General features: G+C 49.4%; 71 protein-coding genes and 6 tRNA genes (1 of these 77 cut by a window edge). 69 read left to right on the forward strand and 8 right to left on the reverse strand.

What is annotated here, in order from left to right; translation table 11 throughout:
* The first annotated feature begins 242 nt into the window (after nt 1-242).
* The 4 genes from FYJ35_RS11090 to FYJ35_RS11105 all read left to right on the forward strand — a co-directional run bounded on the left by FYJ35_RS11090 (nt 243) and on the right by FYJ35_RS11105 (nt 613).
* Nucleotides 243-314, forward strand: a tRNA-Asn gene (locus tag FYJ35_RS11090).
* A gap of 23 nt (nt 315-337) precedes the next feature.
* A tRNA-Ile gene (locus tag FYJ35_RS11095) sits at nt 338-411 on the forward strand.
* A gap of 6 nt (nt 412-417) precedes the next feature.
* Nucleotides 418-491: transfer RNA gene (locus FYJ35_RS11100), tRNA-Asp, on the forward strand.
* 36 nt (nt 492-527) lie between these two features.
* Nucleotides 528-613 (forward strand) — tRNA-Leu (locus FYJ35_RS11105).
* Between the two features lie 94 nt (nt 614-707).
* On the opposite strand, the gene FYJ35_RS11110 is transcribed toward FYJ35_RS11105, so the two are convergent.
* The 3 genes from FYJ35_RS11110 to FYJ35_RS11120 form a co-directional block, all read right to left on the reverse strand.
* Nucleotides 708-1,826 carry a tyrosine-type recombinase/integrase gene (locus tag FYJ35_RS11110; protein ID WP_205839816.1) on the reverse strand — a complete coding sequence of 373 codons (1,119 nt, stop codon included), beginning with the start codon at nt 1,824-1,826 and terminating at the stop codon, nt 708-710.
* A 138-nt stretch (nt 1,827-1,964) separates the two neighbouring features.
* A complete protein-coding gene (locus tag FYJ35_RS11115; RefSeq protein WP_154526536.1) occupies nt 1,965-2,687 on the reverse strand; it encodes a 3'-5' exonuclease in 723 nt (240 codons plus the stop codon).
* Nucleotides 2,688-2,704: 17 nt separating this feature from the next.
* The gene (locus FYJ35_RS11120) at nt 2,705-3,412 is read right to left on the reverse strand and encodes a LexA family protein (RefSeq protein WP_154526538.1); all 708 of its coding nucleotides are present in this window, start codon (nt 3,410-3,412) and stop codon (nt 2,705-2,707) included.
* A 110-nt stretch (nt 3,413-3,522) separates the two neighbouring features.
* Between FYJ35_RS11120 and FYJ35_RS11125 the strand changes: the two genes are divergently transcribed.
* From FYJ35_RS11125 to FYJ35_RS11140, 4 genes are all read left to right on the forward strand, one after another.
* Nucleotides 3,523-3,723: a helix-turn-helix domain-containing protein gene (locus FYJ35_RS11125; RefSeq protein WP_154526540.1), complete on the forward strand. Its 201-nt coding sequence runs from the start codon at nt 3,523-3,525 to the stop codon at nt 3,721-3,723.
* A gap of 51 nt (nt 3,724-3,774) precedes the next feature.
* Nucleotides 3,775-3,987 (forward strand): hypothetical protein, encoded by a 213-nt coding sequence (locus FYJ35_RS11130; protein ID WP_154526542.1) that lies wholly within the window; start codon nt 3,775-3,777, stop codon nt 3,985-3,987.
* Between the two features lie 451 nt (nt 3,988-4,438).
* The gene (locus tag FYJ35_RS11135; RefSeq protein ID WP_154526544.1) at nt 4,439-4,705 is read left to right on the forward strand and encodes a hypothetical protein; all 267 of its coding nucleotides are present in this window, start codon (nt 4,439-4,441) and stop codon (nt 4,703-4,705) included.
* Nucleotides 4,689-4,958, forward strand: coding sequence for a hypothetical protein (locus FYJ35_RS11140; RefSeq protein WP_154526546.1), 270 nt, complete (start codon nt 4,689-4,691; stop codon nt 4,956-4,958). The genes FYJ35_RS11135 and FYJ35_RS11140 overlap by 17 nt, the downstream gene beginning before the upstream one ends.
* 203 nt (nt 4,959-5,161) lie before the next feature.
* On the opposite strand, the gene FYJ35_RS11145 is transcribed toward FYJ35_RS11140, so the two are convergent.
* Nucleotides 5,162-5,329: a YjzC family protein gene (locus tag FYJ35_RS11145; protein ID WP_154526548.1), complete on the reverse strand. Its 168-nt coding sequence runs from the start codon at nt 5,327-5,329 to the stop codon at nt 5,162-5,164.
* Nucleotides 5,330-5,415: 86 nt separating this feature from the next.
* On the opposite strand from FYJ35_RS11145, the gene FYJ35_RS11150 reads away from it, so the two are divergent.
* Nucleotides 5,416-5,619 (forward strand): helix-turn-helix domain-containing protein, encoded by a 204-nt coding sequence (locus FYJ35_RS11150; RefSeq protein ID WP_154526550.1) that lies wholly within the window; start codon nt 5,416-5,418, stop codon nt 5,617-5,619.
* 15 nt (nt 5,620-5,634) lie between these two features.
* Nucleotides 5,635-5,832 (forward strand): hypothetical protein, encoded by a 198-nt coding sequence (locus tag FYJ35_RS11155; RefSeq protein WP_154526552.1) that lies wholly within the window; start codon nt 5,635-5,637, stop codon nt 5,830-5,832.
* Here FYJ35_RS11155 and FYJ35_RS11160 read toward each other — a convergent pair.
* A complete protein-coding gene (locus FYJ35_RS11160; protein ID WP_154526554.1) occupies nt 5,801-6,193 on the reverse strand; it encodes a DUF2513 domain-containing protein in 393 nt (130 codons plus the stop codon). The two genes, FYJ35_RS11155 and FYJ35_RS11160, sit on opposite strands and share 32 nt — an antisense overlap.
* Nucleotides 6,194-6,352: 159 nt before the next feature.
* On the opposite strand from FYJ35_RS11160, the gene FYJ35_RS11165 reads away from it, so the two are divergent.
* The 48 genes from FYJ35_RS11165 (at nt 6,353) to thiI (ending at nt 40,256) form a co-directional block, all read left to right on the forward strand.
* Nucleotides 6,353-6,607, forward strand: coding sequence for a hypothetical protein (locus FYJ35_RS11165; protein WP_154526556.1), 255 nt, complete (start codon nt 6,353-6,355; stop codon nt 6,605-6,607).
* Complete coding sequence (locus FYJ35_RS11170) at nt 6,604-6,774, forward strand: hypothetical protein (protein ID WP_154526558.1); 171 nt, start codon at nt 6,604-6,606, stop codon at nt 6,772-6,774. Before FYJ35_RS11165 ends, FYJ35_RS11170 begins: the two co-directional genes overlap by 4 nt.
* Nucleotides 6,771-7,064: a hypothetical protein gene (locus FYJ35_RS11175; protein WP_154526560.1), complete on the forward strand. Its 294-nt coding sequence runs from the start codon at nt 6,771-6,773 to the stop codon at nt 7,062-7,064. Before FYJ35_RS11170 ends, FYJ35_RS11175 begins: the two co-directional genes overlap by 4 nt.
* The gene (locus tag FYJ35_RS11180; protein ID WP_154526562.1) at nt 7,061-7,306 is read left to right on the forward strand and encodes a hypothetical protein; all 246 of its coding nucleotides are present in this window, start codon (nt 7,061-7,063) and stop codon (nt 7,304-7,306) included. Before FYJ35_RS11175 ends, FYJ35_RS11180 begins: the two co-directional genes overlap by 4 nt.
* A gap of 161 nt (nt 7,307-7,467) precedes the next feature.
* A complete protein-coding gene (locus FYJ35_RS11185; RefSeq protein WP_154526564.1) occupies nt 7,468-8,181 on the forward strand; it encodes a hypothetical protein in 714 nt (237 codons plus the stop codon).
* Nucleotides 8,182-8,936: 755 nt separating this feature from the next.
* Nucleotides 8,937-9,719, forward strand: coding sequence for a rolling circle replication-associated protein (locus FYJ35_RS11190; protein WP_154526566.1), 783 nt, complete (start codon nt 8,937-8,939; stop codon nt 9,717-9,719).
* Nucleotides 9,691-10,059 carry an RNase H family protein gene (locus FYJ35_RS11195; RefSeq protein WP_154526568.1) on the forward strand — a complete coding sequence of 123 codons (369 nt, stop codon included), beginning with the start codon at nt 9,691-9,693 and terminating at the stop codon, nt 10,057-10,059. The genes FYJ35_RS11190 and FYJ35_RS11195 overlap by 29 nt, the downstream gene beginning before the upstream one ends.
* 242 nt (nt 10,060-10,301) lie before the next feature.
* A complete protein-coding gene (locus tag FYJ35_RS11200) occupies nt 10,302-10,598 on the forward strand; it encodes a hypothetical protein (RefSeq protein ID WP_154526570.1) in 297 nt (98 codons plus the stop codon).
* Nucleotides 10,591-10,833: a hypothetical protein gene (locus tag FYJ35_RS11205; protein ID WP_154526572.1), complete on the forward strand. Its 243-nt coding sequence runs from the start codon at nt 10,591-10,593 to the stop codon at nt 10,831-10,833. The genes FYJ35_RS11200 and FYJ35_RS11205 overlap by 8 nt, the downstream gene beginning before the upstream one ends.
* 7 nt (nt 10,834-10,840) lie before the next feature.
* Complete coding sequence (locus FYJ35_RS11210) at nt 10,841-11,221, forward strand: hypothetical protein (RefSeq protein ID WP_154526574.1); 381 nt, start codon at nt 10,841-10,843, stop codon at nt 11,219-11,221.
* A gap of 25 nt (nt 11,222-11,246) precedes the next feature.
* Nucleotides 11,247-11,465, forward strand: a complete 219-nt coding sequence (locus FYJ35_RS11215; RefSeq protein WP_154526576.1) for a zinc-ribbon domain-containing protein — start codon at nt 11,247-11,249, stop codon at nt 11,463-11,465.
* An 18-nt stretch (nt 11,466-11,483) separates the two neighbouring features.
* Nucleotides 11,484-11,873, forward strand: a complete 390-nt coding sequence (locus tag FYJ35_RS11220) for a hypothetical protein (protein ID WP_154526578.1) — start codon at nt 11,484-11,486, stop codon at nt 11,871-11,873.
* Nucleotides 11,874-12,058: 185 nt separating this feature from the next.
* Nucleotides 12,059-12,229 carry a type II toxin-antitoxin system HicA family toxin gene (locus FYJ35_RS11225; RefSeq protein ID WP_154526580.1) on the forward strand — a complete coding sequence of 57 codons (171 nt, stop codon included), beginning with the start codon at nt 12,059-12,061 and terminating at the stop codon, nt 12,227-12,229.
* A gap of 58 nt (nt 12,230-12,287) precedes the next feature.
* Nucleotides 12,288-12,707, forward strand: coding sequence for a type II toxin-antitoxin system HicB family antitoxin (locus FYJ35_RS11230; protein ID WP_154526582.1), 420 nt, complete (start codon nt 12,288-12,290; stop codon nt 12,705-12,707).
* A 151-nt stretch (nt 12,708-12,858) separates the two neighbouring features.
* Nucleotides 12,859-13,215 (forward strand): HNH endonuclease, encoded by a 357-nt coding sequence (locus FYJ35_RS11235; protein WP_154526584.1) that lies wholly within the window; start codon nt 12,859-12,861, stop codon nt 13,213-13,215.
* 121 nt (nt 13,216-13,336) lie between these two features.
* Nucleotides 13,337-14,593: a phage portal protein gene (locus FYJ35_RS11240; RefSeq protein ID WP_154526586.1), complete on the forward strand. Its 1,257-nt coding sequence runs from the start codon at nt 13,337-13,339 to the stop codon at nt 14,591-14,593.
* Between the two features lie 3 nt (nt 14,594-14,596).
* On the forward strand, nt 14,597-15,832 hold the full coding sequence (locus tag FYJ35_RS11245; RefSeq protein WP_154526588.1) for a VG15 protein: 1,236 nt from the start codon (nt 14,597-14,599) through the stop codon (nt 15,830-15,832).
* Nucleotides 15,819-16,055, forward strand: coding sequence for a hypothetical protein (locus tag FYJ35_RS11250; protein WP_154526590.1), 237 nt, complete (start codon nt 15,819-15,821; stop codon nt 16,053-16,055). The genes FYJ35_RS11245 and FYJ35_RS11250 overlap by 14 nt, the downstream gene beginning before the upstream one ends.
* Nucleotides 16,045-16,458, forward strand: coding sequence for a YjcQ family protein (locus tag FYJ35_RS11255; protein ID WP_154526592.1), 414 nt, complete (start codon nt 16,045-16,047; stop codon nt 16,456-16,458). Before FYJ35_RS11250 ends, FYJ35_RS11255 begins: the two co-directional genes overlap by 11 nt.
* Nucleotides 16,459-16,569: 111 nt before the next feature.
* Nucleotides 16,570-17,994 carry a terminase gene (locus FYJ35_RS11260; protein ID WP_205839817.1) on the forward strand — a complete coding sequence of 475 codons (1,425 nt, stop codon included), beginning with the start codon at nt 16,570-16,572 and terminating at the stop codon, nt 17,992-17,994.
* Between the two features lie 39 nt (nt 17,995-18,033).
* Nucleotides 18,034-18,516, forward strand: coding sequence for a capsid assembly scaffolding protein Gp46 family protein (locus FYJ35_RS11265; protein WP_154526594.1), 483 nt, complete (start codon nt 18,034-18,036; stop codon nt 18,514-18,516).
* A 2-nt stretch (nt 18,517-18,518) separates the two neighbouring features.
* Entirely contained in the window at nt 18,519-19,400 is an 882-nt protein-coding gene (locus FYJ35_RS11270; protein WP_154526596.1) for a phage major capsid protein, read from the forward strand.
* A complete protein-coding gene (locus FYJ35_RS11275) occupies nt 19,397-19,546 on the forward strand; it encodes a hypothetical protein (protein ID WP_154526598.1) in 150 nt (49 codons plus the stop codon). Before FYJ35_RS11270 ends, FYJ35_RS11275 begins: the two co-directional genes overlap by 4 nt.
* Nucleotides 19,547-19,549: 3 nt before the next feature.
* Nucleotides 19,550-19,954, forward strand: a complete 405-nt coding sequence (locus tag FYJ35_RS11280) for a Gp19/Gp15/Gp42 family protein (protein ID WP_154526600.1) — start codon at nt 19,550-19,552, stop codon at nt 19,952-19,954.
* Nucleotides 19,947-20,279 (forward strand): hypothetical protein, encoded by a 333-nt coding sequence (locus FYJ35_RS11285; RefSeq protein ID WP_205839818.1) that lies wholly within the window; start codon nt 19,947-19,949, stop codon nt 20,277-20,279. Before FYJ35_RS11280 ends, FYJ35_RS11285 begins: the two co-directional genes overlap by 8 nt.
* Nucleotides 20,272-20,502: a hypothetical protein gene (locus FYJ35_RS11290; protein ID WP_154526604.1), complete on the forward strand. Its 231-nt coding sequence runs from the start codon at nt 20,272-20,274 to the stop codon at nt 20,500-20,502. The genes FYJ35_RS11285 and FYJ35_RS11290 overlap by 8 nt, the downstream gene beginning before the upstream one ends.
* Complete coding sequence (locus tag FYJ35_RS11295) at nt 20,499-20,846, forward strand: hypothetical protein (RefSeq protein WP_154526606.1); 348 nt, start codon at nt 20,499-20,501, stop codon at nt 20,844-20,846. The genes FYJ35_RS11290 and FYJ35_RS11295 overlap by 4 nt, the downstream gene beginning before the upstream one ends.
* 3 nt (nt 20,847-20,849) lie before the next feature.
* Complete coding sequence (locus tag FYJ35_RS11300) at nt 20,850-21,410, forward strand: phage tail tube protein (protein ID WP_154526608.1); 561 nt, start codon at nt 20,850-20,852, stop codon at nt 21,408-21,410.
* Nucleotides 21,411-21,425: 15 nt separating this feature from the next.
* Complete coding sequence (locus FYJ35_RS11305; protein ID WP_154526610.1) at nt 21,426-21,698, forward strand: hypothetical protein; 273 nt, start codon at nt 21,426-21,428, stop codon at nt 21,696-21,698.
* Between the two features lie 380 nt (nt 21,699-22,078).
* Nucleotides 22,079-24,706: a phage tail protein gene (locus FYJ35_RS11310; protein ID WP_154526612.1), complete on the forward strand. Its 2,628-nt coding sequence runs from the start codon at nt 22,079-22,081 to the stop codon at nt 24,704-24,706.
* A 12-nt stretch (nt 24,707-24,718) separates the two neighbouring features.
* Nucleotides 24,719-25,618 carry a phage distal tail protein gene (locus FYJ35_RS11315; protein ID WP_154526614.1) on the forward strand — a complete coding sequence of 300 codons (900 nt, stop codon included), beginning with the start codon at nt 24,719-24,721 and terminating at the stop codon, nt 25,616-25,618.
* A complete protein-coding gene (locus FYJ35_RS11320; protein ID WP_154526616.1) occupies nt 25,611-26,672 on the forward strand; it encodes a siphovirus ReqiPepy6 Gp37-like family protein in 1,062 nt (353 codons plus the stop codon). The genes FYJ35_RS11315 and FYJ35_RS11320 overlap by 8 nt, the downstream gene beginning before the upstream one ends.
* A 9-nt stretch (nt 26,673-26,681) precedes the next feature.
* A complete protein-coding gene (locus FYJ35_RS11325; protein ID WP_154526618.1) occupies nt 26,682-26,870 on the forward strand; it encodes a hypothetical protein in 189 nt (62 codons plus the stop codon).
* Between the two features lies 1 nt (nt 26,871).
* Complete coding sequence (locus tag FYJ35_RS11330; RefSeq protein WP_154526620.1) at nt 26,872-27,534, forward strand: hypothetical protein; 663 nt, start codon at nt 26,872-26,874, stop codon at nt 27,532-27,534.
* Between the two features lie 14 nt (nt 27,535-27,548).
* Nucleotides 27,549-28,031, forward strand: coding sequence for a hypothetical protein (locus tag FYJ35_RS11335; protein ID WP_154526622.1), 483 nt, complete (start codon nt 27,549-27,551; stop codon nt 28,029-28,031).
* Nucleotides 28,032-28,806: 775 nt separating this feature from the next.
* Nucleotides 28,807-29,142, forward strand: coding sequence for a hypothetical protein (locus FYJ35_RS11345; protein WP_154526626.1), 336 nt, complete (start codon nt 28,807-28,809; stop codon nt 29,140-29,142).
* A 74-nt stretch (nt 29,143-29,216) separates the two neighbouring features.
* Nucleotides 29,217-29,423, forward strand: a complete 207-nt coding sequence (locus FYJ35_RS11350; RefSeq protein WP_154526628.1) for a holin — start codon at nt 29,217-29,219, stop codon at nt 29,421-29,423.
* 16 nt (nt 29,424-29,439) lie between these two features.
* Nucleotides 29,440-30,735 (forward strand): phage tail tip lysozyme, encoded by a 1,296-nt coding sequence (locus FYJ35_RS14455; RefSeq protein WP_205839819.1) that lies wholly within the window; start codon nt 29,440-29,442, stop codon nt 30,733-30,735.
* Nucleotides 30,736-31,505: 770 nt separating this feature from the next.
* Nucleotides 31,506-31,688, forward strand: a complete 183-nt coding sequence (locus FYJ35_RS11360; RefSeq protein ID WP_154526630.1) for a hypothetical protein — start codon at nt 31,506-31,508, stop codon at nt 31,686-31,688.
* Between the two features lie 220 nt (nt 31,689-31,908).
* Nucleotides 31,909-33,081, forward strand: a complete 1,173-nt coding sequence (locus FYJ35_RS11365) for an NAD(P)-dependent malic enzyme (protein ID WP_154526631.1) — start codon at nt 31,909-31,911, stop codon at nt 33,079-33,081.
* Nucleotides 33,082-33,269: 188 nt separating this feature from the next.
* Nucleotides 33,270-33,341, forward strand: a tRNA-Glu gene (locus FYJ35_RS11370).
* Nucleotides 33,342-33,393: 52 nt separating this feature from the next.
* Nucleotides 33,394-33,467, forward strand: a tRNA-Val gene (locus FYJ35_RS11375).
* A 95-nt stretch (nt 33,468-33,562) separates the two neighbouring features.
* Nucleotides 33,563-34,843: a galactokinase gene (locus FYJ35_RS11380; protein ID WP_154526633.1), complete on the forward strand. Its 1,281-nt coding sequence runs from the start codon at nt 33,563-33,565 to the stop codon at nt 34,841-34,843.
* A 91-nt stretch (nt 34,844-34,934) separates the two neighbouring features.
* Entirely contained in the window at nt 34,935-35,951 is a 1,017-nt protein-coding gene (gene galE, locus FYJ35_RS11385) for a UDP-glucose 4-epimerase GalE (RefSeq protein ID WP_154526635.1), read from the forward strand.
* Nucleotides 35,952-35,960: 9 nt separating this feature from the next.
* Nucleotides 35,961-36,914, forward strand: coding sequence for a 50S ribosomal protein L11 methyltransferase (gene prmA, locus FYJ35_RS11390; protein WP_154526637.1), 954 nt, complete (start codon nt 35,961-35,963; stop codon nt 36,912-36,914).
* A 6-nt stretch (nt 36,915-36,920) separates the two neighbouring features.
* Nucleotides 36,921-37,673, forward strand: coding sequence for an RsmE family RNA methyltransferase (locus tag FYJ35_RS11395; protein WP_154526639.1), 753 nt, complete (start codon nt 36,921-36,923; stop codon nt 37,671-37,673).
* A 99-nt stretch (nt 37,674-37,772) separates the two neighbouring features.
* On the forward strand, nt 37,773-38,924 hold the full coding sequence (locus tag FYJ35_RS11400) for a cysteine desulfurase family protein (RefSeq protein ID WP_154526641.1): 1,152 nt from the start codon (nt 37,773-37,775) through the stop codon (nt 38,922-38,924).
* A gap of 81 nt (nt 38,925-39,005) precedes the next feature.
* Nucleotides 39,006-40,256: a tRNA uracil 4-sulfurtransferase ThiI gene (gene thiI / locus FYJ35_RS11405; RefSeq protein ID WP_154526643.1), complete on the forward strand. Its 1,251-nt coding sequence runs from the start codon at nt 39,006-39,008 to the stop codon at nt 40,254-40,256.
* A 119-nt stretch (nt 40,257-40,375) separates the two neighbouring features.
* Here thiI and FYJ35_RS11410 read toward each other — a convergent pair whose 3' ends face one another.
* Entirely contained in the window at nt 40,376-40,609 is a 234-nt protein-coding gene (locus tag FYJ35_RS11410) for an HPr family phosphocarrier protein (RefSeq protein ID WP_154526645.1), read from the reverse strand.
* A gap of 124 nt (nt 40,610-40,733) precedes the next feature.
* Between FYJ35_RS11410 and mtaB the strand changes: the two genes are divergently transcribed.
* The 9 genes from mtaB to FYJ35_RS11455 all read left to right on the forward strand — a co-directional run bounded on the left by mtaB (nt 40,734) and on the right by FYJ35_RS11455 (nt 48,121).
* Complete coding sequence (gene mtaB, locus FYJ35_RS11415; protein ID WP_154526647.1) at nt 40,734-42,236, forward strand: tRNA (N(6)-L-threonylcarbamoyladenosine(37)-C(2))-methylthiotransferase MtaB; 1,503 nt, start codon at nt 40,734-40,736, stop codon at nt 42,234-42,236.
* 56 nt (nt 42,237-42,292) lie between these two features.
* The gene (locus FYJ35_RS11420; RefSeq protein WP_154526649.1) at nt 42,293-42,565 is read left to right on the forward strand and encodes an IreB family regulatory phosphoprotein; all 273 of its coding nucleotides are present in this window, start codon (nt 42,293-42,295) and stop codon (nt 42,563-42,565) included.
* Nucleotides 42,565-43,080 carry a Holliday junction resolvase RuvX gene (gene ruvX / locus FYJ35_RS11425; RefSeq protein WP_154526739.1) on the forward strand — a complete coding sequence of 172 codons (516 nt, stop codon included), beginning with the start codon at nt 42,565-42,567 and terminating at the stop codon, nt 43,078-43,080. The genes FYJ35_RS11420 and ruvX overlap by 1 nt, the downstream gene beginning before the upstream one ends.
* A gap of 27 nt (nt 43,081-43,107) precedes the next feature.
* A complete protein-coding gene (locus FYJ35_RS11430) occupies nt 43,108-43,365 on the forward strand; it encodes a DUF1292 domain-containing protein (protein WP_154526650.1) in 258 nt (85 codons plus the stop codon).
* Nucleotides 43,366-43,439: 74 nt separating this feature from the next.
* Nucleotides 43,440-45,107 (forward strand): ribonuclease J, encoded by a 1,668-nt coding sequence (locus FYJ35_RS11435; protein ID WP_268892551.1) that lies wholly within the window; start codon nt 43,440-43,442, stop codon nt 45,105-45,107.
* A complete protein-coding gene (locus FYJ35_RS11440) occupies nt 45,107-45,463 on the forward strand; it encodes a YlbF family regulator (RefSeq protein WP_154526652.1) in 357 nt (118 codons plus the stop codon). The genes FYJ35_RS11435 and FYJ35_RS11440 overlap by 1 nt, the downstream gene beginning before the upstream one ends.
* Nucleotides 45,464-45,523: 60 nt before the next feature.
* Complete coding sequence (locus tag FYJ35_RS11445) at nt 45,524-46,183, forward strand: O-methyltransferase (RefSeq protein WP_154526654.1); 660 nt, start codon at nt 45,524-45,526, stop codon at nt 46,181-46,183.
* Nucleotides 46,176-47,438: a peptidase U32 family protein gene (locus tag FYJ35_RS11450; RefSeq protein WP_235906558.1), complete on the forward strand. Its 1,263-nt coding sequence runs from the start codon at nt 46,176-46,178 to the stop codon at nt 47,436-47,438. The genes FYJ35_RS11445 and FYJ35_RS11450 overlap by 8 nt, the downstream gene beginning before the upstream one ends.
* A gap of 122 nt (nt 47,439-47,560) precedes the next feature.
* Nucleotides 47,561-48,121 (forward strand): 4'-phosphopantetheinyl transferase family protein, encoded by a 561-nt coding sequence (locus FYJ35_RS11455; protein ID WP_205839820.1) that lies wholly within the window; start codon nt 47,561-47,563, stop codon nt 48,119-48,121.
* A 24-nt stretch (nt 48,122-48,145) separates the two neighbouring features.
* Here the strand turns inward: FYJ35_RS11455 and dprA are convergent, their stop codons facing one another.
* Both dprA and FYJ35_RS11465 read right to left on the reverse strand, forming a co-directional pair.
* A complete protein-coding gene (gene dprA, locus FYJ35_RS11460) occupies nt 48,146-49,177 on the reverse strand; it encodes a DNA-processing protein DprA (protein ID WP_205839821.1) in 1,032 nt (343 codons plus the stop codon).
* A 310-nt stretch (nt 49,178-49,487) separates the two neighbouring features.
* Nucleotides 49,488-51,089, reverse strand: a complete 1,602-nt coding sequence (locus FYJ35_RS11465) for a YifB family Mg chelatase-like AAA ATPase (RefSeq protein ID WP_154526660.1) — start codon at nt 51,087-51,089, stop codon at nt 49,488-49,490.
* A 376-nt stretch (nt 51,090-51,465) separates the two neighbouring features.
* Here FYJ35_RS11465 and topA point away from each other — a divergent pair, with 376 nt between their 5' ends.
* Complete coding sequence (gene topA, locus FYJ35_RS11470; protein ID WP_154526662.1) at nt 51,466-53,715, forward strand: type I DNA topoisomerase; 2,250 nt, start codon at nt 51,466-51,468, stop codon at nt 53,713-53,715.
* Between the two features lie 111 nt (nt 53,716-53,826).
* Nucleotides 53,827-53,848, forward strand: the 5' end (the start) of a protein-coding gene (gene codY, locus FYJ35_RS11475; protein ID WP_154526664.1) for a GTP-sensing pleiotropic transcriptional regulator CodY. Its footprint extends 761 nt past the window's final position; only the first 22 of its 783 coding nucleotides appear in the window; its start codon is at nt 53,827-53,829; its stop codon lies beyond the right edge, outside the window.

Here is a 53,848-nt window from a genome sequence, read left to right on the forward strand (position 1 = left end):
CAGTAATGTATGGAGCTGACTGTTACTAATCGGTCGCAGGCTTATCCAAAAGGCACAATGGTAAGTGAGTTTGGAAACGGATAGAAAAGGGAATGTCAGGATAAAGATTTTGTGTGCGGTTTTGAAGGTGCGGATCACACAGCACGATAGAAGAATGACTTTGAAACTGATAAGTGAGTTCAGGATTGAAAATCCTGTTGAATTCCGTTTCAGGTTGTGACATAATAAGTGTTGTGCAATCTTCCTCAATAGCTCAATGGTAGAGCATTCGGCTGTTAACCGAAGGGTTGTAGGTTCGAGCCCTACTTGGGGAGCTGGAAAAAGATTTTCGATACTTGGATCCTTAGCTCAGTTGGTTAGAGCAGTCGGCTCATAACCGATCGGTCCTGGGTTCGAGTCCCCGAGGATCCATTTTGTGGCCCAGTGGCTCAGTTGGTTAGAGCGCCGCCCTGTCACGGCGGAGGTCACCGGTTCGAACCCGGTCTGGGTCGTATGGGACAGGCAAATTGCCTGTCCTGTTTTTTTAAGCCGCAGTGGCGGAACTGGCAGACGCCTGGGACTTAAAATCCCATGAGTCGTGACACTCGTACCGGTTCGATCCCGGTCTGCGGCATAGGACAAGAACCTCAGGAATTCTGAAAATACGGTATTCCTGAGGGCTTTTTTACGTATTAGGAACCATTCGGTTAGCAAAAAGTTAGCAAAACTCAGCTGGTTTGCAGAATTTGCACGCCATCCAGCAGTTGGCGGTCATGCTCTTCCATGCGTTTGGTGACGTGAAAATAGACATCCCTGGTAGTATGACCGTCGGAGTGGCCAAGCCGGCGGCTGATCGTTTCAAGTGGCACACCGGCTTCGGCAAGCAGGGCCACATGGGTATGCCGGAGTGAGTGAGGGGACAGCTTGCGGCCAATCAGCTTTTCTGTACGACGTTCGATGTAGATACGATAGGCGTCGTAGCTGATGCGCCTGCCATCATCATCACAGAAGAAATGATGTGTACGGAAGCCATACATCAGGGATCGCCGTTTCTTGTCAGCTGAGATTTTTCGGCAGATGGCTTCAAGCTCAGGCTGGATTGAAATGGTACGTGTGGATGTTGCTGTTTTCGTAGTGCTCACCTTGTGAATCGGCAGAGAGAAGGTTTTCGTGATTCTGATTTCTCCTGCAGTCAGGTCGATATCGCTGTCCTCAAGGACAATCGCTTCACCGATGCGCATGCCCGTAAGGATCAGGAACTCAGTCAAGAGTCGCCAGATGTCTATCGACATACCGTCGAGGAGTTTTGTAATCTCATCTCGCTCAAGATATTTTAGATAATCTTTCTCCCTGGCTGTCTTGTCTTCCCGCCGCCGAATTTTGTCAATCCAGCTGATATTCTCGATCAGGTCAGCCTGGTATCCCCAACGTATCAGCGCCTTAAAACGGGTCAGGCGTTCGTTATAGGTTGTCGGATCATCGGAATGTAGACACTTGGCCACATATGGAGCTGTCAGATTTGCGACGATGGCATCATCGCCGATCATACGCCGTAAAGATGCAGTACGCCGTTTAGAAGATTCAGCAGTCTGCTCCTTGTGGGTTTGCCGCTGCCATGCGCAGTAGTTCTCACACAGTACTTTGAACGTGACAGCATCAGGTTTTCCAGATCTTGCCATTGCCTCAGCAATCTTCTGATCGAGGGCAGCACGCGCAGCTCTGGCGTCATTCCGCTTCCGACCGGTTGGTTTCAGCGTAACCGTCACCGTACGTGTCTTGCCGGTGATTGGATCCTTGTAACGTTCGAAATAGCAGATGTTTCCGGATGGCTTTTTCTGTGTCCACATAAAAACGCTCCTTTCAGGGTGCAAAACCCCAGGGAGCGTGATACAATCATCTTTGTTGGGGGATGAAAGCATCACGCTTCATTTACTTTGCCGCCTGCAGCGCCAACTGCGGGCGGCTTTTATGTGCTGATCTTATAACTATTTTACTGTGCTTATGGCTCTACTATAATATCCAGAATCTCGCAATTTATTAAAACAGAATAGTGTGGCCTTTACATCAGAAAGTGAATCATGCTGAGTATCATTTCCCCAATCATAGCCAAAGTGACTTGCGCAAGCAGAGAGTTTAAACCATCTATTATGCCCATGATAGGAGTCATATATTCCTCTGTAATTCGCATAGTCTTTCATGACGTCAATTGTTGGTCCGGAATAAGAAACCCCAGCAGCTTTGATAAACTCAAGATCAAAATCGACATTGTAGCCTATTACACAGGATGCTTTTTCAAAAATACCTATCAGCTGATCCAGATAGACATCAATCTCATTTTCACTTTTTACCATTGCAGGAGTAATACCGTTTATATCGGTAGCCTTAGGCCAGGACTTGCGATGATTCGGCTTAATCAGATGGTAAAATAATGTATTCCCATTCATATCTATGATCGCAATCTGCAATAACTCATCATTCTTATTTGGATTTAATCCGGTAGTTTCTGTATCAATAAATATGGGATTTGATAATGCCCTTTGAAAATTAATGGACCTTTTCTTTTCAATATGATGATCCTTTGTCCGTCTGACAAAGTAAATAAAGGCTGCAATAGCGATAAAAAATGTGCCGACTGGCACGTATCCGCCTATCATTGTTAAAACGCCGATGATGACTAGGATTATAACGACCTTATTGTGCTTTTTCATTTTTTAAGTATTCCTCCTTATATATACCTGTGCCGGCTCTCGACTACAACGCCGATCACCCTCACAGGCAGTTCCTCAACCTCTTTGTTTGTATAGTACTGTACGTCATAAGACGGGTTGATCGGCAGCAGCCGGATCCCGTCCTGATACTTCATGATCCTCTTGCAGGTGGCATCATTGCCGTTGACGGTCGCTGCAACAATGGATCCGGATTCCGCGTCATCTGCCTGTATGCAAATGATGTAGTCGCCGTCCTTTATGTCAGGCTCCATGGAATGGCCGGAGATCTTCAACCCGAAATACTTTTGCCCGGGCTTGACCGGAACGGTAGTGAGGTCGACCTCATCAATGACATCCTCAATCATCTCGATGGGGACGCCACCAGCGATGCGGCCATAGACCTTGACAGTACGTGGAGAAGATACCTGAAGCCGGCTGTTATCATTGGCAAGCTTATTGTGCCTTCTGGCATCAAGGAGTTTGGCTTCATCCTCTGTCAGCAGTCGGGATATTTTATCCCAATTCCCATTAAGGTACTCCATGTTTACGTTAAATAAATCACAAAGAGCTTCCCGCATTTCCATTTTAGGCTGCTTTACGCCACGCTCCCATTGAGAAACGGCAACATTAGTCACCCCAAGCTTATCGGCGAGCTCTTGTTGGGACCAGCCGTTAGACAATCGCAATTCTTTAATTCGGTCTTTAATATCTGCGTATTCACCCATATTTAAACCTTCAGATTAGAAAGAATCATTTTTTCTATTGACAAGTATAAACCATAAGTATACAATGTTCAACGTAAACCAAAGGTTTATATGAATAGGAGGGAAAAGCAATGGGATGTACGGCAGCGAGAATAAAGCAGCTGCGAATATCTAAAGATGAAACCCAGAAGGAATTAGCAGAAGCAATAGGGGTTTCTGTGATGGCCGTTTCTAAATATGAAAATGGGTTATCGGTGCCAAGCGACGACACGAAAGTAAAAATTGCTAGACATTACGGGGTGTCAGTAGAGTGGCTTTTTTTTAAACCATAACAGTAAACCAAAAGTTAATATTTGGAAGCAGGAGAAGGGAGAGAGGACGCGATGATAAACCACGAAAAGATGACCGTCACGCTTGACAGGGTTGAAGTGCTTGACTGTCGTCTTGCAATCCTGGGGATTATCCAGGAACAGAGAAAAGCCGGAAAGACTTATCAGAGATGGCAGCCGATATATGACAAGTTGACCGAGCAGCTCAAGGCATTTGATGAAGAATACGAAAAGACACATCGTGAGATAGAAGGGATGAAAGGATGAGAAAACCAAAAGACCGGTGGGTACGACACCCCACCAGCCTTTCGCCGAATTTGTTTACCCTATACGCCTTGCAGGTTTTCACCGCGGCAGATGTCGTAAACCGCGTCTATGGGGCGTCACGTCACTTTTGCAGTTTCGATTCTGCGAATGCCTGAACGCTGACGTGTGAATGGAATACACGATACGGTGCGCACATATTTTCGCTAGCAAATGGAATGTGCAAACCCCTCATTTTTATGTGTGAGTGCACACTGCGCCGTACCAGTTGTTACTTAACCCAGTTTAACGTGTGATGGTGCCACATAGCGACCAACCCATAAGGGAGCAGGCAAAGTCAAAAGTTTTGTCAATAGACATCACTCCTTTCCTTGCCGATAGGCATAGAAACATTTTAGCACCATGTTAAACAGCGCCAATAGGGTAAACAGGCGGAAGCGCCAGAAAGGAAACAATGATGGATCAGCATACAGAAGAGCTGGCAAATTACATCAGGAAAAACGATTACAACCTGGCGAGTATCGCCAGGGAGACAGGAATCCCGTACATGGCGCTGTATGACAGCCTTTTCAATTCATCCCGGAGCAGGCAACTCCGGGTGAGTGAATATTTCGCTGTCTGCAGCTGTCTGGGAGTTTCGCCGGGACAGTTAGAGGAGAGATACAGAGGGATGCCGGAAGAGGTTACTACTGAGAGGAACGGCCATGGATCCACAAATTGAGATTGAAGCCAGGAGAAGAGCGGATCAGAAGCTCATGGAGGGCGAGAACAAGAAACAGCTGGTCAAGGAATTGAAAAAGCTGATCAAGCAGACAAGAGCCGGAATCGCTGTAAAGGCAATTGAGTACACGAAGAGCGACGAAGACGACGAGTATGTCATCATCGAAAACTATTACGGAAAGACGAAGAAGATCGACGTGACAGCGGATTCAGGGATAGCGCTGATGAGAGACATCCTGGCGGGAATCAGGTAACCGGGTGCCAGAAGAAAAGGAGAATCGCGGATGATCCACCATTACATAACACAGTATCTCAAAGATGGAAAACATTTTGCTGAGTCTTGGATACAGATAAACCTTTTCGGTAAGTGTTTCTGCTTTAGCCGAAGGAGGATAACTATTCATGAAATTTAAATGGGATCACAGAGCAGCAACTCAGTGATCCCAAGACGAAGGCTTTATTTATCCTTCTTCCATCCGTTTCCGGGCTTGGATGTCGGAGGCAATCGGTCGCCGCTTTCGATAGTAGCGCGATGGCCATTAGGAACTTGACCACCGCGCGGGCCTACTTCTGTATATTTCCCTGGCGCTTGGTTATCCGTTCCGGGTTTGATGATTTTCGGCATGTTATCACTTCCTTTCAAGGATAAATGTTGATGGAGAACATTTGTTTAATACTAAATATAGTCCGCACATAGAAGGAGGTCAAGAGATGGAAGCCAAGGAGATTACAGATCTGATCAATCAGGAAAGGATAAAGCAAGGGATGAGTGTCAGCGAATTTGCTCGGCGCGTTGGTGTGTCCACCTCAAACGCTAATTACTGGTTCAGAGGCGGGAGAATAAAGCTGGAAAATGCGGACAAAGCACTCAGAGTACTTGGACTTACAGCAGTTATCGGTAAAGGGAAATTATGAAACAAGGAGGGACGAATGCCAACAGTGCTGCTGATAATCTGGGCAGCTATAGCAACGATTGGATGGATGAAGTGGAAGGTGGCTTTGAAAATGTTGCTATATGTTCTGCTGAGAAAAGGAATAGAGCCGCCATCAAATGAGGAGATAGCGGCTTATAGAGAAGACTTCGAGAAGGATTGGATCAGGGAACGTTTTGAAAGAGAAGAGAACTGATTATTTTCACAGAGGTCTCAATCAGCGCGGGAATAGAAGCTGATCCGACAACGGAAGAAGCCCGTTGGATTTTCTTGAATACAGGTTCAGGCCGTATGGTTTCGAGAAACTGATATCCATCATAAGTGATGCGGTTGACCAGAAGTTCATTAAAGCTGTCATCGCCGGAATCAGCACTGATCGTTATGAAATGTGCTTCGTCAAGGACAAAAAGCGTATTGATGACTTCGGGAGCAGAGATGCCGGTATCACTGGATATTTGCCGATAATCGATTGATTCGAAGCCCTCATCTTCAGACACTGTCAGATTTGATTCAAGGTAGAGAAGAAGGGATCGAATAGTTTCTAGGTTGAGCTTCATGGGAAGAGACTCCTTTCTACAGACTCAGGCGCTGCAACGCCATGTAAGAGGAGGATAGCACCAGGGGAGCAAAGAAGAAATGGGGAAGAAAAAGCAATTCAGGTTTTTCTGCGGAATTGGCATCAAAACCAGCAACAAGACGAGGGGAGGACAGAAGGTATGTATCTAAGCAAGGCAAAGCTTATGGAAGAGTACGGAATCAGCAAAAGTAGTGTGGACCGGATACTGAAGCTGATTAGAGACCATTCCGCCAGGTACCCGAAATCGGCGGTGATAAGGAGCGGGAATATCGTTCGGATCCGAGATGATGTATTCCTGGACGCATTCCAGTACACGGATCAGATCATGTGCGGAATTGCACCGAAGTTTGTGCCAAATGAACGGCACGCATGGGAGCGGATCAGTGCGTTATGACGATGGAAGTCATCACCGTTAGGAACGGCGAGGTCATAAAGGGAAAGCAGTTCACCAGCCAGGCAGCAGCCTACAGATTCTGCGTGCAGCGGAACTGGAGAGCGCAGGACAATGCCGGGCGGAAATGTCAGCTGATGATACGGACGATGAGGGAGAAAGAAACATGAGAACGGTAAGAACACAGCCGGAACGCCGGCAGCATGAGAAGTGGATGATCGAGTGTACAGCACACAGATATATCTGCCTGTACCGGAACAATGAGGTTGTAATGGGATACAGCAACCTGATGCACAGCATGGAATCGATCATGGGATACGTAGAGCATAAGACAGGCTGCAGATTCACAGATATTCCGATCCGCGGGAAACGCGAAGACTTCACAGGCCTGATGTTCGACAAGATATCAGCAAAAGAGGACTTTGAGAGGCAGATGAGGCTGCAGGAGGTGCAGGGATGAAGAGGAAGGCAATAGCAAATCTGGCGGCAGCAGGGCTGACAGTGGGATTCTTCGCAGCAGTCCGCCCGGAAAAGACGCCGTCCATGTGGATGGTGGCATTGTTCGCGATTGCGTTCTTCCAGCTGGGGAAAGCGCAGATCCACGCGCTGTTCCCGGAAAAGCATTATCTGACAGCCCGCAGGGTATCGATGACGCAGCAGGATGCAGTGCGGTACGCACAGACGCATGTGGGGAGGGGGTGAAAGGAAAGGAGAAACTAGGAAAGCACCAAAGCACCACTGAAAGATCAAAAGAACAACAGAAAAGCACATCCTGGTGATACATCACACAAACAGTCAGACAGCAGGAGCTGTCTGACAAACCAGGGAAACAAGGGAAACCATAGGGAGAAAGAGAGAAAGAAATGAAGACATACTACGCAAGAATCAGATTCAAAGAGGACATCCTGGGAACGTCCCCGGCGGACCCGAAGATTCAGGAGAAGTTTGTCAGCAGCAAGATTCCGGACACGGTAATTGATCCGGACACGCAGAAGAAGGCAGAGATCGCTGGCGTGACTGCAGCAGAGGCGGTCGAGAAGAGCATGACAGTATTTTACAGAAATCAGGACGGACAGCCGATCCTGATGCCGTATCAGGTAGCCGGATTCCTGAAATCTGCAGCCAAGGCGATCAACGGCGAAGTCGGGAAGGGAACGCCGGCAGCAGATGGCGGAGCGGATGATCAGGGGAAGAAGAGAAAAGCAGGAAAGAAGGAAGGCTACATCACAGCCTATAAGTCCAAGATCGACCAGTATGTTTTCGTTTCATCCATAGATTACGACTATGACGGAGACGAGTCGGATCCGGGAATTGTCCTGCATCTTCCGGAAGGAGGAACAATCGGTGACTGCCAGCGTCCACTGAGAGCTGAGACGCTGCAGGGTCCGCGGACAGCGCTGGCAAATTCGGAGAGCCTGCCGAAAGGAACATGGTGCGAGTTCAAAATCACGGTGCTGCTGGCGGAGATGGAAAAGATGATTCCAAGGTATTTGGACTACGGGAAGTACAACGGAATGTGCCAATGGAGAAATTCCGGGAAAGGCCGCTTCAAAGTTGAGGAGATCAAGGAGCTGTAACAGCTGAGGAGCAGCAATGAAAAACTGTGACCCGCAAGGGAAAAGAACAGCAAAGTATTGATATGCCTAGAACGGCAGTGAACTAGATCTGCAGAGAGTAACAGAGAATTGAGCTGTATAGCCTACCCATCGTTGCAGCAGAGCTGCATTGATCCGCATGGCCAGGCAAGGGCGTGGACATGCTTTCAATTGCAGGGCTCGGAAAAAGATTAGAGCAGATGAGAGCAGAGGCATTGAAATGATGATGAGAGCAGCGGCACTGGACTGACCAGAAAAGTAAAGGAATCGTTTGGATACGCAAAGATTAGGCAGAGAAAGGGATAGCCTGGATGGGCAGCAGCGTCGCAAAGGTGTGCGAAGCAGGGGATTGGGTTCGCAGCGATCAGTAAAGAATGAATAGCGGATCGGAGTAATGGTTTAGATTTGCGTAGTGTCGCAATGGAAACGAATTGATACGAAAAGCGGAGGAAAGGATATTCACAGAAAAAAAACAGAGTAGGCATAGAAGTGCTCTCAATTGCATTGGAATAGAGAAGTTTTGAACGATGAGGCCGAGAACAGATCAAAGGCAGTTGATAGTGCAGCGGAATGGAGCAGAAAGGCTGGGAACAGCAGCGGATTTGAACAGATAGGACACGATCTGAAGTTTAAAAGAAAAAGGCCGGTGCCGTATGGCGCCGGCCGCATCAACAAGGGGGGTGATCCCCTTTTTCATCTCGATAAAATGTCTAAATTTATGACAAGGAGCCGGGGAGATGGCGGTCAGGAGAAAGACGTACGCCTTCCGGAAAAACGCCATTGTGGAGGTGGAGGAGTTCCATGATGGCAACTATGGCAAACCGGGAGTCAGGAGGAAGCAGCGGAATAGCCCGACAAGAGAAGATAAGCTGAGAGCGAATGCCAGGGAGAAGGCGAAGCGGTGCAGGCACAGACTCCTGGAGTATTTCACACCGGGAGATGTGATTGCCACATGGACATATCGGCAGGATGAAAGGCCGGAGGATATGGCAGCAGCACTGAAGGATTTCCAGAAGGCAATCCGGAAGGTAAAGGCCGAGTACAAGCGGCAGGGACGGGAACTTTTCTGGATCCGGAACATCGAACAGGGAACCAGAGGAGCATGGCATATACACATAATCGTGAATGAAATTGGAAATACCATGAGCATCCTGCAGAATGCCTGGCCGCATGGCGGGACGTGGGCAGACAGGATCGGGAAGTGTTCGCGGTACTGCCCGGACTTCTCACAGCTGGCGGATTACCTGACGAAGGATGAGCACAGCCTGGAAAAACGGAAGGATGGGAGCATGGCGAAGCCAAGGCTGCAGCAGGCGAGTTACTCCACATCACGGAACATGCCGCTCCGGCAGCCGAAGGTCGACAGGCTGATACGGTGGAAACCAGAAGTGAAGCCGAAGAAGGGATACAGGATCCTGCAGATATTTACTGGGGTAAACCCGATGACAGGATTCATGTACCGGAGATATTCGATGATACGGGAGGGCGAAGATGACGGTAGATATCCTGATCTTGACTGACAGCAGGGAGCAGCGGAGAAGCCAGAAGAAGTACTGGTACTCGATGAAGTGCGACCTGAATGGGGAACTGAAGAAGACGGAAGGCACAGGCCAGATCGACGGAACCTATCACCAGGCGACACTGGCCGCGCTGATCAGTGCAATGAGTCGCCTGAAGCGGCCGGCAGATGTCTGCATCCATACACAGGACAGGTACGTACGGTCAGCGATTACAGGCAGCCTGCCGAAGTGGGCCCAAAGCGGATTTGTGGCAGCAGGCGGAAGGGAGCTGGCGAACCGGAAGGAGTGGGAGGAGGTATGGAGATATTCAAAGGGACACAGAGTCACAGCGGCAGGGTGAGGGGAGAAAAGCGCCAATGCATACCAACACGCACCAACACACACCAATACGCGCCAACACGTATCGCTTGGCTTGAATTCAAGCGATTGATTTGGGGTGCAAACACGCGCCAACACGCTGTGATAAAGCCCGGAATCGATTGCGCATTTGCAATGGGTTGAGCCTGGACGATGATGAATTGCACACAATCTAAAAGGCAAGGTGTACAGCGTTTACAAGTGCTGGAGGATTTTGAAGGGCGAATGAAAAGAAAAAAATCAGCGATCGCTGGCGACCGGGAGAACGTCTGTTTCATCTGCGGAAAGCAGGGACGGATGGAGAAGCACCATATGCTGCACGGTCCATACCGTAAAGCAGCAGACAGGTTTCACCTGGTTTGCCACCTGTGCAGGGATTGTCACCAGGCGTTGCACGATAAGGGGCTGCACGACAGAGAGCTGCAGGTCATCGCGCAACGGACATTCGAACGCATGTACGGACACACGGAATTCATGCAGGTATTCGGGAAGTCGTGGATAGAAGGAGGAGAGGATGAATAAAGAACCGGGAAAGAGTGCAAAGGCGGAAGCGGAGATCACGATCAAGGTTGACGGCCAGGACGTAAAGATGGATTACACCGGAAACATGGCAGGGCTTCTGTGCGCAGCAATGGGAATCATTCAGTCGGTGGCAGACAAAACAGGGAAGAATCCAGAATATATACTGGCAGCAATGTTGGAAACAGAGGTGATGGGTGGTGTGAAAGATACGACAACGGCACAGGGAAAGGAATGAAGAGTGAATGATGGAGGACGAGGTAAAGCGGATCCAGAGGACAGGAACCTGCAGATACTGCCATCAGCAAAGGTTCGTAGAAGTGCCAGAGGATGCCGATGAGGAAGAGATAAATGATACTGCCACAGAAGAGTGTGACTGTGAGGAGGCACTTCAGGAAAAGGAACGGCAGCAGAAAATAGAAGCCGCGCAGACATGGGCAGGAAATGTATTCACGCCTGGTCCACAACTGGACACAGTGATGAGTGCCATCAGAGCAGTTGCTGAAAGGAAAGTGGAAAGTGTAACGATCAAGATATTAAAAAGGACATGGACGATCGACAAGGATGCAAACGGGATGATCCGAATCAGGATGACATACAAGGATACAAACGAAGAGACATTCTGAAGGACCGGGGAAGGACAAAAGGGCAATGGATGAAGTCAGAAGGCTGGAAGAAATGGCGAAGGCAGCAGCAGCCCTGGGGGACAAGCAGGCATTGCACGATGGAGCGGAAGCGCTGAGACGGATGGTGGTGCCGCCAGGGGAATACACTGGGTACTGCCCGAACTGCAGGGAGAGGGTGACGATGACGGCCAGATACTGTCGCAGATGCGGGCAGCGGCTGCCGGAGCATAATTGGGACGAATGAGGAAATGAGGAGGAGCGGATGGCAAGGGACTACCAGAGACATGACAGAGATTACAGGCTTCCACAGGCAGCGTATATGGCAACACTCTGGGTGATTCGGGATTATCAGAGAATGAAGGAGGAATATGCATCCATTGGAACGATCTCATCGCCAAACTGCGACGGAATGCCGCACGCAGCAGGCGGACGGGACGCGAACGCGGATGACGCGATCAGAGCGGCGGCGATTGCCGAAAAGATCAGCGCGATCGAGAAATCATTGCAGGCAGTCCCTGCTGATCTGCGCAGAGGGGTATGGGAATCGATACAGTACAGGTCGCCATACCCACAGGATGCGGACCGGACGACATACGGGCGGGCAAAGGCACGGTTCGTCAGAGATGTCGCAAAAAGACTGAAGATCGTATAAGTTGCATCACGGGGGTAAAGTTTCGGTGGTATTATGATAGTGTCGGAAAATGAAAAGAACCGATGTACTTCTTTCTCCCTTAAGCGGTGGGCGTTAAAGCCTGCCGCTTTGGTAGTTATTCACCAGAAAAATATCTATTGACAAATGTGTATCGGGTGTGTATTATATACATATAGGAGGTGCACATGAAGAGAAGAGATTTGATAAATCGGCTGGAGAATGCAGGTCTAAAATTCGAAAGGCATGGTACGGATCACGATATCTACAGCAAGGATGGGCAGATAGAAATGATACCGAGGCACCGTGAGATCAACGAAAGACTTGCGAACGCCATCTTAAAACGGTGGAGAGCTTAACGGCTCTCCACTTGGGAATCTCTTTTCACACAAATAACATAGGGCGGAGGAAATTAACATGAAAGCAGCATATCCGACAATACTTACACGAGACAAAAACGTTGTTCTTGTCGAAGTCCCTGATCTTGGAATACTCACAGAAGGGAAGAATGTAGCAGATGCCATTTACATGGCGAGGGATGCTATAGGATTGGCGGGCGTCACATTGCAGGACAAGAAGCAGGAAGTACCGAAGCCTTCGGCGCTAGAGGATATTGATGTATCTTCCGGGACGTTTGCAGATGCCGGCGCAGGAATCCTGACACTTGTTGATATTGACTTTGACGCATATCGCAGGAAGCTTGACAGGAAAATGGTAAGGAGGAATGTAACGCTTCCAGAATGGCTTAATGAAGCGGCGGACGAGGCAAAGCTAAATGTGTCAGGCGTACTGCAAGAAGCACTGAAAGAAAAGCTTGGGTTTGCAAAAGAAGCATAAATAAACAGCAAGCAGGGGGATGCTATAGAGCATTCCCTTTTTGTGTGGCAGCAGTGCTGCCGGGCGGACAGTTGCAGCCCGCATTAAAAATTCACCCGGCGGGGCAATCACCCCGCCCTATTTATACCCTGCCTTATACACCGGAGAGAGCATGCAGAAGAAACCGAAACGAGCAGATCATCAGGGACCACAACGTCATCTGTATGAGCACAACCGAAAGATCATATTTGCAACCCAGAGGGTATGTGCAATATGCGGGAAACCAGTGGACTTCTCTCTGAAGTTTCCGGATCCTATGTCGGCGACATGTGATCATATCATCCCGATCGACAAGGGTGGTGATCCGTCATCCATCGATAACCTACAGCTTGCGCATCTTTGCTGCAATCGGGCGAAGTCAGATGATATCGTTCGCAAGGTGAAGCACAAAGAAGAAGTAATAACGAACAGGAATCTGCCACAGCACGCTGACTGGATTGCGTACAGATCTAAAGGTAAGACGAAGTAAAAAAACGTCTGCAGGAATATGGCGGGGGAGTGGTATACCCAGGGCGGCCAAGCGGCAATCAGGCCTGTAACTGCACACACTCTCTCGAATAGTCAGACCATTTCAAAGCGAGAAAATCAAAATGAAGGGTATAGCATACTTACAGACAAAACTGGATAAAAAGCGCACAAGGGTGCTGCTGAGATATCGGTACTATGAGCAGCTGGAAGGGTATCAGGATCTTGGAAGCCTGATCTCTGCAAGTAAAGCGCAGGAGTATAATTCTGTGCTTGGCTGGTGCGCTCATGGCGTCGATTTCCTCGCGGACCGGCTGAATTTTACTGGGTTCGATAATGACGTGCTAAATATCATGGATCTGTATAAGCAGAACAATCCGGATATTATCTTTGATTCCGCGATACTAGGCGCGTTGATCGGGTCCTGTGATTTTATCTATATCTCCGCAGGGGAAGATGGACAGCCGCGCATGCAGGTGATTGATGGGGCAAATGCTACAGGAATTATTGATCCGATCACCAACATGCTGCAGGAAGGATATGCGGTTCTGGAACGTGATCCGGACACGGACCGAGTTTTAGTGGACGCCTATTTTGTTCCAGGAAGCACAACAGTTTATTGGCGGAGCACTCCGCAGCAGCCAGCGCATAGCCAGGTATTCGGAAATGTATCGCCCTATCCGCTTCTGGTCCCGATCATTTACAGGCCGGATGCTAAACGGGTATTCGGGCATTCCCGGATATCGCGGTCCTGCATGAATCTGATGAACAAAGCGCGTGCCGCAATAGCACGGTCGGACATCACGGCAGAGTATTACAGCTTCCCGCAGCGGTATGTTCTTGGACTGGCACAAGACACGGAATTTGATAAGACGAAAGCGTCGGTGTCCTCATTCCTGGATCTGCGCAAGGACGAAGACGGGCAGTATCCTCAGGTTGGGCAGTTCCCGCAGAATAGCATGCAGCCGTACATGGATCAGATTAAGACCTATGCGCAGGCGTTTGCCGGTGAGATGGGCATGACGGTTGATGACCTTGGTTTTGCTTCCAGTGCTCCGACATCTCCGGATGTAGTGCGATCCGCGCATGAATCGCTTAGCAAAACAGCCCGGAAAGCTCAGCGGACGTTCGGATCCGGTTTTCTGAATGCCGGATACCTGGCCAGAATCGTTGCGGATAACTATCCATACCAGCGCCAGGCAATCGCGGAAACAATCCCGACATGGGAACCGGCGTTTGATATGTCTGCATCCCAGATTTCCGGCATTGGCGATGCCGCGGTGAAACTGAATCAGGCTGTTCCAGGCTACATCACCCCGGACAATCTGAAAAAGCTGACAGGTATGGACGGATCCGCGCAGAATGCCCAGACTGAGGTTTGATAGATGGCAAAAGCAATATTGGGAACTGTACAACAGGCTGCGTCAAAATATGCGGACACCCTGCAGGAGATAAAGGACGAATTATCGAAGAGATGCCAAACTGACAAAGAGATCAGTACTCTGCTTGCCAGAATTCAATCCGGATCCGGATCATACGAGGACGCTTCGGAAGCTTCAAGGCGAATTGGATCAGAGCTGTCAAGGATCTATACACAGAAGATGAGAGACGCCTATGACATCAATATGTCGGCGGATACTGGTGAAATTGACGAGATCCTCAGGCAGACATTAAAGCATGATTATGATACGATCGCAGATCTTTCCAGAACGACACAGGAAAGTCTTAACAAGACCGCTGGAATCAATATGAAGGCAGTTGTGCCGGAGTACAATGTGAATCGTACTGAAGGCATTATCTCCCGTGTAGACGAGTTCTCACAACGCAATCTGGATGCCGCCATGAATGAGCTTGAAACAAACATGGAGAATTACTCGATGTCTGTTGTCGATGATTCGGTAAAGGCAAACGCAGAATATCAGTTTAAAGCCGGGATGGTCCCGAAGATCAAGCGTATCATGCATGGATTCAAACCGTGTAAATGGTGCCAGGCACTTGCCGGAACGTACGAATATCCTGATGTCCCGGACGACGTATACCGAAGGCATCAAAATTGCTATTGCACTGTCACTTATACGCCTGCAGGTTCTAAGAAGTCGCAGGACGTATGGAGTAAGAAGTGGGGAAAAGAACAAGACTTTGAAATAGAACAAAGGATAAAAGCCTATTCAAATCAACGATCTACAGTATTATCTGGCGGAAAACAATATCACCCTATGGATCCGAGTAATCCGCGGGATGTTAGTGCGGCAAGGGAATATAGAAAAATCAGTCGGAATAACGATATCGCACGAATAGCAGATAGCAGCGGGTTTTCAAGAGAAGATATCATACAGATAAAACGTCATATTTTTTATGATAAACACAAAAAATATGATGGTGAGTACGGACTATTAGTACCTGATTATGATATGGCCGTTGCGTGGAAACGATTGGCAAATGGAAAACCCGAAGAACGTGATATCGTACTACTGCATCATGAGTTGCTTGAAAGTAAGCTTGAAAAAGAATACAATTTAACTATAGCAGAAGCGCATGCGACGGCTACAAAAAAATACGATTGGGCATCAAGACTGATTAGCGATCTTGGTGAGAAGGGTGAGCCAGATGGTTTATTGTGATTATATTGATCATTCGGATATCTCAGTAAAATATGCGTTTGGACAAACAATAGATGACATTACTGGTACGCTTGAATATGATTTTGCTAATGGAACAATAAATATTATAAATCAGCCTAAAAAGTATAAGGTTTTAACAAGGCAAATCGAAAGTCTGTTTAGCAAATATCGGAATGATTTTGCTAATGGAACATATAGAAGAAAAATAGCATATGAAGCTTGAAGCGCCGTTTTGCAGATGGCGCTTTTTTCATGGGAGATGCAGCATGGCAAAAGATGATTACAATGTTGTAGTATTCAAAATTCTGACGTATTTGTATGCCTGCCTGAAAAGAACAACTTTGTTTGACGAAAAAGTATTTAAGCAGATAATTGATAAACAGAGCATTCCGGATGAATATCTGACAGATATCTTACGCATGATGACGGAAGAAGACCTGATAACAGGTCTGGTATTTGCCAAACCGTGGGGCAATACATATTTTTTAGCAAATGAATATGGAGATATGAAAATCACTTCTTATGGAATTTACTATCTGAGTGAAGACAGTACGATGTCAAAAGTGAGGGATGTTTTAAAAGATAATACTGGGTTGATTGGCGAGCTGATCAAGATGGTGCTGTAAGTAAAAATAATAAATGGCAATGGTAACAACGGCGATCAGAAATGACCGCCTTTTTTGATGGAGAAAATCAGCATGAGAGAGATCAGAGCACCGGTAAGGAGGTGGGATTGAGTGGGAGAACGGCAAGGCCGACAGACGCCCACGAAATCCTATGTACTACCCTATAGCAGAACCAAGGGGAAAGAGGCAATAGAACTATATAACAGCGCAAAATCAGACGTAAAAGCAATGCCCTGGCAGGAGCTTCTCGCGTATGACATCCTGGCTGTAAACAATGACGACAGCTGGGTGCATATGAAATATGGCTATGCTGTCAGTCGGCGGAACGGTAAGTCTGAGATCGGTGTGATCCGCTGCCTGTATGGGGTAAAGCATGATGAACACATCCTGTACACGGCTCATCGATCTGATACGGCCCGGGCAATCTGGGAGCGTGTCTGTGATTTTGCGCTGTCACTTGGATTCAAGTTCAAGACCTACTCTTCTTTCGGACGTGAGGGGATCGAATGGGGCGATCCGGACGCATCGGAAGACGAGAAAAAGCTGAAGCATTTTAAAATCGACTTCCGGACAAGAAATTCAGCTGGTGCCGGTCTCGGATCCGGATATGACTGTCTGATCATCGACGAGGCTCAGGAGTACACAACAGAGCAGGAATCATCTCTGAAGTACGTTGTTTCCGCAGCAAAGAATCCGCAGACGTTGTACTTCGGCACACCGCCGACAATGGTATCCAGGGGAAATACATTTCCTCAAATGCGGAAGAGAATCCTATCCGGGGAAATGCCGGACTCCGGATGGTCTGAATGGTCCGTCGATGCTATGCATGATCCGCAGGACGTTGATGCCTGGTATGAGACGAACCCATCCCTCGGAACCCAGCTGCAGGAGCGCGTGATCAGGTCGGAAATCACAGCGGATGAAGTCGATTTTAACGTCCAGCGTTTAGGACTGTGGCTGTCCTATAACCAGAACGCATGCATTAAGCCTGCTGAATGGAATATAGGCGCTGTAAGCGCGGTACCGGCTCTGCATGGAAAACTGTTTGCTGCCGTAAAATACGGGCATGACAATTTGAATGCGGCATTGTGTATAGCAGTAAAGACCAGGTCAGATACTGTGTTTACCGAAATGATTGACTGCAGACCGGTGAAGGCAGGCAATGAATGGATCCTTCATTTCCTGAAGAATGCAGATATTCAGAAGGCTGTTGTTGACGGGAACGGATCCAAGACATTGATAGAGCAATGCGGGACTGTGGGATTCCGGAAAATCACGGTTCCAAAGGTCGCGGAAATTATGCAGGCAAACAGTGATTTTGAGCAGGCTGTTTTTTCTGGAAAGCTGCAGCATATGGAGCAGCCTTCGCTGGATGAGCTGGTGACAAACTGCGAGCATCGGGCCATCGGATCGAATGGAGGATTCGGCTACCGGACACTGGCCAGCGGAAGAGACGTGGCACTGATTGAATCAAATGCCCTTGCCTTTTGGCTGTGCGAAACGAACAAACCTGCAAAGCAGGTAGTTAATTACTAAATTTACCGGTACACACGGGAAAATGTGGGAGGAAAAACAATGGCAGAGTTTACACCAATTACAACACAGGAACAGCTTGACAGCATCATCGGAGACAGACTGAAACGTGGGAAGGCAACCACGATCAAGGAACTGCAGGAAGCTGGATGGATGTCCAAGGATGACATAGCCAAGGTAAAAGCCGGTTATGAAAAACAGCTTGCGGACATGTCAGCAGCTGCAGATGAGCAGACAAAAAAGTTTGCCAAATATGAAAAAGATCTGGCTGACCGTGATGCAAAAATAAAAAGTTACGAGACCGCTTCGGTAAAAGCGAGAATAGCGCACGAGGAAGGATTGTCCTACGACGCAATACAGTTTCTTCAGGGCGACGATGAGGAGAGCATTAAGACGTCCGCAGAATCGCTCAAAACACTCATGGGGTCTGCAAAACCGAATCCAGCACCGCTGGCAAATCCTGACAGGACTTCCGGGGCGAATGCGGATTATAAGACCCTGCTTCACAATTTGAGAGGAGAATAAGAATGGCAACAACTATCACAAAAGCAACGCTTGATCCCAAGATGGTATCTGAGATGTTCACAAAGGTGAACGGACATTCCGCGCTGGCAAAGCTCTCTGCACAGAAGCCGATCGCCTTTAACGGAAACGAAGTGATGACCTTCTCCCTTGACGGGGAGGCGGCGATTGTCGGTGAGGGCGAGAACAAGCCGGCAGGATCCGCTGTTGTGGCGCCGGTTACGATCACGCCGATCAAATTCGTATACCAGCACAGGGTGTCCGATGAATTTGTACGTGCATCTGACGAGAATGCGATTCCTTACCTTCAGGCGTTCACTGAGGGGTTTGCCGCAAAGATCGCCAGAGGTCTTGATATCGCTGCTCTGCACGGACTGAACCCGGCAACTGCTACAACGGCAACATCTGTGTCTGGAAAGTCGTTCGACACGCTGGTTACACAGACCGTTACCTATTCGGCAGCAGCTGCAGATGACAACATTGATGATGCTGTCGCGGCGATCCAGGCCGAGGATGGGGTAATCAATGGCATTGCTATGAGTACAGACTTTGCGGCAGCGCTGTCCAAGATCAAGGCAAACAATGTTTCCCAGTACCCGGAGTTCCGTTTCGGAGCAAATCCGGCAACCTTCTCCGGAATCCCGTCTGACGTAAACACGACAATTGCGTTCGGTTCTTCCAAGGACAAAGCGATTGTCGGCGACTTCGTAAACGCATTCAGATGGGGCTATGCAGCAAGCATCCCGCTTGAGGTTATCCAGTATGGTGATCCGGATGGACTGGGCGACCTGAAACGGATGAACCAGGTTGTTCTCAGGTCAGAAGCCTACATTGGATGGGGCATCCTGGATGCGTCCAGCTTCTGCCGCATTGTGGCGGGATCATGATCTACCGGAACACAAAAACAGGCACTGTGATCCATATCTCAGGTGAGCTGAAGGGCGGTAACTGGGAGGAGGTGAGGCCGGTGGAAAAGCCACCGGCCAAAAAGCCTGTAAAAAGGTCCGTGAAAAAGCCTGTGAAGAGGGATTAAGCAATGGAAAGTTTTGCGACAGTTGAAAATCTGGCAGCCTACACTGGAAAAGTATATACGGAAGACGAGAAAGGCAGGATCACCGGGCTGCTCGAGGATGCGTCCAGCTATATCCGGGCAAAGGCGATCGTATCGGGGAAAGACATCGACGCAATGATCAGTGAAAACCCGGGGCTTTCTTCTATCGCGAAGATGGTCAGCATTAACATGGTTGTCCGTGTCTTGGAATCATCTACGGAAAGCATGCTGCTCTCCCAGGAATCGCAGACAGCCGGGAGCTATACATGGTCAGGCACCTATGCGAATCCAGGCGCAAAACTTTATCTGTCCAATGCGGAATTAAGGGATCTAGGACTGCTGAAGCAGAAGGCCGGGTTCACAGAAATGTATGGTGATAGCAATGATTAAGGGACAGACCGTTATTCTGTATGATAAGCAGCAGACCGGGACGGATCCGATTGGGAACCCGGTTTACAGCGAAACAGCAGAAGAGATTGCAGATGTGCTTGTGGTTCCGGTTTCGTCTGAAGAATCCATACAAGACACGAATCTTTATGGAGTAAGTACGGTTTATTGGCTTTTCATTCCGAAGGGTGACGCGCATGAATGGCGTCACAAAAGGGTTTCGTTCTTCAACGCCAACTGGCAGACCGTAGGGGAACCCATTCAGTACATAGAGGAAAATGTCCCGCTTCGCTGGAATAAGAAAGTCAGGGTGGCGCACTATGAGTAAGCTGGACGTCGTAATTAACAAATCCGCGGTCGGGGAACTGCTGCAGTCAGCAGAAATGGCAAACGCTATAAGACCGTATGCGGAGGCTATAGCAAACAGCGCGCCGCATTGTACGGTAGACGAAACGGTACTCCGCACCCGTGTGCGTGTGGGCGTTGTCCAGAAGATGACGCATGATGACATGGAGAACCACACATTACTAAAGGCGGTGCATTTCCAATGATGATCGAGGAAAAGCTTTACAGATTTCTCAAAACAAAGCTGGACGGAGTTACTGTCTGCTTGGAGCGCCCGGAAGCAAAACCGGAGTATTACGTCCTGATCGAACGGACGGGCGGAACGGAGATCAATTATATATCGAGCGCAACAGTAGATATCATTTCAAAGGCACCGACGCTTTACAAAGCGATGGAACTTGATGAGAAAGTAAGGCACGTCATGAGAGATTTTGTAAGCGTTGATAATGTATCGTCATGCACACCTAATGCCACAGGAAATTGGACAGACACAGTAACGCATGAATACAGATACCATTCGACATTTATTATTAGATTTATGGAGGACTAAAAAATGGCTAATACAGCTAGTAATGTAACAACAGGGAAGCCAAAGGTTGGCGGTGCAATATACTGGGCACCCGCTGGAACCACGCTTCCCACAGATGCGGTAACGGCACTCGACAAGGCGTTTGTTTCGCTTGGCTACTGCTCCGACGATGGCGTATCGAACAGCTCCGCGCCTGACACGGACACCGTTAAAGCCTGGGGCGGCGATCCAGTTATGACCACGAACAACGGCCGGCCGGACACGTTCCAGTTTACGCTGATTGAGTCCAAGAATGTGGACGTGCTGAAACGCGTATACAATTCCGGGAATGTATCCGGGGATCTGGAGACGGGCGTGACCGTGAAGGTAAACGGGGAGGATCCGGAAGAGGGCATCTGGGTGATTGACACGATTCTTCGTGGAAATGTGTTGAAACGGATGGTGATTCCAAACGGATCCGTTACTGATCTGGGGGACATCACCTATGCGGACGGTGATCCGGTAGGCTATGAGGTAACCGTTACAGGAGCACCGGACGCGAGTGGAAACACCCATTATGAGTACATGAAGAAAGCAACCGAATAAAGGAGATAGCAGACAATGGCAGAAAAGCGGTTTACAGGAGTAACAAAATCCGGGTTCGAATTCAGTATTTCGGAATCCGCACTGGATGATATGGAGCTTGTGGATCTCCTGGCTGAATCAGATGATAACTTTCTGGTTTTCCCGAAAGTTCTTGAACGGCTGCTTGGAAAGGAGCAGAAGAAGAGATTTTACGATCATGTCAGGAGCGCTTCCGGAAGCGTACCGATCGAGGCTGTTACGCAGGAAATGCAGGAGATCTTCGCCTTGTGTAACGCAAAAAACTCCTGACGCTTGCTGCCTATAAAAAATATGATGAAAACGCTTTAATCTGCGATTTTGCGGAATATTACCATATCTACGATTACAGACGGCTCCCGGCACGATATGCCGGCATATTGGCGCAGGGGCTGCGTGCCGATAGCCGCTGTGTAATGCGTTTTTATGGACAGAAGATTAATCCGGATAGGTTCCTGCTGATGACGATCTGCGACGAGCTGCAGATCGTGATGCATCAGCAGCGTGTGATCGCAGGCAGCAAGCACAATCCAAAGCCCAGATTGATGACAGAAAGGATCAGGGAAGTGCAGAATCAGAGCAAATATGAGTCATTTGACACCCCTGATGAATTTAATAGGCGGAGGGAGCAAATATTGAAAGGCGGATGATTTATGGCAGCACAAGCAGGCACGATAGCAACCGCGTATGTGCAGGTATTGCCGTCAACAAAGGGAATTGGCAGTAATCTTACCAAGCAGATGCAGGGCCCCAGCACAGAGGCTGGAAAGTCAGCGGGGAAAAGCCTGGGATCTGCAATCAAGGGAGCAATTGCCAAGATCGGAATCACCGCGGCAGTTGTAAAGACGTTTAAAGACACCATCTCAGAAGGCGCAAAACTGCAGCAGTCGTATATCGGAGGTCTCGATACGATTTATAAGAAATCTGCGAATTCGATGCGGGGATACGCGGATGCAGCAGCGGCCTATGGGATGTCCGCAAACGACTATGCGGAGCAGGCAGTAGGCTTTGGCGCCGCGCTAAAGCAGGCATTCGGCGGTGATGCGCAAAAGGCGGCAGAATCCGCAAATACGGCCATCAAGGATATAGCCGATAACGCCGCGAAGATGGGCACAGATGTAGGGTCCTTACAGTATGCCTATCAGGGATTCGCAAAGCAAAACTATACAATGCTCGATAACTTGAAACTGGGCTATGGCGGCACCAAAGACGAAATGGAACGCCTGCTGGCCGATGCCCAGAAAATCACCGGGGTCAAGTATGATATCAGCAATCTTGGTGACGTGTACGAAGCGATCCACGTGATACAGGGCGAGCTTGGAATTACCGATGTGGCAGCAGATGAGGCAAAAACAACGGTGTCCGGGTCATTCGACGCGATGAAAGCATCCGCAAAAGACTTGATCGGGCATCTGGCTCTGGGAGATGATATAAAGCCCCAGCTTGTGGCATTTGGAAAATCGGTAATAACCTATCTACAGAACCTTATCCCGATGATTGGAAATATCCTGAAGACAGTAGGGGAGACGGCAGCGTCTGCGGTAAAAACAGGGATTAAAAATCTTCCGGGGATCATGTCCAAGGCTGCAAACAAGCTAAACGGCTTGGCGGATCTGATCAGCGGGGTGACCGGACCACAGATCGATCAGGTGTTTTCTGATGTACAGGGAAAGGTAGGATCCTGGATAAGTGGGACGTTTGTCCCGTTCATGCAGCAGTCATTCCTCCCAGCGCTGCAGATGCTGGGAAGTGCGATCTATAAGGCGATAGGCGCGTTCTTTGTGAATATCCTTCCACAGCTGTTGAGCATGGCTACGAATGGGATCAAAAGCCTGATAAGTCAGCTATCCGGTGTGACCTCAGGGGATGTGAACACAGCCGTTACAAGCGGATTAAACTCCATCAACTCAACGGTTGGTCCGTGGATAACCGGGACGTTTTTCCCGTATGTGAAAAACACGCTACTTCCCCTTCTGGGGCAGCTTGGGCTTGCGATCCTACAGCTTCTGGGGCAGCTTGGGCTAATGCTCCTGGAGGCTCTTGGGTCACTGCTGTCTAATATCTGGAACGCCCTGACAGCTCAATTCCCGGTGCTGCAGACGATTGCGGACACGATAAAAAATATCGTTCTTACGGCTGTGAGCGTTATCAAATTGATCATCATGGGCATCGTTGCAACGATTACCACGATTGTTAATTTCGTAATAACTGCCTGGGGGACCATAAAGTCAGCGGTCACCACGGCAGCGGCTGTGGTAATGAATGTAGTCGTTACAGCCTGGAATGGGATCAGGTCCGTAACCACAATAGTCTGGACTGCAATCAGTACTGTTACATCTATCGTGTGGAACGGCATAAAAAGCGTAGTCACAACGGTGTGGAACGCTATTAAGAATGTTGCAGTTCCCGTGGCAAATGCCGTCAAATCTGGTGTAAGCGATGCCTGGACTGCAATCAAGACTGTAACAAGCACTGTCTGGAACGGGATCAAGACTGTAACAAGCACTGTCTGGAATGGGGTTAAGACTACCATAACAACGGTAGTGGGTGTCCTAAAGAGTACAGTAACAGCGGCCTGGAATGGGATCAGGTCCGTAACCACAACGGTGTGGAATGGCATTAGGAGCGCTGTGATTCCAGTGGCAAATGCTGTTAGGACCGGTGTGAGCAGTGCCTGGAACGGAATCAGGTCTGTAACAGGGACCGTCTGGAACGGCATAAAGAGCACCGTCAGCGGAGTGATTAACGGAATCAAATCCACCATATCAGGCGGGCTCAATGGAGCGCTTGGGACTGTTTCCAGTGTTCTCGGCAGCATTAAAAGTAAGTTCACATCCATCTTTGACGGATGCAGGAGCATCGTTACCGGCGCGATCAGCAAGATTAAAGGGGCTTTCAACTTCAGCTGGCACTTGCCGAAGCTGGCGCTTCCGCATATCCATGTTTCCGGAGGTGTTGCGCCGTTTGGTATCGCAGGGAAGGGATCCCTGCCACACTTCTCCGTTGAGTGGTATGCAAAGGGTGGAATCCTGAAAAGCCCGACGATTTTCGGGATGAACGGGGAGAGCCTGATGGGCGGTGGAGAAGCCGGCCCGGAAGCGGTCCTTCCTATCGAGAATCTGAGAGGCTATATCATGGACGCGATGGAAGAGCAGACATCTGTTGGGAATTATACGCAGAATATCTATATAACATCGCCTACAGCGCTTACCCCGTCCGAAGTTGCACGGCAGACAAGGAACGCGACCAGGCAGATGGCGCTCAACATGATTGGAGCATGATTGGAGCATGATATGCGCAGCAGGAACAGAGTTATCACATGCAAGCGTGGGAATATGGAGATATCCTTCGGGGAAAAACCATATTCCCCTTATTTTTTAACAAATGCAGATGGGCTATACAGCACAGAAGTGGATGTTAATGTTTCAGAGAATGCGTTTGATGACGGGGGAATTTACCAGAGTTCCCGGATCAAAAAGCGTAATATCGTACTGACAATTCAGGATCGGGGGACAGATGACCATATAGCGGTAAGAGATGCATTGCTGAATCTTTTCCTTCCGAAGCTGAAAGGACAGCTGACGATAAAAGAAAATGATGAGGACACAGGCAGTGAAAAGGTCATTGATTACTACACGGAAAAAGTAGTATCCGACGGCAAAAATTCGTCGCGGACCTTCACAATTTCTCTGATCTGTCCGGATCCGTATTTCTACGACCTATATGATAAATACGTTCAGATGGCAAACTATGCTGCGATGTTTACATTCCAGCATAACTTCATTTCTGCAGGAGAGGAATTCGGATCACGAAGTAAAACGAAAAGCAGGAATATCCAGAACAACACGGGGGCGGATGCGGTAGGGCTGACAATTGATTTTGCTATCAACGGGGCGGTAACCAATCCATCTGTCACGCGGGTAGAGAGCGGGGAAACCATCCGGATCGGAACGGATGCCATGCCGCTGTCCCTGGTATACGGTGATGTGCTGACTGTAACGACTGGAAGCGGGAATAAACATATCTATCTCTTACGCTCCGGTGTCCGGTCAGAGATCAACCAGTATTTATCTTCCGACAGTTCTTTTTTCGAGCTGCACCAGGGAGATAATACGATCGGATATGACGCGGAGAGCGGTGTAAGCAATATTGAGGTTTCTGTATCATACCGGATGAGGTATACGCATGCTTGATGATGATGTGAGAGTTTATTCACGAGACATGGACCTGATTGGTTTCGCGGCTGGAATCACATCCCTTCAGTGGCATCGCATGTACTATGAGGCAGGCAATTTTGAGATGCATGCGACACCGACGGAGGACAACGTACGGTATTTTAAGCTGGAGAACCTGATCTGGATTCCGGGTAAGCCTGAAGCAGGAGTCGTTGAAAGCGTTGATATCAAGTACAGCGCGACAGAAAGGGATCTGGTTGTAAAGGGCAGATTCCTGGAGTCGTCCTACATGGACCGGCGGCTGATCCGGCCCAGTTACATGGCGGATAACGCAAACACCGAGACTGTTATGCGAACACTGCTGACTAATGCTGTTGCAATCCCGCATGTCGTGCTGGGGCCTGTGATCGGTATCACGGATACCATATCCTTTAATGCCCAGTACAAAAACCTGCTGAACTATGAACAAAAATTGGCAAAGTCCGCAGCGGTCGGGTTCCGATTCCGTCCTGATTTCGAAAAGAAAACGATCACCTTTGAGATTTACCAGGGCGTGGACCGATCAACGGATCAGAACGACCGGCCACAGGTGATTTTTTCGGAGGATTATGGGAACCTTGAGCAGATCGAGTACAGCAGAGACACATATTCTTATAAAACTGTTTGCTATGTAGGACAGTTATCCGACGGAGTAGCTACGGATGTATGCACGGCCGGAGACGATACCCTATCAGGACTGGATCGCAGGGAAACCTGGATCGAGGTTTCAGATGTGGATAAAAGTAATCTGACGTCTGCACAGTATCAGGCTGCCATGATTCAGCACGGAAAAGATGAACTGTGGAGCAATAAATGTATCTCTTCCACTTTTGAGTCCAGTGTAAACCCGGATGGGAATTTCAAATACCTGACCGATTATGACTTGGGCGATATTGTAACGATCAGGCGGCCTGAATGGGGGATCGAGAAGGATGAACGCATTACAGAAATCAATGAGGTCTATGAAAATGGAACCTTCAAGATAGTGCCTACATTCGGGACAAAAGCCCGGATTGCATTTAAGGCGGACTAGGAGGATGAAATGACAATTACAGAAGTGAAGCCGGAATTTGTTTTTTCTACGCTGCAGAAGCTGCAGAGTGGCGATAAGCTGCTTTGTGCGGATTATAAAAAATGCGAGATGACAGACACATATGGCCTTGTGGTCGGCGAAGTTTCCCGGAGGCTGCAGCTGCCAGAGTGTAAGTTCTTCAAGGTGACGGAGGAGTGATATGAGCAATAGATACGGATTGTTCTGGAACTCTAGCAGCGGTGATCGTACATATGATGCGGACGCCTTTGCGGAGTGGCTTAAGCCATTTTTTAAGAACGGCGTTTTTGTGTCGTCCCTCCCTATCACTGCCGGCAGCGGAATGACTGTGAGCGTCGGCTCTGGCACAGCCTACATAAATGGAAAGCTCCGGACGTTCGACACCGATACCCTGCTGAACATTCCGACAGCAAATGGAAGCTATCCCAGAATCGATAACATCGTTGTTGAAAGGAACGACACGGACAGAGAGATCACACTGAAAGTTGTGCAGGGAGCATATTCCGGAACAACTGCATCAGCATCTGATCCGACACGGGCAAATGGCGTTTATCAGCTGGTTATCGCGCGGGTCGCAGTCGAAGCGGGCGCGACAGGGATTACGGCGTCAAATATCACCGATTGCAGGGCGGATACTAATTTATGCGGATACGTTGCATCGGCAATCGATAACCCAGATTTTGAGGAATGGTACAACCTGAATCAGTCGAAGTTTGAGGAATGGTTTGATAATGTTAAGGACCAGCTGTCGACAGATGCGGCGGGAAATCTTCAGAACGAGATCAACAATTTAAGCATTTGGAAGATGGACGGAGAAATGCTTATAGCTCCGACTGCTACGTGAGGAGGGATAAAAAGATGGCAACAGAAGCTAAAGGAATGCAGGTAAATCTGAACGGAACGACAACAGATGTGTTGTTTAAAGACGAAACCGCGCGGAATACACTTAGTCAGCAACAAGAGGCAATTAATAAAAATGCTACAGATATCACTGCGCTAAACAACGATTTATCAAATATATCTGGTACGGCTACGCCAGTCGGAATATTTACGAATCAATCAATATCGTACATGCGCTTCGGGAAAATTGTTGTAGTAACTGGATGGGTGAATACCGGAAGCGTGCAGGACCCGACCACTGGATACCCGGAGGGTAATCACTATACGATTGCATCCATCCCATATACTCCGCTCGGCGGAGCAGCACCATTAGCAGCATATTGTATGAATGGCGCCGCAGATGCACAAGTATGGGTTGAAGGCGGAAACATCGTGTTTAAATCGACTAAAGATCCGTTTTCTAATGCAATTTATCTATCCGGAGCGTTTATTATGGCGTGATCACAATGCCGTCCATGAACTCCATCCGGATCCGTCTGCTTTGTTAACGGAGTAGCGATGTTGAACGAAGTTATTGTTGCTGAACCAAAGCTGGTGAATCCAGTTTTTGCCGTTAAATCCAGCGGATGGATAGGGCATAGCAAAAACGACAAGGACTCCGTAATCTGGTGCTCCAACAGTGTTAGGGTCTGTCTTGTAGATGCCTGTATAGCACGCCCAGTTTGCATTGTTATCATACGTTGTAGAATCGAATGTTCGGAAAATCTCATCAGAAGTGTTCAGTTTATTTGCTAAATCGTTGTTGTTTTTATGAAATCGTTTGCCACGCCGTCCAATTTTCGTTGCCAATCTTTTTACGCATTTTTATATTGAACTCGTAGTTATAGAAAAACAGCTGCGTGATCCAGTTGCTAGCGGTAAATCCAGTACCTGGGGCTGATTCGAACACCAACAAAACGCCGTACCCGTTTACATTTGCGCTTGCATCGCTAGTCCAGTATATCCCTGTTCGGCTACACTGATTAGCGTCAGACACGTAACCGTTGTTTGCAAATGTTTCCGTAGATCCATCGATCTTTGTAGCTAAATCGTTGTTTGTTCTATTAATGCCGCTATTTAGCGGCTTTTTTCATGAAAGGATGCCACCATGGCCATATTAAAATTTGATGACAATTCTACAATCGAAAAACATGAACCGACTATTGATAACAATGCCTGGTCGCCTGCCGATTATCCACAGGGGTGGATTACAACAGCTTGATAGGAGGTAAAACCGATGGGACATTTGTTTGACAAGATTATGGATGTGCTGCAGCTAATTGTGCTGATCGGGTCGGTGCTGACGCTGGCAAAGACCGCAGTAAAGGTGGCGAAGACACCGGAGAAGTCACAGAATGACAGGATCCGTGCGCTGGAGATCCGCGTAGACAAAATCGCGGAGCGCCTGGAAGACGGAGATCGGCATTTTACTATGATTGACGATGGCACGGTCATCACACAGCAGTGTATCCTGGCCATGATGGATGCATTGATTAACGGCGATAACACGACAGAACTCAAGGCTAAACGGGATCTGATGCAGACATATCTGCTGAAGAGGGGGATTAAATGATATTACGAATGGCAGCAGCGGTGGTTACCATCGCTGTATTTTTGTACCTAATTCACAATATGGAGGATTGAAAAATGAGCGAAAAAGTGAAGTCCTATGTTATCAGGGCGGTGTGGACCGCGATCCAGGCAGCAGCTGCAGCTGCCATCGCCACGATCGGAAGTACCGCAACAATCGGCGGGGTAGACTGGAAGGTGGTGGCAAGCACGGCGGGTTTGGCTGGGGTCTTGTCCCTGCTTAAATCCGTTGCGGTCGGCACACCCGAAACAAAGGCAAGCTGAGTAGAGGGAGGGGAAGATGACCAGTACGACAGAGCAAGTTTGGGACTATCTTTTAAAGAGCGGGCTTACAGCAGCAGGGGCTGCAGGTTTGATGGGAAATCTCAAGGCTGAGTCCGGCATTATCCCGAACCGCGTCGAAATCCTATGCCTGAAGCGACTGAGGGAGCACGGCAGGACGTACTCAGATCAATCCTATACGGCAGCGGTTGATTCCGGTGCAATCACAAAATCTGAATTTCTCCATCCAATCCCGGGGAAACAGTACGGATACGGGATAGCTCAATGGACGTCGCCTAACCGGAAAGCTGGGCTGTACGATCTCGCTCAATCAAAGGGCGTCTCAATCGGAGATCTTGACACCCAACTTGAATACCTGATAAGGGAGCTGAAGACCAGCTATAAGCCAGTTTATTCTGTATTGATATCCACAAATAGCGTTCAGACAGCTTCTGATGCTGTGCTGACTCACTTCGAACAACCGGCAAATGCACAATCCATGAAGCAGGAGCGGGCGAATTACGGGTATCAGTATTTTAACCAGTTTGCATCGAAGGGAGATGATCCAGTGTCTACTGTAACTGCCGGCAAGATCCTTGATATTTACAGATCATGGATCGGATACTCCGAAGCAAATGGGAGGCATAAAAAGATTGTTGACCTATATAATTCGCACAAGCCGCTGGCGCGAGGATATGCAGTAAAATACTCGGACTCCTGGTGCGATACCTGCCTGTCCGCGGCGTTTATCAAAGCTGGCGCCGTCGGACTGATCGGCGGGACGGAGTGTGGAGTCGAAGAACACATCAAGATATTCAAGAAAGCTGGGATCTGGATCGAGGACGGGACAATTACGCCGAAACCAGGCGACATCATCGTTTATAACTGGGATCAGAAGACTCAGCCAAATGACGGATATTCCGACCATATCGGGATTGTTGAGTCTGTCTCAGGAAACATGATCACGACAATTGAAGGCAACTACAAGGATGCTGTCGGACGGCGGGTGATCCCTGTCGGGTGGGGCTACATCCGTGGATACGCGAGACCAAGGTATGCTGCGGAGACGCAGCAGGGGAATGCAAACGCTGCGGAACCGCAGAAGAAGGTGTACCATGTCCAGGCGGCGACGTTCACAGACAGGAAGTATGCGGATCGACTGGTATTGAAGCTGAAGTCCAATGGGATCGATAGCTATTTGTATCAGAAAAGCGGGTATTGGCTGGTTCAGGCAGGGGCATTCGCAAGCAAAGCAAACGCCGACGCGATGCTGAAACGGCTGAAGGATCTGGGAATCTCAGGCATGATCTGGTGAATTTCAGTTAGCAAAAAGTTAGCAATGGTTAGCACTTAGAGAGATGGGCAGACATGCAGAAACCGCATAAACACGCGGTTTTACATAGTCTGAAGTACCCAAACGATCCCGGTCTGCGGCATAGGACAGGAGTCTCTGGAGTACCGTGTTTACGGAATTCCGGAGATTTTTTTCATTTTAGAAATACGTTATAGCGGCCGTTTAGCTCCGCTAAGCCGGCCGTTGGGCAGCGTTGTATGCAACTGACTCGAAAGCGTGACAGATTCTACTCGAAAGAAATCAAGCAGCATGCTGTAAATAATTATCTTTACGGAAAAGGATCATTAATGGAGTTGACAGAACAATACGGGCTGTTCTCTAAATCTCAACGTCAGGTCTGTCTGAAGGGGTATCGTATTCATGGTGAGGTTCATTCTCGCAGAAGCAGAGGAGGCAGCTGCATGAAGAAAGTCAAAAAAACAACACAAGAGTTCAGGATTGTATTGACAGTGATAAGGATTATGATGCGACGACATTAAAATACCATTGTCCCTATCAACAAGCGCTAGACTTGGTTCAACAATATGAAAAGATGGGCTCTTTCGACTTGGAGGATCGCCATGGCGGGCGTATCGGATCAGAATCTGCCCGCATTTCGCAAGAAGAACTACGAAATAAAAAGTACCTTGTCATGAACGGTATGAAAAAAGAAGGGCAGGGAATAGATGACATCCCCTGAACATTTGCAATAAGCATAGGAGATGCTATATTGTAATCAAGGGGGTGAGCTTATGGGCATTCTGTCGAACCTGGTATTGATCCTGATCATTGCGCTGGTGTTATTCGGCGTGACATTACCGGTGTGGTACGTTTTATGGCTGGCGAATAAGACCAGGGACTGGTACAAGAAAGCGACGCCGGAAGAACGGCGAAAGATGGAAAAAGCGGTACAGATATCTGCTACCATGAAATGAATATGGTAAGATACTGATGCGACTGCTGAAAAGCAGACGCATTTTTATTGCGAAGGTGTCCTGGGATAGTAACAGAGATCGGTGTAGTGCTTGTCTCATCTTTCATTGTGATTGATAAGAAATTATCATTCTGGACAATTAATTGCGCTCGATTTATAATGTCGTTGCTTGAATAAAACTCAACATATAGACATCATAGGTATATTAATGGAGGTAACATATGGATTATGCTGCTGAATCACTTAGACTTCACAGAGAGTGGAGAGGGAAGATAGAGGTTACTCCGAGGGCAAAGGTCGACTCGAGTGAGGCTCTTTCACTTGCATATACACCAGGCGTTGCCGCTCCGTGTCTGGAGATTCAAAAACATCCTGAAGAAAGCTTCAACCTGACCAGAAGATGGAATACAGTTGCGGTCGTAACTGATGGAACAGCGGTTCTGGGCCTCGGAGATATCGGTCCGGAAGCGGGAATGCCTGTTATGGAAGGAAAGTGCGTTCTGTTCAAGGCTTTTGGGGACGTTGATGCCATACCGCTGTGCGTCAGAAGTAAGGACCCAGATGATATTGTTAAAACGGTCAGCCTCCTGGCTGGCTCCTTTGGTGGAATTAATCTTGAGGATATCAGTGCCCCAAGATGTTTTGAGATTGAGCAGCGCCTGCAGGAAGTCTGCGATATTCCTGTCTTTCATGATGATCAGCATGGGACAGCTGTTATCACACTCGCAGGTATGATGAATGCGCTGAAGCTTGTCGGAAAGAAAATCGAGGATGTTCGAATTGTCACGAGCGGAGCCGGTGCTGCGGGGATTGCAATTATCCGTCTGCTGATTGAAATGGGACTGAAAAATGTGATCATGACAGACCGGAAGGGAGCGATCTATGAGGGTCGGGAAGGTCTGAACCCAATCAAGAAGGAGATGGCAAAAATTACCAACAGGGAGCGCGTGGCGGGTTCCCTTGCGGATGTAATCAAGGGGGCAGATGTATTTATCGGTGTCTCTGCACCGGGTACACTTACAAAGGAAATGGTTGAAAGCATGGCAAAGGATCCAATCATCTTTGCATGCGCAAATCCTGTTCCGGAGATCATGCCTGATGAGGCGAAAGCTGGAGGAGCTGCTGTTGTTTCAACTGGAAGATCAGATTTTCCGAACCAGGTAAACAATGTTCTCGCGTTCCCGGGGATATTCCGCGGTGCACTTGATGTGAGAGCGACTCGCATTAATGAAGAGATGAAGATTGCAGCGGCGAAGGCCATCGCCGGCTGTGTTTCTGATGACGAATTGAATGCTGATTATATTCTTCCTCATGCATTTGATCCGCGTGTAAAGGATGCAGTTGCGAGTGCGGTCGCACAGGCTGCAAGAGAATCTGGTGTGGCAAGAGTATAACTGATCATAAACATTATTGCTTATTGGAAAAAGGGGAGCAGCAGCTGTTTTTCGGAAGGACAGATGCTGTTCCCGAATTAAAAGCTGCCTTTTCTGGAAATTGTATTGGTTGTACCTCCCAAAAAAAATAAAAAAAGGGGTTGCATTCCACGCGTCATCATGCTATAGTAAGCAAGTCGACACGATATGGTTCCTTGGTCAAGCGGCTAAGACGTCGCCCTCTCACGGCGAAAACAGGAGTTCGATTCTCCTAGGAACTATTACCCGTCATCAGGTATGATGGCGGGTTTTTCAAATCTATCCTATTCTTATGGAACCGTAGCTCAGCTGGGATGAGCGTTCGCCTCACACGCGAAAGGTCAGGAGTCCGAGCCTCCTCGGTTCCACTGTTGAAAGCCCGTATTCACGGGCTTTTTATTTTACTGTTATCCCCTCTTGTTTTGTGGTAAGATAATTGAAAATTTGGTATGTGGAGGGCTGTATGAATCTGATTGACTGGAAGAAAAGGCTTCTGACAGAGGACTTTCAGAAGAAATTGAATATGCTCTATCCGGGTAAAGCAAAAGAAAATCTGCCAAGATATGAACATCTTCTTGATCTGTTCTCCGAGACATATCCGGAGGACACAGCAGAAGACATCCACCTGTTTTCTGCACCAGGCCGAACGGAGATTGGCGGAAATCACACGGATCATGAGCATGGCAGGGTTCTGGCGGCATCGGTCGATCTTGACATGATTGGTGCGGCTGTCCCGACAAATGATGGAAAGGTTTCTATTTTATCTGAGGGCTATCCCGCCTGTACAATCGATTTGACGGATATGTCTGTCCGAAAAGAAGAGGTGAACACAACGGCTGCATTGATCAGGGGAGTTGTGAAGCGCTTTATGGATCTTTCCTGCAGCATTTCAGGCTTTCGGGCGGTCGTAACGAGCGCAGTGTTGCCTGGATCTGGGATCAGTTCATCCGCTGCGTTTGAAGTCCTGATCGGCAATATAGTCAACGGTCTGTTCTATGGTGGAAAAGCAGACCCAGTAGAGATCGCGCAGATCAGCCAGTATGCAGAGAACGTTTACTTTGGCAAGCCGTCCGGGTTGATGGATCAGACAGCTTCCTCAGTCGGGAATATTCTGACTATTGATTTTGCCGACCCGTCTAATCCGATCGTCGAGAAACTCGATGTTGATTTTGACTCCATGGGATACAGCCTTGTGATCATTAACTGCTGGGCAAGTCACGCGGATTTGACCGATGAGTACACGGCGATTCCAGTCGAGGAGCAGGAAGTAGCAGGTTTTTTCAACAAAAAGGTTTTGAATGAGGTCCCAAAGGGAGCCTTCATGGAACGGATACCGGAGCTGAGAAAAGCGTTCGGAGACAGGGCAGTCCTTCGCTCCTTTCATTTTTACGCAGACACAGAGCGGGTGCCCAGACAGGTTGAAGCTCTGAAAAAAGGTGACATGAATACATTCCTGAGGCTGGTCAATGAATCGGGCAGATCCAGCTGGATGTATCTTCAGAATATTGTTCCATGCGGAGCCAATGAGCATCAGGAGATGGCCATTGCGCTGGCACTTTGTGATGAGCTTCTTGCCGGCAGAGGGGCATTCAGAGTCCATGGCGGCGGCTTTGCAGGAACATGCCAGGCATTCGTGCCAGATGATATGATCGATTCCTTTACAGAGCGTATGAACCGTCTTCTTGGAGAGGGCAGCTGCCATGTCCTCAGTATCCGTCCGACGGGCGGCTGTGAGCTGCTTTGATTCGTAAGCATTCAGACAGCAGTAACAAGTTCCGGACAGTTGGCTGCAACCGGAAGTAAATGTCAATTTCAAATGATCAGGAGGAGAGACCATGAGAATTCTTGTTACAGGAGGAGCTGGTTTTATCGGAAGTCATACCTGCGTTGAGCTGCTGAATGCCGGGTATGAGGTGACGGTTGTAGACAACCTTTACAATGCCAGTGAAAAGGCAATCGATCGTGTCAGGGAGATTACTGGCAAGGATCTGTCATTTGTGAAGGGGGATATCCTGGACAAGCCTTGCCTGGATCAGATTTTTGAGAATCAGAAGATCGATGCGGTGATTCATTTTGCCGGACTGAAGGCGGTCGGGGAATCTGTGCATAAACCGGTGGAATATTATTCCAACAACATCACCGGAACACTGAATCTTGTCGATAGCATGAGAAGTCATGGCTGCAAAAATATCATCTTTTCTTCCAGTGCGACCGTATACGGAGACCCTGCTTTTGTTCCGATCACGGAGGAATGCCCGAAAGGAACCTGTACGAATCCATATGGGTGGACAAAGTGGATGCTTGAGCAGATCCTGATCGACGTGCAGAAGGCAGATCCGGAGTGGAATGTCATTCTGCTGCGCTACTTTAACCCGATTGGAGCACATCCATCAGGACTGATTGGCGAGGACCCGAAGGGGATTCCGAACAACCTGGTGCCTTATATTGCACAGGTGGCCATCGGCAAGCTTAAGGAGCTGTCAGTTTTCGGCGATGATTACGATACACCGGACGGGACAGGCGTAAGAGATTACATCCACGTGTGTGATCTGGCGAGAGGACATGTGAATGCAATCAGAAAATTCGCGGACAATGAAGGAGTCTCCATCTATAACCTGGGAACCGGTCATGGCTATTCCGTGCTTCAGGTGGTCAAGGCATTCAGCAAGGCGTGCGGGAAAGAGATCCCATATGTCATCAAACCGAGACGTGATGGCGATATTGCAACCTGCTATTGCGATCCTTCAAAGGCAGCAAGAGAGCTTGGATGGAAGGCAGAGTATGGAATCGAGGAGATGTGCCGCGATTCCTGGAACTGGCAGCAGAAGAACCCGAACGGTTTTGCAGACTGAGGCAGATTTATGAAATGGAAGAAATTCAGGCTGAAGACGCTGGCAACGGCTGAGGATATCGTCGCGGAGGCACTTTCAGAAGCAGGCATTGAGGGGGTGGAGATTGAAGACCATGTCCCGCTCTCCGAGAATGAGTTGAAACAGATGTTTGTCGATATCCCACTTCCTGCCGGGCAGGACGACGGGACAGCCTATCTTGATTTCTATCTGGACGAGGACGAGGATGCCGGAGGCATCCTCGCTTCTGTCAGAGAACGGTTGGAAAACCTTCGTCAATATACCCAGATCGGGGCGTGCACGATAGAAGAGGGGGAGACGGAGGATGCTGACTGGATCAACAACTGGAAGAAGTATTTTCACAAATTCAAGGTGGACGATATCCTGATTATTCCGTCCTGGGAGAAGATGGAAGATTGCGACAGTGCGGGGATGGTGCTCCATATCGATCCCGGAACTGCGTTTGGAACAGGCATGCATGAGACGACACAGCTGTGTATGCGGCAGCTGAAAAAGGTCGTGACGCCACAGACACAGCTGCTGGATGTTGGGACAGGGAGCGGCATCCTGTCAATTGTCGCATTGAAGCTGGGTGCCTGTCATGCAGTTGGAACGGACCTTGATCCCTGTGCCGTGGATGCCGTGAAGGATAATCTTTCTGCCAATGGCGTTCCGGAAAGCAGCATGGACATGGTGCTGGGCAATCTGATTGATGATCCGAAAACCCAGGCTTTGGTTGGATATGAGAAATATGATGTTGTGACCGCCAACATCCTTGCCGATGTGCTGGTTGCGCTTGCACCCCATATCGTTCCGGCGATGAGGCATGGGGGCATCCTTATTATGTCCGGCATCCTTGACGAGAGAGAGAAGGATGTGGAGAAGGCGGCCAGGAAGGCGGGGCTTCAGATTGCGGAAGTGACACATCAGAACGAGTGGGTTTGTGTGACCGCGAAGAAAGACTGAGGATATATGTACCGCTTTTTTGTCAGCCGAGAATCAATTGATGAGACGGCCGGGACCATTCGAATACTAGGTGATGATGTCGGGCATATTCATTCTGTCCTGCGAATGAAGCCCGGAGAAGAGATCCTTCTGTGTACAGGGATGGAAGGGGACCAGACAGATTATCTGTGTCGAATTGAAGGGTATTCTGACGGGGCTGTCCTCACAAAGATTGTCTCGAAGAATCAATCCCAGCAGGAACTTCCGTCAAGACTCTATTTATTTCAGGGGCTTCCCAAGGCGGATAAGCTGGAGAGTATCATTCAAAAGAGTGTGGAACTGGGCACATATAGAATTGTGCCGACTCTGATGACACGCTGTATTGTGAAGCCTGACTCGAAAAAAACTGCAAAAAAAGCAGCCAGATGGAACGCGATTGCACTTGCCGCAGCAAAACAGTCAAAAAGAGGCATCGTTCCGAAGGTGACGGAACCCGTTTCCTTTCTGGAAGCGCTGGAACTTGCCCGACCGCTGGATCATATAGTTGTTCCGTATGAGGACTCAGAGGGTATAGAGCATACCAGAGCAGTTCTAGCATCGGTGCAGCCTGGTGAGAGTTGCGGAATCTTCATCGGGCCGGAGGGTGGCTTTGACGAAAAGGAAGTCAGCATGCTGCGAGATATAGGCGGCGAAATCGTGACGCTCGGACACAGAATCCTTCGCACAGAGACGGCAGGACCTGCTGTCCTGTCCGCCCTTATGCTGCACCTTGAAGAATGAAAGAAGCGCCGGCAGAGGAGTGCCTGTTTGAACCCCTTTTGCGGTTTCAGGCTTTCTGAACGATATGGCGATGTGAAATTATGTACTGAGAAGGAGCTTATGGAAGCATATCTGGATAATTCAGCAACAACGAGGGTTTCGGAGGCGGTAAAGGACATTATCGTACAGACGATGATGGTCGACTACGGGAACCCTTCCTCCAGACATCAGAAGGGTGTCGATGCAGAAAGGTATGTCCGGCAGGCGCGGGAGCGGATTGCCGCGACACTGAAGGTGAAGGATCGGGAGATCTATTTTACTTCCGGCGGGACAGAATCCAACAACTGGGCACTGATCGGCGGGGCTTTAGCGAACAGGCGGGCCGGGAAGCATATCATTACAACAGCCGTGGAGCATGCAGCAGTCCTGCAGCCGCTTTCATTTCTTAAGGATATGGGCTTCCGGATTACCTATCTTCCGGTCGATGAGCATGGACACATCAGTCTGGATGATCTGAAGGCGCAGCTGGATCAGGATACGATCCTGGTTTCCACAATGTATGTAAACAATGAAATCGGAGCAGTGGAGCCGGTTTCTGAAATCGGAGAGCTTGTCAAGGCTTATAATGAGCAGATCCTGTTTCATGTAGATGCCATCCAGGCCTATGGGAAGTACAGGATTTTTCCGGAAAAACTTCACATCGATATGCTGTCTGTCAGCGGGCATAAGATTCACGGTCCGAAGGGCAGCGGGTTTTTGTATATTCACGAGAAGGCGAAGGTCAGACCGCTCATATATGGCGGCGGACAGCAGCGGGGGATGCGGTCCGGGACGGAAAACGTTCCTGGCTGCGCCGGTCTTGGCGTTGCGGCGATGGAGGCATACACGGATTTTGACCGGAAAGTTGATTCAATGAGAGCTTGTAAAAAACGTCTCATGGAGGGGCTTTCCAAGGTCGAGGGCGCACATATTATTTCACTGGAAGAGGAGGCGCCTCAGATTGTCAGCTGTTCCATTGAAGGGGTCCGCTCAGAGGTCTTTCTTCACGCGCTGGAGGAGAAGGGAGTCTATGTTTCGTCAGGCTCAGCCTGCTCATCGAACAAAAAGACACCTGTCAGCACTGTTCTTCAGGAGATCCATCTGAGCCCGCAGATGCAGGACTCGACGTTACGGTTCAGCTTCTGTGACACCACATCGTTTGAGGAGATCGATTATGCCCTTTCCTGCATCAGGGAGCTGTATCCTGTGCTGAAACAGTATATGCGGAGATAAGCAGGTGATGGCGGAGGGATTTGCTCCGCCGGACTTTCACCGGCTGTCATCGAAACAACAGAAGAAAGGGTTTGTGTTTTTATGTTTTATAAAACGTATCTCATCAAGTATGGTGAAATCGGCGTAAAGGGGAAGAACCGCGCTTCGTTTGAGGAGGCACTGGTCAGTCAGGTCAGGGCGGCATTAAGCAGGATCGGCGAGCACTTCCACGTTTGGAAAGAGCAGGGCCGGATCATCGTGGATGTTCTCGGGGATGAAAAGGAGACAGACGCTGACGAAATAATCCGGGAGCTTCAGACTGTCTTTGGAATTGTCGGGATCTGTCCGGTTGTAAAAGCACCTCTGGGGACGCCGGAGGAGATTGCACCACATGTTGTCTCCTTTCTTTCGGAGCTGTATCACCTGAAGATGGATGAACGCTGGCGCGAAAAGCACGGCGAACAGCTGGACGGATCGGCGGAGGGACTTTCGTTCAAGGTTCACTGCAGAAGGGCCAACAAGCAGTATCCGGTTGCCTCAATGGATGTCAACGCCTATCTTGGGGAAAAGATTCTTGATGCATTTCCGGGACAGATTCGTGTTGATGTACATGACCCGAAGGTGATGGTGTATGTTGAGCTTCGCGATGAGGTCTATATCTATTCGCAGGTACTTCCGGGCCCGGGCGGCATGCCGCTTGGAACCAATGGCTCTGCGATGCTTTGTCTTTCCGGCGGAATCGATTCTCCTGTCGCGGGCTGGATGATCTCGAAGAGAGGCGTCACACTCGACGCAACTTATTTCCATGCGCCGCCGTATACCAGTGAACGCGCTAAGCAGAAGGTGGTGGATCTCGCGAGGATTATATCCAGATACACAGGACCGATCAGGCTTCATGTCGTCAATTTTACGGATATTCAGCTGGCGATCTATGAAAAGTGTCCGCATGATGAGCTGACCATCATCATGAGAAGATACATGATGAGAATCGCAGAACATTTTGCCAAGGAGGATGGCTGTCAGGCACTGATTACAGGGGAAAGCCTCGGGCAGGTCGCAAGTCAGACAATGCAGAGTCTTGTCTGCACTGATGACGTCTGCAGCATGCCGGTCTTCCGTCCATTGATCGGGTTTGACAAGCAGGATATCATCGATCTTTCACTGAAGATCGGCACGTATGAGACCTCAATTGAGCCATATGAGGATTGCTGCACAATTTTTGTGGCAAAGCATCCTGTTACGAAACCGAGGCTGGATGTCATAAAGCGCTCGGAAATGAAGCTGGCGGATGGAATCGGCGAGCTGATGAAAAAGGCTTTGGAGACGGCAGAAGTGATCGAAGTGAAAGCATGATGCCCAGAACTGAGGCCGGAGAAAAGTCTGAAAGGCAAGGATGAAGTGAAAAAGCCTCTGCATCTGCAGAGGCTGCGAAAACGGAATGAGATGATCGGAAGTGAGAGAAGCCGGTATCCTCACTGAACCATGTACGGTTTCAATACTTCGAGGATGTTGTCGAGATTGTCCTCGGCATGAATGCTGAGATCGATTGGCTTTGAGAGATCAAGGCTGAAGATACCCATGATCGATTTGGCATCGATGACATATCTGCCGGAGACCAGATCAAAGTCGTTATCGAACTTTGTAATATCATTCACAAAAGACTTGACTTTATCAATCGAATTCAGAGAGATCTTTACTGTTTTCATAATTCTGTATCCTCCCAATAAGCAATAAGCCTTCTATTCTGAAGGCATTGAATCTGACCATGTGGAATACAGAAGTAGTCTATCGTTTCCAAAATCAAAAGTCAATACAATAGGGACCGGGTATATGAAACAATTTACAGGAAAAAGAGCAGCCCTCCATAATCTGGGGTGCAAGGTCAATGCATATGAGACAGATTCAATGGCAGCGTTGCTGAAGCAAGCGGGGTTTGAAATTGTGCCGTTCTCCGAGCCGGCAGATGTCTATGTGATCAATACATGCTCTGTCACCAACATTGCAGACCGAAAGAGCCGGCAGATGATTCACCGGGCAAGAAAAATGAATCCCGGGGCAGTTGTGATTGCAGCAGGCTGTTATGTACAGACTGCAATTGATAAAACAGGTCTTCAGATTGATGCGGATATCATTCTCGGAACGGGACGGAAGCAGGAGATTGTTCATGAAATCGAACGATTTGAAGAGCGAAGGGAAACTGAGTCCCATGAGGAGGTACAGGAGAGGCTGCCCGAAACGGGGAAGCAGTGCAGGGCGGATCTGTCCGTTCAATCGGTGGTGGATGTTGCAGACCTGAGGAAGCTGGAAAAACCGGAGAAGATGGTGCTGCCAAAGGTGGAGGGACATACACGCGCATATATAAAGGTTCAGGATGGCTGTGATATGTATTGCAGCTATTGCATTATTCCATATGCCCGCGGACATGTCCGGTCCAGAAAAATGGAAGATATTGTCCAGGAGCTGACGCACCTGGCAGAGGAGGGGACCAGCGAGGTTGTTCTGACCGGCATCCATCTTTCTTCCTACGGAGTAGACTTTCCGGAATCCGACGGGAGTACCTGGCAGGAACGGTCCAGGCTGATCGAGCTGGTTGAGCGGGTTGCCGGAATTGCCGGGATTGAGAGGATACGGCTGGGGTCGCTCGAACCCACAATCATTACGGAGGAGACGGCAGCGCGGCTGTCGCAAATCGGAAAACTTTGTCCGCATTTTCATCTCTCACTGCAGAGTGGATCGGACACTGTTCTGAATCGTATGAACCGGCACTATACAACAAAGGAATACAGCCGCTGTGTGTCCATCCTGAGAAAGTGCTTCGACAAGCCTGCATTGACGACAGATATCATCGTTGGCTTCCCACAGGAAACAGAGCAGGAATTCCTGGAGACGGTCGAATATCTCCGGGAGATTCAGCTCTATGAGACGCATGTTTTCCGCTATTCACGAAGAGCAGGGACACGGGCAGACCGCATGGAAGGGCAGATACCGGAGGTGGTTAAAGCCCGGAGGGCACAGGTGCTTGAGAACCTGAACAGGAAGAATCAGATTTCATTTATCGCTGGAAAGAATGGTGCAAGGGCGGAGGTTCTCGTAGAAGAACGCTATGATGCAAGCGTACCGAATGCGGCGCAGCAGGACATGAAGCTGTCACAGGGAATGGAGACAGCCGTGAAGCTGATTCCGGCCCAGGAGAGCTCAGCTGACGGGAACATTGTCTGGTATGCGGGGTATACAAAGGATTACATCCGGGTTGCGGTTCCGTCCGCAACCGATATCCGGGGCAGGATTATCCGGGGAAGTCTTGCTGTTGAAAGTTCAGCATCGTTAGTATAGAATAAGGTCAGCTTAGTATGATATCGGCACGCAGGGGCGTGCAAGGGCAGAAAGATATGGCAGATATTTACAGCACTCAGTACTTTAATGTTGACAATGATCCCGAGTTGAAGGTCAAGAAGATCCTTGAGCTTGTGTACAATGCGATGACAGAGAAGGGGTATAATCCGGTCAATCAGATTGTCGGATATATCATTTCCGGAGATCCAACGTACATTACCAGCCATAAGAATGCCCGCAGCATGATCATGAAGGTGGAGCGTGATGAGATTGTGGAGGAACTGCTGAAGGAATATATCCGCAATCAGTCATGGAAGAGTGGTTCATGATGGCAGCGGCAGGGAGTGTCCGGGCACTGGGACTGGATTTTGGGGCAAAGACAGTGGGCGTTTCAGCCGCAGATGCGCTTGGCGTCACAGCCCAGGGGCTTGAGATTATTCGGAGGAAGAGTGAAAACAAGCTGCGCCAGACGCTTGCCAGGATCGATGAGCTGGCCAGGGAAAGAAGTGTGGAGGTCATTGTACTTGGCCTCCCGCGCACAATGGGCGGAAAGCTCTCCGAACGGACGTACCGGACACTGAAGTTCGGAGAGATGGTTCAAAAAAGGACAAATCTTCCTGTTGTATATTGGGACGAGCGGCTGACAACCGTCGCAGCGGATCGGACGATGCAGGCGACTGCGGTGGCAGAACAGGACCGGAAGACGTATGTGGATGAAATTGCAGCGATGCTGATCCTGCAGGGTTATCTTGATTGTGTACATCATTCCGGAAACGTTCCCGAAACAGATGCCGAGGCTCTGATTGCAGCATATGAGTCAGAACATTCCGGGACTGTGGCATAAGCGGGAGAGAAGGACAGGGTACGGAGCATGGAAAAGATTTGTTTTACACCGCCTGACGGGAGTGAGGCGGTCTGGTTTTATGTACTGGAGCAGACCAGAATCGGCGGGCACAACTATATTCTTGTGTCAGATTCCGAGGAAGGAGATGGGGAAGCCTACATCATGAAAGACATCTCAAAGGATGGGGACGAAGAGGCATCCTATGAGTTTGTTGACAGCGACCAGGAGCTTTCTGCTGTCTCAGGGGTTTTTTCGGAGATGCTGGAGGACACAGACCTGGTCTGAGTGGCAAAAGGTACTTTTGACGCTCATATCACAGTATTAAACAGTATTAACAAGAAAGGATTAAGGAGGATTCATTGGGACACACAACCAGTAAGTTAAAGGTAATTCCGCTCGGCGGCCTCGAGGCCATCGGCATGAATATTACCGCATTTGAGTATGAAGACAGCATCATTGTCGTGGATTGCGGTCTCGCATTTCCGGAAGATGACATGTACGGCATTGATCTGTGTATACCGGATATCACCTATCTGCTCGACAATGCAGCAAAGGTGAAGGGCTTCGTGTTCACACATGGGCATGAAGATCACATCGGAGCACTCCCGTATATTCTGAAGCAGCTGAATGTTCCCATCTATGCGACAAAGCTCACGATGGGGCTGATAGAGTTGAAGCTGACGGAGCACGATCTGATCAGGACGACAAAGCGGAAAGTTGTCCATCCAGGGCAGTCGATTAATCTTGGAAAGTTCCGGGTGGAGTTCATCAAGACCAACCATTCGATTCAGGACGCAGTGGCTCTTGCGATTACATGCCCGGCCGGGACAGTCATCCATACAGGAGATTTCAAGGTGGATTTCACACCGGTCTTTGGGGATGCGATAGATCTTCAGCGCTTAGGGGAGATCGGTAAAAAGGGCGTCCTCGCTCTTATGTGCGATTCGACCAACGCGGAACGGCCGGGCTATACGCCGTCTGAGAGCACGATTGGAAAAGCGTTCGATCAGATTTTTGGCGAGCATAAGAGACAGCGGCTGATCGTCGCTACTTTTGCATCCAATGTGGACAGGGTACAGCAGATCATCAATACCGCCAACAAGTACGGCAGGAAGGTTGTCATCGAGGGGCGGTCGATGGTGAATGTGATCTCTGTCGCGGAGGAGCTCGGGCGTATCACCATTCCTGAGAACACGCTGATCACGCTGGATGAGATGAAAAATTATCCGGATGACAGGATTGTTCTGATTACAACTGGGAGCCAGGGAGAGTCCATGGCGGCGCTTTCCAGGATGGCGGCAGGTCTGCATAAGAAAGTGCAGATTAAGGCCGGAGACCTGATTGTCTTCTCTTCTAATCCGATCCCGGGCAATGAGAAGTCTGTCTCGAAGGTGATGAACGAGCTGTATGAGAAAGGCGCTGATGTGATCTTCCAGGATACGCATGTATCGGGGCATCCATGTCAGGAGGAGATCAAGCTGATCTATTCGCTCGTCAGGCCGCAGTTTGCGATTCCGGTTCACGGGGAAGTCCGCCACAGGGTTGCGCAGGCGAAGGTTGCCCGGCTTCTCGGATATGATTCGAAGCACATCATCATGATGCACAGTGGCGATGTCCTGGAGCTTTCTGATAATCATGCAGCTATCGCAGGGCATGTCCAGAATGGCCCGATTCTCGTAGACGGGCTGGGCGTCGGTGATGTAGGCAATATTGTACTGAGAGACAGACAGCGGCTTGCGGAGGATGGCATCATCATGGTGGTGATGACACTTGGCTCCAGGAGCCGGGAGATTCTGGCAGGCCCGGATATTGTTTCACGGGGATTTGTCTATGTGCGGGAGTCTGAGGAACTGATGGACGAGGCGCAGGAGGTTGTAGAGGACGCTGTGGAGAAGTGCCTGAGGGGGAAGTCTTCCGACTGGGGCAGGATCAAGACAGCGGTCCGGGATGACCTTGGAGATTTTATCTGGAAGCGGACAAAGCGCAATCCGATGATTCTTCCGATTATCGAGGAAGTCAGTGAGTGATGCAGTCAGACAAGGAAGTTCAGAAGTATACGGATGCGCTTCTTGGCGCCATTAAAGACAGTCAGGCGTATACGGACTATGCCGAGGCCCGGGAGGAGATTCTGAAGTATCCGGACAGAAAACAGAAGGCTGACCAGTTCCGCCGGGAAAACTATATTGCCAGGAATTATTCGGGGGATGAGGCTGCCGGAATGCGTGAGAAACTCTACCGGCAGCGGCAGCAGCTGCGTCTGGATCCGGTTGCGGATCGTTACCTGAATGCCGAGCTGGTCTTATGCAGGCTTCTGAAGAACAGCGCGCTTCAGATTCTGAATGTGGCGGAGCTCGACCTGTCAGGGATGGACGATATTCTTTGAATCGTACGGAATGTGTGTTTTCAGGTTGAGCGATGAACGAATTATGATGGAGGTGGAAGCTTGCAGGAGCGGATCTCTGCATATCTTCATTCTCTGAGCTGCGGCCAGGGAGCCTATCTTGACAGCATACGACAAAAGGCGGAGGCCGGAGGCGTTCCAATCATCAGAATTGAGATGGAGAGCTTTCTGGCCTCATTTCTTGAACTCGTGAAGCCTGTGTCGATCCTTGAAGCCGGTACAGCGGTGGGTTACTCTTCCATGTTGATGGCAAAGCTGACCGAGATGAGCGGAGCCCGGATTGATACGGTGGAAAAAGATGACAGTCGTTATCGCGAGGCATGTGCAAATATCAATGCTTCTCCATGGGAAAACAGGATTCATCCGATTCACGGGGATGTTCAGGACGTGTTCCATTCCCTTGTAAAGGAGGGGAAGAAGTACGATTTTATCTTCATGGATGCGGCGAAAGGGCAGTACATACGCTATCTGCCTGATGCAGCAGCGCTTCTTCGAACAGGAGGTGTTCTGGTATCCGACAATGTCCTGCAGGATATGACAATTCTGGACTCTCATTTTGCGCTTGAGCGCAGGGAACGGACAATTCACAAAAGGATGCGGGATTATCTCTATGAGCTGACGCACCATCCCGGGCTGCTTACAACAGTTGTGCCCATCGGGGATGGCGCGGCAGTGACGATCAGGAAAGAGGATTATGCATAATGAGAAGAATATGCCGGAACTGCTCGTTCCGGCATCGAGTCTTGAAGTTCTGAAAATTGCGGTTATCTATGGAGCTGATGCTGTCTATATCGGTGGGGAAGCGTTCTCACTCCGTGCAAAGGCACATAACTTCTCAGACGCGGAGATGAGAGAAGGTATCCGCTTCGCCCACGAGCGAGGTGTGAAGGTCTATGTGACGGTGAATATCATTGCGCACAACGAAGACCTTCAGACACTGGATCCTTACCTCCTGGAGCTGCAGGATATAAAGCCTGATGCGCTGTTGGTTGCGGACCCCGGTGTATTTATGAGATGCAGGAAGCTATGTCCTCAGATTCCGATCCATATTTCCACTCAGGCGAATAATGTGAACTGGGAGACGTTCCTATTCTGGCACAGCCTTGGCGCAGAACGTGTGGTCTGTGGAAGAGAATTGTCTTTGCAGGAAATTCAGGAGATTCGTGCACACATTCCGGACGACCTGGAAATTGAGGCATTTGTGCACGGCGCCATGTGTATCTCTTATTCCGGAAGGTGCCTGTTATCTAATTTTCTGGCGGGAAGGGACGCAAACAGAGGAGAGTGCTCCCACCCTTGCAGATGGAAGTACTCGATTGTGGAGGAGACACGACCGGGTCAGTACATGCCGGTATATGAGAATGAACGGGGAACCTTTATTTTCAATTCGAAGGATCTCTGCATGGTTGAGCATATTCCGGATATGATTCATGCCGGTATTGACAGTCTGAAGATCGAAGGACGGATGAAGACAGCCCTTTATGTTGCGACGGTAGCACGTACTTACAGAAAGGCGCTGGATGACCTGAAGGCGGGCAGGGCTGTCTATGAGTCAAATATGGACTGGTATCGGGAAGAGATACGGGACTGTACATACCGGGACTTTACAACCGGGTTCTTTTACGGAAAACCGGGGACAGATGCTCAGGTGTATGGGAGCAATACCTATATTCGCAACTTCATATATCTGGGGTGGGTCAGAGAAATCCTGGAAATCGATCATAAACAATATGTTGTGATCGAGCAGAAAAACAAATTTTCTGTCGGCGACAGAATTGAAATCATGAAACCGGATGGCAGGGATATCAGCGTGACGGTTGAGGAGATCCGGGATGAGGATATGATGGAAATGGAGAGTGCGCCTCACCCATTGCAGAAGCTGTATATCAGGCTGTCCGGGGACGCAGAGACATATGATATTCTGAGGACCCAGGAGAGTGATGGACTGCGGACATGAAAATATCAGTGCTGCGGTTAGAGGAAAGTGTTTGGCAGGAAGGTGAGCGTTGTTCGGGAAGGTGTGATTCCGTTGGAAAAGAGTCATCCGAACGGGCAAAATGGATGAAGGTGAGGCAGACAATGTCCCGGAAAGCGGCTTATCGGTTTCTGCTTGGTGAGATCATGACAGCCTTCCCCGGACTTGAGAAGGAGTATGGGGGATGCCGACTGCTGACAGATTGTGGGTTTGCCGGAAGCAGCGGTGAATCAATGATCAGCCCGTTCGTGAAGGATGCGCTTGGAAAGCCCTATCTGCCCGGGCATCCGGAGATTCTGTTTAATCTCAGCCACAGTAAGAATGGCTATGCGGCTGTCGTTGTATCAGATTCAGCTGAGACATCTGCCGTCGGTATCGACATCGAGGCACGGTTTCCTTATCGGGAGCTGCTTGCACGTAAAATCTGCAGTGAATCTGAGAACCGCATGATCCGGGAGGCATCCTCGGAAGATGAAAAGAAACGGCTGCTGAACCTGTTCTGGAGCCGCAAGGAAGCAATTCTCAAGTGCGAGGGAACAGGTATCCGTCAGGACCTTCGTCTTGTTGATTGCCTCTGTCTCTCCAGAAGCTGTGAACTTCGCGAAGAAATGAATGAGGCTTATACGCTTGTGGCATGTATAAAACGCAACAGGAAGACAAGATAAGGGACAGGCAAGCGTGCGGATTTGTCATGACAGTGTAATAGAACTTCGGGCATACCGGTTCCGGGAGACTTCCTGAACCGCATTCCGTACCTGCAGGTTCAGAATTCCCTCTGTGAGCTGTGTCATTGTCAGGCCTGTTTCTTCAAGCAGCTGGTCAATCCCTTTCGCATCCAGTTCAAGCTTCTCGAAAATCAGTTGTTCTACTTGTGTGAGGCTGGAAGGTGCTCGGGAATGCCTGGAGCAGGCATGATCATCGTTTGAATCCATGTACCTGTTCTCGTTCTCCGCGGGAGTGTATGTTAATCCGTTTCTCTGGCAGACCTCCTCCACAAACTGTTCCACGGATGTCAGAATGCCTGCTCCCTGTTCAATCAGATGATTGCAGCCATAGCTCAATTCATCACCAAATCTTCCTGGGACCGCATAGACATCCTTTCCCTGATCAAGCGCCAGATCGACCGTGATCAGAGAACCGCTTTTCTTCCTCGCCTCTACAACGATGACGGCATCCGCCAGTCCGCAAATCAGCCGGTTCCGTATTGGAAAATGGCCGGGAAGCGGTGGGGTAGCCGGACCGAATTCCGAAATGACCCCGCCGCGATCAGGCAGGCTTCTGTACAGACGGCTGTTCTCCGGTGGGTAACAGATATCGGCTCCGCTTCCAAGAACCGCAAAGCTTCTGCCGCCCTCCTCAATGCAGGCTCTCTGAGCCATGCCATCAATCCCGGCAGCCATTCCGCTGATTACCTGGACTTTGTATCGGGCAAGCTGAGCGCCCAGGTATGCCGCCATCTTTGCGCCATAATGGCTGCATCTTCTTGCTCCAATGACAGCTACCGATAATACGTCCGGATCCGGTAAATTCCCTTTATAGAACAGACCATGCGGGCAGTCCACGAGTTCTCTCAGCTTTTGCGGAAAGTGACGGTCATCCTGATAGCAGAATTTCAAACCCTTCTGATGGAGAAGATCTGCACTTTTCTCCAGGCTGCAGGACTCTTTATAGGATATAAGTGAGCGGACCCATTTTTGCCGCAGCTTTTGAAAAGGTGCCATGGCTAACAGGGGGGCTTCATATACTCCTCTTGGAGAGCCGAAATATTGGATTAAGGCAAGTATTTCATTCCTTGTCAGAATCGGGCATGAGCAGAGCCACTGCCAGTACAGATCATCGCCAGGCTGGGAAAAGGCGTGCCGGTAGTCGCTTTTTTGAGTACTGTCGTTGTTCAGGCCTGATTTCTCATGCATATGCGTTTTGTCTGTTGATTCACAAAATGGAGACTCTTTGGACTGTTTCATTATGGATTCCTTTCCATCACACAGGGGACGTTCCTTATAATTCATTAATGAGGAAACATTCATATATTCAGTTTCTCAGTGCATCATCCCAGTATCTTCTGTCGACTGCTCGCAGTGAAACGGCTTCTGAGAGGTGGCGGGGCAGAATCTGCTCTTCTTCGTCCAGATCCGCGATTGTCCTGGCAACCTTCAGAATCCGATTGTAGGACCTGGCGGTCAATGACAGAGAATCGTAAACTTTCGCCATCCACCTTTCCTCTTCCTTTGTAAGGGGACAGAATCGCTTTACATCTACAGCGGACAGCTCTGAGTTGAACTGAAAGCCTGAACTCTGATACCGGGCTCTCTGTCGCTTGTGGGCTCTGTTTACCCGTTCCCTGATCTCTGCTGAGCTTTCTTCTTTTCTGCCGTCTGTCAGTTCCTCAAATGAGACTCTTCGTGCCTCTACGCACAGGTCAATCCGGTCCAGAAGCGGCATGCTGATCCTTGATAAATACTGTCTCACTTCTGCATTGCTGCACCGGCAGATGGAACGATCCGGGAAATACCCGCACCGGCAGGGATTCATCGATGCAACCAGCATGAATCCGGCAGGGAAGGAGTAACTGCCCGTGACCCGTGAAATCCGGATTACGCGGTCCTCCAGCGGCTGCCTGAGGGCTTCGATGGTCGCTTTGTCGAACTCCGGAAATTCGTCCAGATACAGAATCCCTCTGTGCGCCAGACTGACTTCTCCCGGTCCGGGAGGCGCCCCGCCTCCGCAAAGGGCAGGCTTTGTCACTGTATGGTGCGGCCCTCTGAACGGACGGACTGTCACAAGCCCATCGGAAGGCAGCGTCCCGGCGATTGAATGAATCTTCGAGACTTCCAGTACCTCTTCATCTGTCATCTCAGGCATAATTGTTGTAAGACAATGGGCTGTCATGGTTTTTCCTGCTCCGGGTGGTCCGATCATCAGCAGGTTATGAAACCCTGCAGCTGCTACCTCGGAGGCGCGTCTGAGAAGTCTTTGCCCTCTAATCTGTGAGAAATCCCGGCTTTGCCCCTTTCTCTGCAGATGCCGAACCTCTTCGATATCCGCCCGCCGTTCATAAAGACTGCCTGGCTTCAGCGCACCCTGCATGGAAAGATTCATACCTGGCACTTCAGGGGGGCCTGCTTTTGCTGCAAGAAAGCTGACAACCTGAACCAGTGTTTCTGCTCCGAGCACCCGGACACCTCGGATCATAGATCCCTCCGCAAGGTTGGCAGCAGGAACGATTACGGTTCCACAGCCACAGGACAAGGCTCCTGACACAATCTCCAGGACGCCGCGAACTGGATTGAGCCTTCCGTTCAGCCCCAGTTCCCCGATGAACAATACCCCGCACACAGATTCCGGTTGCAATGTTTCCGCAGCTGTGAGCAGCGCAATTGCGATTGCCAGGTCAAAGCTGCTTCCCTGCTTATGGAGGGCAGCGGGCGCCAGATTGACTGTGATGTGGCGAACACCGATCGACAGCCCGCTGTTTCGAAGCGCAGACCGGACGCGCTCTGCAGCTTCTTTTGTCTCCGAAGCCAGATATCCAACCATTGTAAAGGTAGGAAGTCCATCTGCAACATCTGCCTCTACTGTTACTTTTTTGCTTTCCATGCCATTGATGGCTGCTGATAAGACCGTGCTGAACATGCAGGATTCTCCTGTTGAAGAAACGATTTTTCTGTACAGCCTGCTCCATACAACGAAGAAGTCAGTGTGCGTCGGGACAGAAAGACAGGTGATCGGACGAGCATGAAGTGCCTGAAGAATATTAGAGATAGATAATCAGAGATAGAGAAAAGACGATTGATAAAGCGTTTCTCATGAAGATGGGGACAGGGTAGCATCCTTTATGAGGGCTGTCAAACAGAATTTTCTGTACGTTTTTTGTGTAGATTGCCGCACGTTTCTCGCAGTGCAAGTACAGCAGTTTGATTGATGCGGTACGGTATTGCTTGCATAAGGGGTGGCTATGGTGTATATTCTGAAAATGTTGTACAGCAATCTGCTCTGAATGGGATACATTATGGCGAAATATCTGGTAATTGTTGAGTCTCCAACAAAGGTTAAGACAATTAAGAAATTTCTGGGCAAGAATTATGAGATCATGGCTTCTACAGGCCATGTCCGTGATCTTCCGAAAAGTCAGCTCGGCTTTGATCCGGAGCATGATTATGAGCCGAAATATATCACGATCCGTGGAAAAGGAGAAGTTCTGGCTGCGCTTCGCAAGGAAGCGAAAAAGGCGGATAAAGTTTTCCTTGCAACGGACCCTGACCGCGAGGGAGAGGCCATTTCCTGGCACCTGCAGGCAGCCCTGAATCTTGACCCGGAAAAGACGAATCGGATTACGTTCAATGAGATTACGAAATCCGCTGTGAAGGAAGCGCTGAAGCATCCGAGGCAGATTGATATGAATATGGTGGATGCGCAGCAGACTCGCCGGATTCTGGACAGGATGGTAGGATACAGGATTTCACCGCTTCTGTGGGCGAAAATCAGAAGGGGACTGTCAGCCGGGAGGGTACAGTCTGTCGCACTGCGGATTATTGCCAAGCGGGAAAACGAAATCAGTGAGTTTATCCCGCAGGAATTCTGGACACTGGGGGCTGAGTTTGCGCTGCCTGGACTGAAAAGCGGGCTTGAAGCCCAGCTGGCCGGCAAGGAGGCAGGAGGAAAGTATACCAGAATCAGTCTCACAAGCGGTGAGCAGACCGCCGCAATCAGAGAGACACTGTCCGGCGCTTCATTCTGTGTCAGCACCATTAAAAAGGGAGAGCGGACCAGAAAAGCGCCGCTCCCATTTACAACCAGTACTCTTCAGCAGGAGGCTGCCAAGTCTCTGAACTTTCCGACTCAAAAGACGATGCGCCTGGCACAGCAGCTCTATGAGGGGGTTGATCTTGCCGGCTCTGGAACGGTCGGTCTGATTACATATCTGAGAACGGATTCGACGCGTATCTCTGATGAAGCTAACGACGCGGCAGCTGCCTATATTTCCAGTCATTTTGGAGAAGCCTTTTTATCTGAAGAATTAAGAAACCGAATCAACCATTCGCAGGGAGGTGCGGCAGGACAGAAGAGTGTGGCAGGGAAGGTGCAGGAACCTTCCAACAATGGTGTACACATTCAGGATGCCCATGAAGCCATCCGGCCCTCCGATATCAGCAGGACGCCGGCTGAGGTGAAAGAAGCACTGACAAGAGATCAGTTCCGACTGTATCAGCTGATCTGGAAACGGTTTGTAGGAAGCCGTATGGCGCCAGCAAAGTATGAGACTCTTCAGATCCGGATTGCTTCAGATGAAGTGATGGAAAGTGACTTGATGAGGAGCGGTGCACAGAAGCACGCAGGGGAGAATGCAGAAGAGCCGCAGGGCGGTGGGGCCTGCCGTTATATCTTCTCGACGAGCTCCAGCCGAATCCTGTCGGAGGGATACCTGACCGTTTATACAGAGACAGACGAAGAGAAGAAGGGGCAGCCTGTTCTGACTGAGAAGCTCACCGAGGGAGAGCAGCTGGAGCTGTCGAAGATGAAGGGGGAGCAGCATTTCACACAGCCGCCTGCGCACTATACGGAAGCTTCGCTTGTTCATGCCCTGGAGGAGCTTGGGATTGGGCGTCCGTCCACATATGCACCCACTATCACAACACTTCTTGCAAGACATTATGTAACGAAGGAGAAGCGAAACCTCTACATTACGGAGCTTGGAACAGCAGTCGATGACATTCTCAGGAAGTCTTTTCCGGAGATTGATAATGTCCAGTTTACAGCCTACATGGAATCCATGCTCGATTCGGTTGCGGAGGGGAGAACAGACTGGAAGACCATTCTGCGTAATTTCTATCCGGATCTCGACAAGGAAGTTCAGCACGCCGAGGAAACGCTTTCGAAGGTGAAAGTTGCGGACGAGGTGTCAGATGTCGTTTGCGACAAGTGCGGGCGGCGCATGGTCGTGAAGTACGGGCCGCATGGCAAGTTCCTGGCATGCCCCGGATTTCCGGAGTGCAGGAATACAAAGCCCTATTTTGAGAAGGCAGGGGTCCCCTGCCCGAAGTGCGGGCAGGATGTTGTCATCAGACGTTCAAAGAAGGGCAGAATTTTCTATGGCTGTTCGAATCCGGAGTGTGATTTTATCTCCTGGAACAAGCCTTCCACAGTCAAATGTCCGGAGTGTGGCAGTTATATGGTCGAAAAAGGAAACCGTCTGCTCTGCTCCAACCAGACATGTGGGTTTATTCTCCCGAAGAAGACAGAAGAGAAAGACAACAAATAATTATATTATGAAAAACCAGATAATCTATTGAAAAGTCTAAAATTGTCTGTTAAAATCTCTTCGACAAGACGATGTGCACGGAAGCAGCGCTTTCCGTTCAGGAGGGAAATCATGAGTGTTGAGTTACTGGATA

Origin of the sequence: Porcincola intestinalis (assembly GCF_009696445.1) — a bacterium.
In the GTDB taxonomy this organism is placed as follows: domain Bacteria; phylum Bacillota; class Clostridia; order Lachnospirales; family Lachnospiraceae; genus Porcincola; species Porcincola intestinalis.

Bases quoted from the DNA above. Each gene is read 5' to 3' on its own strand.
- FYJ35_RS11300 (WP_154526608.1), top strand. From the start codon at position 20,850: ATGGCTAATACAGCTAGTAATGTAACAACAGGGAAGCCAAAGGTTGGC.
- FYJ35_RS11140 (WP_154526546.1), top strand. From the start codon at position 4,689: ATGGATCCACAAATTGAGATTGAAGCCAGGAGAAGAGCGGATCAGAAG.
- FYJ35_RS11265 (WP_154526594.1), top strand. From the start codon at position 18,034: ATGGCAGAGTTTACACCAATTACAACACAGGAACAGCTTGACAGCATC.
- FYJ35_RS11325 (WP_154526618.1), top strand. From the start codon at position 26,682: ATGACAATTACAGAAGTGAAGCCGGAATTTGTTTTTTCTACGCTGCAG.
- FYJ35_RS11345 (WP_154526626.1), top strand. From the start codon at position 28,807: ATGGGACATTTGTTTGACAAGATTATGGATGTGCTGCAGCTAATTGTG.
- FYJ35_RS11195 (WP_154526568.1), top strand. From the start codon at position 9,691: ATGACGGTAGATATCCTGATCTTGACTGACAGCAGGGAGCAGCGGAGA.
- FYJ35_RS11330 (WP_154526620.1), top strand. From the start codon at position 26,872: ATGAGCAATAGATACGGATTGTTCTGGAACTCTAGCAGCGGTGATCGT.
- topA (WP_154526662.1), top strand. From the start codon at position 51,466: ATGGCGAAATATCTGGTAATTGTTGAGTCTCCAACAAAGGTTAAGACA.
- FYJ35_RS11360 (WP_154526630.1), top strand. From the start codon at position 31,506: ATGGGCATTCTGTCGAACCTGGTATTGATCCTGATCATTGCGCTGGTG.
- FYJ35_RS11110 (WP_205839816.1), bottom strand. From the start codon at position 1,826: ATGTGGACACAGAAAAAGCCATCCGGAAACATCTGCTATTTCGAACGT.
- FYJ35_RS11335 (WP_154526622.1), top strand. From the start codon at position 27,549: ATGGCAACAGAAGCTAAAGGAATGCAGGTAAATCTGAACGGAACGACA.
- FYJ35_RS11400 (WP_154526641.1), top strand. From the start codon at position 37,773: ATGGAAGCATATCTGGATAATTCAGCAACAACGAGGGTTTCGGAGGCG.
- FYJ35_RS11150 (WP_154526550.1), top strand. From the start codon at position 5,416: ATGGAAGCCAAGGAGATTACAGATCTGATCAATCAGGAAAGGATAAAG.
- FYJ35_RS11215 (WP_154526576.1), top strand. From the start codon at position 11,247: ATGGATGAAGTCAGAAGGCTGGAAGAAATGGCGAAGGCAGCAGCAGCC.
- FYJ35_RS11130 (WP_154526542.1), top strand. From the start codon at position 3,775: ATGATAAACCACGAAAAGATGACCGTCACGCTTGACAGGGTTGAAGTG.
- FYJ35_RS11365 (WP_154526631.1), top strand. From the start codon at position 31,909: ATGGATTATGCTGCTGAATCACTTAGACTTCACAGAGAGTGGAGAGGG.
- FYJ35_RS11440 (WP_154526652.1), top strand. From the start codon at position 45,107: ATGCAGTCAGACAAGGAAGTTCAGAAGTATACGGATGCGCTTCTTGGC.
- FYJ35_RS11135 (WP_154526544.1), top strand. From the start codon at position 4,439: ATGATGGATCAGCATACAGAAGAGCTGGCAAATTACATCAGGAAAAAC.
- FYJ35_RS11310 (WP_154526612.1), top strand. From the start codon at position 22,079: ATGGCAGCACAAGCAGGCACGATAGCAACCGCGTATGTGCAGGTATTG.
- FYJ35_RS11305 (WP_154526610.1), top strand. From the start codon at position 21,426: ATGGCAGAAAAGCGGTTTACAGGAGTAACAAAATCCGGGTTCGAATTC.
- FYJ35_RS11205 (WP_154526572.1), top strand. From the start codon at position 10,591: ATGAATAAAGAACCGGGAAAGAGTGCAAAGGCGGAAGCGGAGATCACG.
- FYJ35_RS11280 (WP_154526600.1), top strand. From the start codon at position 19,550: ATGGAAAGTTTTGCGACAGTTGAAAATCTGGCAGCCTACACTGGAAAA.
- FYJ35_RS11275 (WP_154526598.1), top strand. From the start codon at position 19,397: ATGATCTACCGGAACACAAAAACAGGCACTGTGATCCATATCTCAGGT.
- FYJ35_RS11285 (WP_205839818.1), top strand. From the start codon at position 19,947: ATGATTAAGGGACAGACCGTTATTCTGTATGATAAGCAGCAGACCGGG.
- FYJ35_RS11220 (WP_154526578.1), top strand. From the start codon at position 11,484: ATGGCAAGGGACTACCAGAGACATGACAGAGATTACAGGCTTCCACAG.
- prmA (WP_154526637.1), top strand. From the start codon at position 35,961: ATGAAATGGAAGAAATTCAGGCTGAAGACGCTGGCAACGGCTGAGGAT.
- FYJ35_RS11225 (WP_154526580.1), top strand. From the start codon at position 12,059: ATGAAGAGAAGAGATTTGATAAATCGGCTGGAGAATGCAGGTCTAAAA.
- FYJ35_RS11210 (WP_154526574.1), top strand. From the start codon at position 10,841: ATGATGGAGGACGAGGTAAAGCGGATCCAGAGGACAGGAACCTGCAGA.
- FYJ35_RS14455 (WP_205839819.1), top strand. From the start codon at position 29,440: ATGACCAGTACGACAGAGCAAGTTTGGGACTATCTTTTAAAGAGCGGG.
- FYJ35_RS11450 (WP_235906558.1), top strand. From the start codon at position 46,176: ATGCATAATGAGAAGAATATGCCGGAACTGCTCGTTCCGGCATCGAGT.
- FYJ35_RS11430 (WP_154526650.1), top strand. From the start codon at position 43,108: ATGGAAAAGATTTGTTTTACACCGCCTGACGGGAGTGAGGCGGTCTGG.
- FYJ35_RS11350 (WP_154526628.1), top strand. From the start codon at position 29,217: ATGAGCGAAAAAGTGAAGTCCTATGTTATCAGGGCGGTGTGGACCGCG.
- FYJ35_RS11115 (WP_154526536.1), bottom strand. From the start codon at position 2,687: ATGAAAAAGCACAATAAGGTCGTTATAATCCTAGTCATCATCGGCGTT.
- FYJ35_RS11315 (WP_154526614.1), top strand. From the start codon at position 24,719: ATGCGCAGCAGGAACAGAGTTATCACATGCAAGCGTGGGAATATGGAG.
- FYJ35_RS11145 (WP_154526548.1), bottom strand. From the start codon at position 5,329: ATGCCGAAAATCATCAAACCCGGAACGGATAACCAAGCGCCAGGGAAA.
- FYJ35_RS11295 (WP_154526606.1), top strand. From the start codon at position 20,499: ATGATGATCGAGGAAAAGCTTTACAGATTTCTCAAAACAAAGCTGGAC.
- FYJ35_RS11200 (WP_154526570.1), top strand. From the start codon at position 10,302: ATGAAAAGAAAAAAATCAGCGATCGCTGGCGACCGGGAGAACGTCTGT.
- FYJ35_RS11410 (WP_154526645.1), bottom strand. From the start codon at position 40,609: ATGAAAACAGTAAAGATCTCTCTGAATTCGATTGATAAAGTCAAGTCT.
- FYJ35_RS11395 (WP_154526639.1), top strand. From the start codon at position 36,921: ATGTACCGCTTTTTTGTCAGCCGAGAATCAATTGATGAGACGGCCGGG.
- FYJ35_RS11235 (WP_154526584.1), top strand. From the start codon at position 12,859: ATGCAGAAGAAACCGAAACGAGCAGATCATCAGGGACCACAACGTCAT.
- thiI (WP_154526643.1), top strand. From the start codon at position 39,006: ATGTTTTATAAAACGTATCTCATCAAGTATGGTGAAATCGGCGTAAAG.
- FYJ35_RS11170 (WP_154526558.1), top strand. From the start codon at position 6,604: ATGACGATGGAAGTCATCACCGTTAGGAACGGCGAGGTCATAAAGGGA.
- FYJ35_RS11175 (WP_154526560.1), top strand. From the start codon at position 6,771: ATGAGAACGGTAAGAACACAGCCGGAACGCCGGCAGCATGAGAAGTGG.
- FYJ35_RS11230 (WP_154526582.1), top strand. From the start codon at position 12,288: ATGAAAGCAGCATATCCGACAATACTTACACGAGACAAAAACGTTGTT.
- FYJ35_RS11270 (WP_154526596.1), top strand. From the start codon at position 18,519: ATGGCAACAACTATCACAAAAGCAACGCTTGATCCCAAGATGGTATCT.
- FYJ35_RS11155 (WP_154526552.1), top strand. From the start codon at position 5,635: ATGCCAACAGTGCTGCTGATAATCTGGGCAGCTATAGCAACGATTGGA.
- FYJ35_RS11290 (WP_154526604.1), top strand. From the start codon at position 20,272: ATGAGTAAGCTGGACGTCGTAATTAACAAATCCGCGGTCGGGGAACTG.
- ruvX (WP_154526739.1), top strand. From the start codon at position 42,565: ATGGCAGCGGCAGGGAGTGTCCGGGCACTGGGACTGGATTTTGGGGCA.
- FYJ35_RS11190 (WP_154526566.1), top strand. From the start codon at position 8,937: ATGGCGGTCAGGAGAAAGACGTACGCCTTCCGGAAAAACGCCATTGTG.
- FYJ35_RS11320 (WP_154526616.1), top strand. From the start codon at position 25,611: ATGCTTGATGATGATGTGAGAGTTTATTCACGAGACATGGACCTGATT.
- FYJ35_RS11180 (WP_154526562.1), top strand. From the start codon at position 7,061: ATGAAGAGGAAGGCAATAGCAAATCTGGCGGCAGCAGGGCTGACAGTG.
- galE (WP_154526635.1), top strand. From the start codon at position 34,935: ATGAGAATTCTTGTTACAGGAGGAGCTGGTTTTATCGGAAGTCATACC.
- FYJ35_RS11245 (WP_154526588.1), top strand. From the start codon at position 14,597: ATGGCAAAAGCAATATTGGGAACTGTACAACAGGCTGCGTCAAAATAT.
- FYJ35_RS11255 (WP_154526592.1), top strand. From the start codon at position 16,045: ATGAAGCTTGAAGCGCCGTTTTGCAGATGGCGCTTTTTTCATGGGAGA.
- FYJ35_RS11160 (WP_154526554.1), bottom strand. From the start codon at position 6,193: ATGAAGCTCAACCTAGAAACTATTCGATCCCTTCTTCTCTACCTTGAA.
- dprA (WP_205839821.1), bottom strand. From the start codon at position 49,177: ATGGCACCTTTTCAAAAGCTGCGGCAAAAATGGGTCCGCTCACTTATA.
- FYJ35_RS11120 (WP_154526538.1), bottom strand. From the start codon at position 3,412: ATGGGTGAATACGCAGATATTAAAGACCGAATTAAAGAATTGCGATTG.
- FYJ35_RS11185 (WP_154526564.1), top strand. From the start codon at position 7,468: ATGAAGACATACTACGCAAGAATCAGATTCAAAGAGGACATCCTGGGA.
- FYJ35_RS11380 (WP_154526633.1), top strand. From the start codon at position 33,563: ATGAATCTGATTGACTGGAAGAAAAGGCTTCTGACAGAGGACTTTCAG.
- FYJ35_RS11165 (WP_154526556.1), top strand. From the start codon at position 6,353: ATGTATCTAAGCAAGGCAAAGCTTATGGAAGAGTACGGAATCAGCAAA.
- FYJ35_RS11250 (WP_154526590.1), top strand. From the start codon at position 15,819: ATGGTTTATTGTGATTATATTGATCATTCGGATATCTCAGTAAAATAT.
- FYJ35_RS11455 (WP_205839820.1), top strand. From the start codon at position 47,561: ATGTCCCGGAAAGCGGCTTATCGGTTTCTGCTTGGTGAGATCATGACA.
- FYJ35_RS11420 (WP_154526649.1), top strand. From the start codon at position 42,293: ATGGCAGATATTTACAGCACTCAGTACTTTAATGTTGACAATGATCCC.
- mtaB (WP_154526647.1), top strand. From the start codon at position 40,734: ATGAAACAATTTACAGGAAAAAGAGCAGCCCTCCATAATCTGGGGTGC.
- FYJ35_RS11465 (WP_154526660.1), bottom strand. From the start codon at position 51,089: ATGTTCAGCACGGTCTTATCAGCAGCCATCAATGGCATGGAAAGCAAA.
- FYJ35_RS11240 (WP_154526586.1), top strand. From the start codon at position 13,337: ATGAAGGGTATAGCATACTTACAGACAAAACTGGATAAAAAGCGCACA.
- FYJ35_RS11125 (WP_154526540.1), top strand. From the start codon at position 3,523: ATGGGATGTACGGCAGCGAGAATAAAGCAGCTGCGAATATCTAAAGAT.